The organism is Bacillus sp. TH25, from assembly GCF_016650935.1.
Classification (GTDB): Bacteria; Bacillota; Bacilli; order Bacillales; family Bacillaceae_G; genus Bacillus_A; species Bacillus_A mycoides.
This window is the reverse complement of sequence record NZ_JAEKEU010000034.1, coordinates 1-49905: the sequence shown is the minus strand read 5'-3', so window position 1 is coordinate 49905 and position 49905 is coordinate 1. Positions and strand designations below refer to the sequence as shown.

The window sequence follows — 49905 nt, the reverse complement described above, 5'->3', positions numbered from 1 at the left end:
CCAAGTGCAGGTAGCTCTGCTGGAGATATGATTTCTACTGCTGACGACTTAAATAAATTCTTCTCTTACTTGCTCGGTGGCAAATTACTGAAGGAACAGCAACTAAAACAAATGCTTACTACAGTTCCTACAGGAAAAGAAGGAATCGATGGATATGGTCTTGGAATCAGGGGATAGGGATTGGATCACTGGCTATTAAGTTTATAGAAGAAGAGTTTCCAAGCGTAAGGATTTGGGATCTTGAGACGTCTAGTAGACAAGTTAATAATCATCATTTCTATAAAAAAATGGGCTTTGAGACAATTTTTGAAACAGAAGATGAATATTGCTATGTAAAAAGAATAAAGACAGATTCAAGCGAAGAGAACTTAGTTAAAAATAAAGATATGAAAAGTGGGCAATACGAAAACTGTAATTTGGCAAATACAGAGTATTATCAGGTGAATTTAAAGGATAGTTCATTTGTTAATAGCAATGTAATGCATATGAACATGAGTAATTGTAATGTAAGTCAATCAAAGTTTAAAAATATAAATCTAAGGAACTCCTCATATGCAGATTTAAATCTTTCAGGCAGTAAATTTAATTTGGTGACTTTAGGTGGAGTTCAATTTAAAGATACAAGCCTTGAAGAAGGTAAGGAGTCTATTTCTTTTGAAAGATGCGATCTTGAAGGTAGTAAAGTAATTAATTGTAATCTTAAAAATGTTGAAATACAAAATAGTGATATAACAGGTATGAAAATAAATAATATTGCTGTAGAGGAACTACTTGAATTGTATAATCGGGTGAATAGTTAAAATAAAATCGCTTGGATTTTTTAAGTGGTTTAGAGTGAAAAGTGTTGAGTTTTAAAAATGTTAATAGACAACACTTTCACTAAACCCTTTAAAAATCAAGCGACCGATTGCCCCAATCTACGTAATATTGTATTCCGAATTTATTTTTAAGATTACAATTAATTACTTTACTACAACTCAAGACATCTTTCAAAAAGGAACTCACCCTATTCCAGACTGTATCTTTAAATTGAACTTCCTTTAAAGTCTAGAGTCCCTTGCCTGAAAAAAAATTTAAATCATGAAAGAGTTCCTAGATCTGACTTACTACAATTACTCATGTTCTATAGTAATATCTAAATTCACCTGACCTGTGACTGCCAAGTAGTTTTCGTATTGCCCACTTTCATATCTTTATTTTTAACTGTTCTATATCTCAAATCTTGTCTTTTTGCTTTAATAACAATTCTCTTCTATCTCAAAATCGGCCGTGATTGGCTGTCACTTAGACTCCGTTTGCAACTGAACTTCTTCTACCCTAAACAATAGCCAGTGTTAATCCTATCTAGACCACTTCTTTTTTGTAGGAGCAAGCATTTATTTTTTGGACAACACTAGTACCACCGAGCTAAGTAAGAGAAGAATTTATTTAAGTCGTCAGCAGTAGAAATCATATCTCCAGCAGAGCTACCTGCACTTGGGTTATAATAAGTAACGTCTTTTAGCTCACTTGCTCCGTCTGGTTGGACATATCCACGGGCATGGTTAGTGCCTGGAATAACACTTGAATTGCCTGGTAGGAATGTATTCGACAATTCGAGTGGCTCAATAATCCGATTTTCAATCTCTTCCGCATAGCTGTTTCTGGTTACTTTTTCAATAAGAATGCCCAGTAATACGTATCCTGTGTTTGAATAAGACCAGCCATCTCCTGGGGCAAAGTCTGGAGGCAGAGAAACCCCCATCTTCACTAACTCTTCAGCCGTATACGATTTTTTTGTATCCGTAAAATCAGCGTTTTTTGACCTTGAGTATTCAGCGATACCACTTGTATGGTTCAATATCTGCCGGATAGTAATCTGGTTACCATCATATCCATTTCCTTGAATGACACCAGGCAACCAGTCTTCGATGTAGTCGTCTAGATTCAGGCGATTCTCTCCAGCTAATTGAAGTACAACTGTTGCGGTGAACGTCTTCGTCACACTCCCAATGCGAAAGCGAAAATCTGTTTTCATTGGTTTCTTGGTTCTCAGATCCGCTATTCCAGCGGCATACCCCCACGTTTTTCCACCCTCAGAAGTTTTAGCAAGTATCCCCGGGTATCCAAGTTGCAATGTATCCCGCATTGCTTGCTTGACGGAAGTACGATCTCGTTGAGTATTTGTTTGTAACGAACTAGATACATTTTGAGTATCTTTCTTTTGATTTTGATAAATCTCATCATAGAAAATCCAGAATGAATCTTGATCTTGTTTATAAATTGCTTCACCGGCAGCTGCACCTAAATCAGAGTCTTTTCCGATAAACGGGAAGTTAATAAAATATAACTGCACTTTACCTTTATCAATATACTCTTCTTTTAATCGTGGTAATACTGTTACATCCCAAGTACGACAAGCTGGACATTTAAAGTCTCCAAATTCAACTACCTTAACTGGAGCATCATCTTTCCCTAAAGATTGTTGCGTAGAATAAGCAAACATCTCATTCCCTTTATCTTTCTTGTCATTTATGATGCTATACACAATCGTCCCGATTACAATCAATACTGCGATAGAAAAAACTATACCAAGAGCCATGAGTTTGTTTGATGATTTCATATACATTCCTCTTTAATTTCATATTCTGTATACATCATTGTACACAATACACATAATATCAATACTTACATAGGTCACGCAATGAACACGCTCACATAAATTACAAAAATACAACGTTTGTGACAATATTGTGTCGCCTTTTGTCACAAATTATTAAAAAAAGAAGCTCCTATGTAGGAACTTCTTTTAACTTACTGCTTTTTCACGGGCATTTTTTAACATGGATTGCTCTGTTTTTATATCATGGCGAATTACTAATTTCTCACTAACTGCTTGCACATATTCATCATGATTTATATACCCTTCTTTCTCCATTAGCCTTAAAACTACATTCCGTCTCTCAACTGCTTTATCATAATTTTGTGCAGGTGAGTAATAAGCCGGTGCTTTTACTATAGCAGCCATCATTGCACTTTCAGCCAGTGTTAATTGATCCACTTTTTTACCGAAGTAAAGGTTTGCTGCTTTTTCAATCCCCCATGCGAGCTTCCTCAATTTCTCCGCATTTAATACAAGAAATAATTTGATTAATCATTTCTTGCCATTGTTCATTATGAACGTACTCTATATTACGTTTTGCAATCCCATCTTGATAAATACCTGCTTGAACAGTCGCTTCTGTTGCAAGAAGAGCGACTGTTTTTGTATTTTCAGGAATTGCTTTTAACGTCTCATCGACTATATTCAAAATAGGAATGGTAATAGAACGCTGTAATTCCTCGGAAATAAAGATGCGCTGTACTTAATATTTGTATACATGGAGGTTCATTATGGAACAAATCATATCAATATCACAAGCAGTCATAAGCGGGGAAAAAGAAAAGGTAGTAGAAATCATTAATACGGATCCAAGTGTTGTTAACTCATTTAGTGAAGATGGATGGACACCGCTTCACTTAGCTGCTTATTTTGGACAGAAAGAACTAGCAAGCTTCCTTTTAGAACAGGGTGCAGATATACATATTAGAGCAAAAAATGAAAATGAAAATACGCCACTTCAAGCAGCAATTGCGAACAAACAAAGCGAGCTTGTAGCTTTCTTAATTGAAAAGGAATCAGATGTGAATGCAGTTCAAAGTGGTGGCTGGACAGGACTTCATGAAGCAGCGTTATTAGGAAATGAAGAAATCATTATATTACTTCTTGAAAATGGTGCTAATAAAATGATTAAGAAAAATGATGGGAAAACCGCATATGATATTGCTTTAGAAAAAGGGCATGAATCCCTATTACATCATTTGCAAGAGGAAGTGAGCTTATGATTAGCCACTGGAATGTAGGGGTTTTTCTTTTTAATGAAGTGGAAGTGTTAGATTTTGCGGGTCCATTTGAAGTTTTTTCCGTTACAGCAACAAGTGAAGGTTAACCATTTACAGTTCATACTGTTAGTCAAGATGGAGAAATGATTACAGCGAGAAATGGATTAAAGGTACAACCGGACTATAGTATCGAAAACTTGCCTCCAGTTGATATTTTAATTATTCCTGGTGGGTTAGGTGTTAGAGAAAAAGAAATGAAAAATGAAATAATAACAAATTGGATCCGCGAGCAAATGAAAGAAGTGAAGTTAATGGCTTCTGTTTGTACTGGAGCGCTTTTACTTGCGAAAGCTGAATTACTCGATGGCTTCAAAGCGACAACACATTGGGCAAGTATTGAAAGTTTTAGAAATGATTTTCCGAATGTGGAAGTATTAGAGAATGTAAAGTTTGTAGATGAGGGGCATATTATTACGTCTGGAGGAATTTCAGCTGGAATTGATATGTCATTTCACATTGTGAGAAATTTGTTAGGTGCTCGGGTTGCTGAAGAAACAGCGAAGAGAATGGAATATGATATAGATTTAAAATATTAAAAGTAAAACAAGACCAGCAGTTGGATATTTCCAGCTGCTGGTCTTGTTTTATATTGACTGAATATGCGCTAATTCCTCATCTGTAAGAATTGGACGGATAGATGAGTCTGCATTTTCTTTCGCTTGTTTTTCTGTTTTTGCGCCAGGAATTGCGACCGATACCGCTGGATGAGTGAGGACATAACGAAGTGCAAGTTGCCCTAAGGTTTGATTTTCATTTGAGAGTAATCGTAGTTTCTCTACTTTTTGTAAATCTTCTTGAAACCACTTTTCTTTTGGCCATTCTTGGCGTAAATCTCCGTCAAGAAAAGTTGTTTTATTTGTAAACTTTCCAGTTAATATCCCCATTTTTAAAGGGCCGCGTATAACAGCTCCTAAATTGTTCTCTTGTAGGTAGGGCAGTATGTCGTTTTCTGGTTTTCGGTTTAATATGTTGTAATCAAGTTGCACAACATCAATTTCAGCGTTTTTATTGAAGTGTTTTATATATTGTATGTCGTGAGTTGAAACTCCAACAGCTCTTACTTTTCCGTCCCGTTTTAATATTTCAAATGCACGTAAAAATGCTTCTGTTTCTTCTCGTTTATCCCACCAAATGTGACAGAAATAAACATCAATATAATCTGTTTCTAGGCGCAGTAAGCTAGTTTCAAATACTGCGATCACTTTTTCGGCAGTATTATAAACAGGCTCTCCACTTGGATCATAGTGATGCCCAATTAAACCGCCTTTCGTTGATAAAATGATATTATTACGGTGCTCTCTTATCGCTTGAGTTACTAACCTTTCACTATGTCCTAATCCGTATACATCAGCAGTATCAATAAAGTTTACGCCGCATTCAATTGCTTTCTTCATAGCGGTTATAGATTGTTTGTCGTTAACAGGACCCCATTCATCGCCGCCAATCGCCCACGCTCCAAAGCCAATTTCAGAAACAGTAATTCCAGTTTTACCTAATGTACGGTAGTGCATCATTTTTCCTCCTTGTAAGCATGTTATAACATCGGTATGCAAAACTAGAATTTATATGTGTAAAAATGTTTTCTACAATTGGGGAAAAAGAATAACATAAACTACTATTTTATAGCAGCATAAATAAAATTTTTTATTTTAAATACAGAGATGTCGTCGAACGCTATCTCTAATTGGTTAATTTGTGAGTTTTTTTGGTGAAGGAGCTTATTTTATAAGAATAGAATTTAAGTTAGTAAGAGATCGTGCCGATGGTAGTGAAAAAATATGGGTTAGGGGGATTTGAAAATGAGGAAACTCAAAAGAGTAAATGTTCCTAATATACCAGAGCAACTATCACAGCCTAACGACAAGCGAACTATAAATAAGAAGAAGTTAAGGCGTTTTATTTTCATGTTCATATTTATTGCTGCGACTACTTTGTACGTTCAATATATTTTAACGAAACAACAAGAAGTAATTAATGGCAAAAAAAATACAATAACAAATCAAAAGAAACAATTAGTTTCTTTAAAGAAAGATCAAGGTTCTTTAAAGACTAACATTGAGAATTTAACAGATAATGAAGAAGAGATTTTAAAGTTTGCTAGAAAAGAGTATCAATTTTCTAAGTCAAACGAAACAATATTCGTATTGCCAAAGTGAAGTGGTGGAACAGTTAGCGATAGCTAACTGTTTTTTGATGTATGAGGGAAAAGTTGTTTGTAGTGTGAATGTCATGGTACAAGGGGAAATGACATATTGTAAAAATGAGAAGTTTGAGCCAATTTTAATTGTTTTAAGACATTTTCATAATTATGGAATATATGTCAAAATAAATATTGTTAAAATTCTGTCAATTGTATATAATACAAGGTAAGCGGATACATTTTTTAATCAACGTTGAGTTAACAGCTTATACGTCTGTTAAGAAAACCGTTATCCTCGTATAAGAAAGGAAGATAGCTGTGTACGCTTCAAATACAATTTACGTCGTAGGGGATGCGAAAGCACCTCAAAATAATCCCATTACCGAAAAGTTCAAAAGTTATTTTGTAGCATTTGTACTTGAGAAGGATACAGGGGAAATTGTAGATGCAGATTGCTCAGCCACAATTGCATTAACATCTCAATTTGTTAAATATTTGTTTCTACATAAAAATATTAATGACCCAGCGTTAGTAACAGAAATAAAAAATCGGTACTTCGGTTCGTCTCAAAAGGCGCTACTTGTAGCGCTAAAGGATGCACAGAAAAAATATAATCAGATCGCTGCTTTGTCTACCCATTCATAGACAAAATCCAGCCGTAAGAATCTTCTTATGGCTGGATTTTTTTGTTTCGCATTAACGGAAAAGCCACCCGGATATTAAAGTATCACTCTATAAACAATGAAAGGATGAACAAAATGAAAATTACCGATGTGAAGGTAAAGCGCCGACATGTAAAGCTTCATACACCGTTTAAAACTGCGCTTCGCACTGTAACGGAAATCGAAAGTATAGATGTGTTTATTCATACAGATGAAGGGATTGTTGGAAAAGGAGCTGCTGCAGCAACACCGGTTATTACAGGTGATTTTGCCAACGGGATTGAGGAAGCAATATTAGGGCCAATTCGCTCCGTATTAGTTGATAAAGATGTGCTGCAATTTCAAACGTTATTGTTACACATTCAAATGAGCTGTATAGGAAATACAAGTGCGAAAGCGGCGGTAGATATGGCTTTATACGATGTATATTGTCGATTTCACAACATACCGTTATACGCATTACTGGGTGGGAAGAAAGAGATTTATACTGATATTACAGTAAGTGTGGATGAACCTTTATTAATGGCAAAAGAAGCGAAAAAGCATATCGAAAAGGGATTCCAAACATTAAAAATTAAGGTGGGTAAAGAGGCACATTTAGATTTAGAACGCATAGAGGCAATTCGAAATGTAGTTCCAAAGAATACGACGTTACGTTTAGATGCAAATCAAGGATGGAAACCGAAAGAAGCGGTTTCTATTATTAGAGAAATGGAGAATAGAAATTTAAATATAGAATTTGTAGAACAACCAGTTCATGCGAAAGATTGGGAAGGATTAAAGTACGTGAAGGACAATGTACAAACGCCTATTATGGCTGATGAAAGTATGTTTTCGGCAAGCGATGCATTAAAGATTGTCCAAGGAGGATATGCAGACCTACTTAATATTAAATTAATGAAATGCGGCGGCATACGAGAAGCCTGGAAAATTGCAGATATTGCGGAAGCAGCAGGTGTGAAGTGTATGGTTGGAAGTATGATGGAACCGTCACTTTCAGTTAGCGCTGTTGCCCATTTAGCTGCGGCACATCCGAACATTCATTACTTTGATCTTGATGCACCGTTATGGTTAATGGAAGACCCGGAAGGAATGACTTACAATGGTCCAAAGGTAAACCTGCATTCTGTAGTGAATATACAATCTTAGAAGTAGTACCTAGTAAACTATCTTTTAAGGGGGATATATATGAAAAAAGTAGGAACTGCATTTTTAACAACTTTATTTATATTTTCATCGTTTACTTCGGTCAATGCTGAAGAGAAGAAGGATAGTAAAGCATTTATAGATGTATCTGCTGCAACGTTATGGACTGCGCCTGACTCATTACGACCAATTGATGCACCGAGCGCAACAAATCCAGCTGATTTGTGGAAGTGGACGAAATCAATGACGCTTGATGAGAAGCTTTGGTTAACGAGTGCAAATAAATTAGAAACGCAAGCGCTACTCGGTCAAGAAGTAACGGTAATTGATAAAAAAGGTGATTGGGTAAAAGTACTAGTGCACGGACAGCCAACGCCGCGAAATGAAGAAGGGTATCCAGGGTGGATGCCTGAAAAACAATTAACGTATAATCAAGAATTTGTAGATAAAACAAACGAACCTTTCGTATTAATAACGAAACCGACAGCAATTGTATATATTAACCCTTCTGAAAAACATAAATCACTTGAAGTCAGCTATAATACGCGTTTACCGCTATTAAGTGAAGATACGATCTCATACCGCGTATTGTTGCCAAATGGTCAGAAGGCGTGGCTACGGAAAAATGATGGAACTGTTTACCATTCTCAAAATGATATTCCGACTCCAACCGCTGATGACTTAATAAACACCGGAAAAATGTTTTTAGGATTACCGTATATATGGGCTGGTACAAGTGGTTTTGGATTTGATTGCTCTGGATTTACACATACGATTTATAAATCACATGGCATTACAATACCGAGGGATTCTGGGCCACAATCAAAAGCAGGAATTGCGGTTGATAAAGAAAACCTACAAAAGGGCGATTTAATATTCTTTGCACATAATCAAGGAAAAGGTAGTGTTCATCACGTTGCCATGTATATTGGTGATGGAAATATGATTCACTCACCAAGAGCTGAAAGATCGGTAGAAATTATACCGCTAAATACACCAGGATATATAGAAGAATACGCTGGTGCTCGTCGTTACTTACCTTAAAAAAGATAGGGGGGGCTTTATATGAAGAAGGTTGTTCGCTACTCATTAGTTAGTACTCTACTTGTATCTTCATTTTTAGTAGGCTGTGCTAAAGAAAAAACAGCTACAAAGCCGAAAGATGAGAAGAAAGTATTGCAACTATTAGAAACGGGTGAAATTCCGTCACTAAATTCCGGAAAAGTAACAGACGCCGTATCGTTTAATGTTTTAAACAATGTAATGGAAGGGTTATTCCGTTTATCGAAAAATGATGAAGTGATCCAAGCGGGAGCACAAAAATATGAAGTGAGTAAAGATGGTAAGACATATACATTCCACTTACGTGATGCGAAATGGTCTAACGGAGATCCAGTAACAGCTCATGATTACGTATATGCTTGGAAGCAACTTATAAATCCAGATACAGCCTCTCAATATGCATATATCGCGTACGATGTGAAAAATGCGGAGAAGATAAATAAGAAACAATTAGGCTTAGAAGAATTAGGTGTGAAAGCAAAGGATGATAAAACGTTCGTTGTAGAGCTGGAACATCCTGTACCGTATTTTACGAAACTACTCATTTTACCATCTTTCTATCCAATTAATGAAAAATATGCGAAGGAGCAAGGCGATAAATACGGGTTAGAGGCAAATAAAGCGGTGTATAATGGGCCATTTACGTTGTCGGAGTGGAAGCACGAAGCAAGTTTTACAATGAAGAAAAATGATAAGTATTGGGATAAAAAAGAAGTGAAGTTAGATGAAGTAAACTATCAAATTGTTAAAGAAATTTCAACTGCAGTAAATTTATATGAGACAGATAAAGTTGATAGAGCTGTCATTTCAACAGAATTCGTAGATAAATATAAAAATAATAAAGAGCTGAAACAATATACAGATCCGGTTATGTATTTCTTCCGTTTCAATGAAAATGTGCCGATTCTTAAAAATAAAAATGCACGTCTTGCGCTAAGTACAGTGTTTGATAAAAAGGGCTTGGCGACATCATTTTTAAATGACGGATCAGTTGCGGCGAACTACTACGTACCAAAAGGATTCTTAAAAGGACCAGATAAGAAAGATTTTAGAAGTACGGCAGGTGAGTTTAATAAGACGGATGTAAAACAAGCGAAAGAATATTGGGAAAAGGCGAAGCAAGAGACAGGCACAAATGAAGTGACGTTAGAGCTATTAAACTATGACTTAGAGAACTTTAAAAAAGTAGGAGAATATATTAAAGAACAGCTTGAGAAAAACTTACCAGGGCTAAAAGTAAATGTGAAATTACAACCACATACGCAAAAACTAGCGTTAGAGAAGAAAAAAGAATACGAAATGTCGTTATCACGTTGGTTACCTGATTATCCAGATCCAATGACATACTTAGAAGTTTTCCTTTCGGAAAGTACCGTAAATAATACAGGATATGCAAATCCAGAATATGATGCGTTAATTAAGAAGATTAAAACAGAATTAGGTAATGATGAAAAAGCTCGTTGGAAAGCACTGCAAGATGCGGAAAAAGTGCTCCTTGATGATGCGGTAATTGCACCAGTATTCCAGCGCGGTCTTTCTTACTTACAAAAACCATATGTGAAAGAATTATATGTACATCAATTCGGTCCAGCTACAAGTTTAAAATGGGCAGATGTACAAAAATAAAGTGATGGAGAAACAGACTTCACGTATGTGATAGTCTGTTTTTTCTTATAGCTTCAAATGAATTATAGACATTTTATAAGTTTTTTCATCGCTTAAAAATAAAATTATTACATAAATTCCAGTGTGAAATTTATGTAGAATCTTGTATAATTAACATGTTTCTTTGGAAGCATTTTCTTTCTCTATGAATGTATGAATTTGCAGAGAAAAGAGAGGAATACATACATGTATATAATAGATAAATAGAATGGAACATGTATAGAAAAAAGGAGAAAAATGATGACGTGTCATAAACAAGGGTTACAATTTATTCGTAATAGAAAGAGGAACAACCGATGAAGATGAAGCATGCTTTTGGTCCAATTATTTTAGCCTGTGTACTCTTTTTCATTGTATTGCTTATTCCATCTAAGAGTTTAGTATCACTATTAAGCGATAAAAAGATAGAAGATGCAGCAACTTCCTTACAAAAAGAGAAATTACAAAGTGTTTTCTTGCAACAGAAAATGTTAGAGAATTCGCAGTATTTACCGATGTATGGTTCATCAGAGTTTTTACGAATGGATGCATATCATCCATCTAACTATTTTAAAGTAAATCCAGCAGGTTTTACTCCATTTTTAATAGGGACTGGTGGTACGCAAAGCTTGGCTCATATATTAAATATGACGTCTACAATGGATGAATTAGAAGGTAAAAAGGTAGTCTTTGTTCTTTCACCACAATGGTTTACAAAAACCGGTGTATCACAAGGGGATTTTACAAATAATTTCTCCAAACAACAAGCCTATCACTTTATTTTTAATGACGAAATAAAGCCTGAAATGAAGAAAAAAATCGCGAAACGTTTACTAGATTATAAAGTTGTTCGTAAGGATGCGATATTAAGTAGTTCGCTAGAAAGTATTGTATATAACGATACAAAACATAACATAAAAGCTGGACTAGCTAAACCGCTAGCGTATATGTACCGGAACATTTTAGATCATCGAGATTTATTTAACTCTCTATTTAAGATCGAACCGATGAAAGAGGAAACAAATATGGGATTACGTTCGCTTTCTTGGGAAGATGCACGTAAACATGCGGAACAAGAAGGTAAAGTAGGATCCACAACAAATACATTCGGAATTGAAAATCCATATTATTATAAACATAATTTAAAGAAAAAATTAAAAGGTTTAAAAAACTTTAGAGCAAATGAATCGTATGATGATTCACCAGAATATGATGACTTACAAATTGTTTTAGATCTTTTCAAAGAAAAAAATGTAAAACCACTCTTTATTTCTGTGCCTGTAAACGGACCGTGGTATGATTACGCTGGTTTCCCAAAAGAACGTCGTGATGTGTATTACAATAAGGTTCGCGATCAAGTCGAGAAAGCAGGATACCCAGTAGTCGATTTTTCTAGCCATGAATATGATAAGTATTTCTTAAAAGATACAATTCATTTAGGCTGGAAAGGCTGGATCTATTTTGATGAAGCTGTGCAGAAGTTTTACTCTGAAAAATAATATGTAAACAATAGAAACAGGAATGGCAATAAAGCCGTTCCTGTTTTTTAGTATAGAGGATTTTGGTGTGGGCAATTTAGAAAGGCATGTATATCTTGAATTTGTCTAAAGTCATAATGTTTCATGGCGAACTGGGCTTGGTAAAGGTATTCGTAAACAAATAATTGATTATTTTGAACGCCGCATAAAACGCCGGAAGTTCCTTGCCCATTAATAAGAGAAACACCAACAGGGCGTCCGATTAAGTATGGTACTTTTTGCTGCCAATGCATAGGGGGATCACTCCTTTTTGAGTTACTATACGAAATTACAAATGAATTGTAACTTATCCAAGTAAATCTTAAACTGGAGGGTTTTAATGAAATGTCTAGAAATCATTAATATGAATGAATTATTTGTGTGGAAGAGGAGTGCATTATGGAGAAAGGAAGGATTCTGGAAGAAAAGTTAAATCTAATAGAATGGTGCCAAACATTGAATGGAATATCGGAGGATATATGGTTTCAACCATTCAAAAAAGGTTCATGGGCAATTGCGGATGTAATTTCACATTTTATTGTTTGGGATGAGTTTCTAATGAAGTATAGAATTTCATATTTTGTAAGCGGGAAATCTGTACCTATCGTTCCAACAGATGTTGAGGAAATGAATAAGGGTGCAATAAAATATGCAAGGTCTGGTATTTCAAAAGAAGAACTAATAGATCAATTTAGCTTTACTCGTAAACAATTAGTAGACCAAATTGAGCGAATTCCTGCTCGGAATTTTAATAATGACTATCAATTTGGCACAAAAAAATTGAGGTTAAATAATTATTTTTCATCACTTATCGAGCATGACTTAAAGCATAAAAAAGAAATAATACAATTTCTAATACATGATCAAGCCGATAATAAAAACCGCTATAATTCTTAATGAATTTATAGCGGTTTTTATTATAATCTTAAGCAAGATTTTTACGTTTTTTTGTCCACTTTTTTATTACGAAATATAAAAGTATAAGTACAACGCCACCGATAGCGAACGATTTCACATACGGTCCAGCAATATCGTTAATATTCTCCCAATTTTCACCTAGTTTCTCACCTAAATAAATGAAAATGATAGACCAAGGGATGATCGCAAGTGCTGTTAATGTAGTGAAACGTAGTAATGGCATTTTTGTAATACCAGCAGGAATTGATATCGCATGACGAACGATAGGAATGAAACGTGCAGTGAAAATTACGCCAGTTCCGTAACGATTAAACCAATCTTCAGCAGCATCCATTTGTTTTTTATGTATGAAAATATACTTACCGTAACGTTCTAATACAGGGCGACCACCATATCGACCAATCCAGTAAACAAAGATTTGGGCAATAACACCACCAATTGTACCGAATATAACTGCGCCTACAAATGAGATACTACCATTGAATACTAAGTATCCCGCATAAGCAAGGACAATCTCACTTGGAATAATTTCAATCATAAGTCCGAGCATAATGCCCCAATAACCTAATCCTTCAAAAAACGTTAATACTGAGTGAATAAAACTACTTAACATTGTTGCACCTTCTAATTTATGAATTTTGAATATAAGCCCCTTTATTTAATAATATAAAAGGTTCACTTTATGTAGATTATACCTTATTTATATAGGGGATTGCCATTTCAATTCTTTTATGTCTCTCATAAGTATTATAGTAAAGGATATAAGCCCAGTTTTCATGAAGAGATAATGAAAAGATTATTAAAAATTTCTCATATATTAGTGAGAATAAAGGTGTCTACATAAAACTTTTTTAGTCTCCGAAAAAGTTCATGAAGGGCAATTTCGAATTTCATGTGAGCTTAATAGTACAAAAGATATATTGATATAAAAAAACAGGAGCAAATCTGCTCCTGTTTTTTAAGGTTTCACATCTAAATTTTGTAAAAATAACGTTGCTGAAACGTAACGTTTTGCTAGCATTTGTACATAAGCGGTATGTACAGAAAGTGTGGCGATAATAATAGCGTTACGAATTGCTTCGCGTTGTTCGTTATTAATTTGATCGAACTTACTTGCTATTTTATCAGCTTTTTCTTTTACGATATTTTCGATCGTATGAACTGTATCTGTAGCATTTAGTTGTAAGCAATTCCCTTGATTCAGTTCTTCAAATAAAGAAGAATAAGCTACATATAAATGAAGAGGATTAATTAAATCATCACTTCGATCGGCCGGGTCATTTACGATGAGTCGTAATAGTTTGCGAATAGATTCAAAATCAAGCGCTGTTTTTAAATCTTCGACAATGAATAGTAATGCTGCTTGTTCGATTGAGTATTTTTTCCCTTTTTGAGGTGAGCCAATCATTTCTTTTATATCTCGTTTCACCCAGTTTTGCATAGCAGTTACAGAGAAGCTCGTATTTTCAATCTGATTGCCAAGCGCAACTATTTCATTTAAAGAAAAACCGACATCAGTATCGTCAATCTTAATCAATTTTTCAAAAATAGGTGAAAGTGCGGTTGTAATAAAAGCAGTAACGCTTTGTCCGCTTTCAATATCTTTTTTATGTGACTTTGCCCAAGCTTCTTGTAAAATGCCGAGAGGCTTCTTCGTATTCCATCCTCTTAGTGATAGAAGGAGCGTTGCCATTTCGTTTCGTGTGAGATGAAATGTTTCCATCTTTTCACCTCCAAAATTATAAAAAGTTCTTATGAACTTATAATATGTTTTGTTTCATTTAAAGTCAATTCCGTTTTGCTTAATTTTTCCTATGTCATGAAATTGTCGTAAGTAAATAATGCTTGCATATTTCGACAAAAGTTCATATAATAAGTTCATAAGAACCTTTAAAGTGGTTTTAAAACAAATCTATCATTCTGAATTTACTAGAAAGGTAGATTTCACATATATCTATATAAAAGGAGAATGGATATAATATGTTGAAAAAACTTGTAGCAGTAATGACAGCATTCATGGTTATCTTTGGGGCTAGTAGCTTTATGTTCGTAGATCATGCGGCAGCGAAAAGTTACAAATCTGGTAAAAAATCATATACACCAAGTTCAGGTCAAAAGTCAAAAGTTGATTTAAACAAAAAAGATTCTAATGTGAATTCACAAAAAACGACAACTGATTCAAAAACAAAAGCAACAAACACAGCGCCAAAAAGTAATAAAGGTGGCTTTATGAAAGGCTTATTACTAGGTGGTCTTGGTGGTTTACTAATGGGTAGCTTATTTGCAAATATGGGAGCACTTGGTTCTGTATTAGCGTTTATGGTAAATATGTTAGTAATGGCTGGTATCGTAATGTTAGCAGTTCGTGCATTTAAATACTTCAAAAATCAACGTAAGAAAAAGGCAGATGAAGTAGCATGGAAACAATAAAAATTTCTGAGCAAGAATTAATAAATGCGCTTTGTGTATATATCGCTGAAAAAAGACAAGTTGGTCCAGAAGAAGTTTCAGTTGAACTAATGTATGATGACGACTACGGTTTCTCTGCAGAAGTAGAGGTAAATGGTCGCCAGCAAATTTTAATTCAAGCAAACTTAATCGAAGCACTACGCTTACTACTTGATCGAGAATACAACGTCAATTCATTTGCAGCAAGATTGCAACTTGAATTAGATGATGAAGAAGGTATTTACGCATTAGCGAAATTTAATAACGATGAACAATAAAACTGTTAGAGCTGTATGCTCTAACAGTTTTTTATTTGGATTAATATTACTAGTATGTTTCTTCTTTTAGAATAAAATCCAGTATTTCAAGTGTCTTCAATTTAGTATTTGCATCATTTTATCTATCTAATCCAAAGTTGGCTATCCAAATAAAAAATATTTTTGACAGAAAACGATTTTTATTTATCTATTCGACGAATTGCGACAAATAAATCACAGCTATATTTGATATGATATTTCAGAAATCTTATATTTTATTATTCAAAGCGAGGTAGAAGAATGATGGTTTGAATTTAGCTGAATTTGCTCATAAGGCTTCTGGTAAAAAAGTATTTATATCAAGAATGTTAGAAAAGTTCGAAAAAGGAGAACGGAACATGGAAATACAAACTTACAAGTATCCTAGACAAAAGATTAATGGGATTTGGCTAATAATTGCTGGAGTAGCAATGTTTTTACTTTTAATAAAACATAACGGCTATCCAAATGTTTGGCCTTTTATTATTGTTTATACATTAGGAATGATATGGCAATTGAACCCTAAAACTAGGAAGAAATTTGCAGTTGGTTCTGGAACATCGGAACAAAAAAAGTGGGCTAATTTTTCAATGATGCTTTTGGCTATTTTAGTTTTTCTCATTTTTCATTTTGTCGGCGATGATTATAGAAATTGCTGGCTATTAATTCTTTTAGCTGTAGGTGTTCATTTTTTAATGTTTATTCCCGTACATGGAAAAGTGATGTTTTTTCTGTCCGTTATTTTAATATTCAATTCATTCATAGGATTAATCATTACCAACGTAAATCTAGATGTATTTTTTGTAATAGATGGTTTAGTGAAAATTTTAGTTGGTGTAATTTTTATTAGGTTAAGTCCTATTGATTTTTAAAATACAGTTGATAAGTATATTAGAAAAGAAGGCGTAGTAATGCTATTTTTTATGTTAGCTATTAGTGTAGGATTAATATTTTTTGTTCATTATATAACGAAACAGATGTTTAAATACGAAGCAAATCACCTAAGTTCAAAAAACGCTTTTTAATAAATCTTTTGCAATTTGTTAGATTTGCACCAGTAATTGTATTACTTGTAATATGCATACTGGTATTAACAACTTTGCACACGAAAACAGGTATTCGACTATCTCATGCATGGTATGCTGCGCAATTTTGGTCCTATTATACGTTTTTGTATTGTATTTATATGATAACTAGGAAAAAACTGCTTCTTTTTTCAATGGTTATATCCTTAATTATGGCCATTTATTACACTCCGTTGTTCCACTTTGAAAACCAATTTATAGGATTTTATGTAATTGTCGCTGATATTTGTGGAAGTTTAATGTTTATAAATTTATGGATGTCGATATCGAAAGTTTTAGTCGGAATGAAAAATAGGTAATACCTTTGGTTCCTGTAAGTGACAGAAATACTAGCATATAAAAAAGGCGGTGGAAATGAATCCACCGCCTTTTTTATATGCTAGTATTTCACGCTTTCATTTGTTGATTTTCCTCAAATGATTGAAAATCACGCCAAATCTCATTCATCTTTTGTCTACCAACATCAACCATCGGATTAAACTGAATCGCAGCTTTCTGACGTACAGTGTGAACATTTTGAATTGCTTGTTGTAAATGTTTTTCAACCGAATTAGATGTTTTATTAGCCTGTTTTACGATTGAATATCCAGCGACAGTACCTTGCGCCATCGCGATTTTCCCGCTTTCAATTCCGGTAATATTTCCAGCTACAAATAAACCTGGAAGAGGGGTTTCCATTTCTTCTGAATGAAGCGGGACATGTCCGCCTAATTCCGGAATGTAATGGAAAGGGCATCCCGCTACAGCGGCAAGTTCAGCAAGCGGATATAGCCCTCCGGCAATACAAACGAAGTCAGCCTCATATATCTTTTCTGATCCATTAATAATATTTCCTTTAGAATCAATATTAGCTACACGGACACCTTCAACTTGATCCGTTCCGATAATTTCAAGCGCAGCTTTACGAAGATGAAGTGGTGTTCCGTTTATTTTCATTCCGCTATTTGGATAAAAGGTTAATCCGGCTTTTCGAATCCAATCATACTTCATAAAACGACTACCTATACGCAAAAAAGCAGATGGGGCAAGGTGAGCCGCATTTAAGAGTGAGTTTAATACTTCTTCGGGTTCACTAGCTTTTCCGCTCAACTCGCTTTTTTCAGGGAGTACAATATGATCCACTGTAATTCCAGCTAATTGCAATTCATTTAAAATGGCGAAAGACAAAATGTTAGCGCCAATTATGATTCCTTTTTTCCCAACTTGAACTCGGTGAACATTTGTCATAACTTGAGCTGCTCCAATTGACATAACTCCTGGAAGTGTCCAGCCAGGAAGGGGAATAGAATACTCGGCAGCCCCAGTAGCAATTAGTACGAACGGTGCTTCTAATGTACCGATATTTGTATGTACGAACCAAGAACTCTCATCTTTATCTAAATTATAGACGGAAACACCGCACCGAATATCGACTGAAAGCGATATTGCTTCTTCGTGAAGGCGTTTTGATTCTTCTATTCCGTTCCACCATTCGCCAGTAGGCTCTTGATGTAACTGTCCTAACAGTCTCCCGCCAGGTTTCATAAATTCATCAATAACAAGTACGTTAAGTCCAAAACGTGCACAAGAGATGGAAGCTGATAATCCTGCCGGCCCTGCACCAATTATAATTACATCGATCATCGCTTTTTCACCATCTCTCTCACGATATTTGGATGCTGTTTTCCGCTTTCAACAACCATATCGTTTTCTACAACTGTTAAGCATGCTCGTACATTCGTTTGATTGTTTACAGTCACTCGGCATTCAGAACAATGCCCGATATTACAATAAATACCTCGCGGCGTCCCGCTATCTTCATGGACTCTTAACGTTCTTATTCCGTTTGCAAGTAGAGCGGCCGCTATCGTTTCATGTTCATATGCTTCATATTGTTGACCATTAAATTGAAAATTGATACGCTGACTACTATTTAAACTACCTAAAATAGGGTGATTTATAATTCTATTCATTTATTTTCACCTACCGCCCCAAAAGTAACTGCACGCACTGGTGGTTGATATTTTAATGGAATCTCGTCAGGAGATGTACCAGGGTTAGCGTTTTCGATCATTCGATCTAGTGTTGTTCTACATGTACGTCCCCCGCAAAAACCCATACCAGCACGCGTTCTTAGTTTTAACTCACGAGCTGAGCAATTATATTCAGCAATTGTCGATTGAAGTTGTCCGTATGTAACTTCTTCACAACGACAAACAATTAAATTCTCTTTATTCGTCATATGTATTCCTCCTCTAGTTCGGTTTACACAAATTATTATGCAATAACTATGCCAATATAGAGGAGGAGAGGGATTATCCCGCTATTTGCTGGGCAGTAAGACCTCACCTCAAAATTCAGTGAAAGCAAAGAAGTTAGGTGGGGGTCGGGCTGCCCGTAAAATCCCGATTGGTGAGGGCTGATAATCAAGTGGGGATGAACAAAACCCCCACTGATTAAAGTTTCACTTTATTGTAACCCAAGCCTTTTTAAGCGGTTATATAAAGTGGCCCTCGTTACCCCGAGTTGTTTCGCACATTCTAATTTATTACCATCTAAAATGTGTAAAGCTCTTTCAATTACCTTTTTCTCGTGCTCATCCATTTCTTCTTGTAAAGAAAGAATCATATTATTATTGCTGAGTAATAGGGAATGAGATGTTTTGTTCTCTAAAGTATCATTTGTATGAAATGGTAAATATTCTTGTTTAATAATGCCGTCTGTCGCAAATACGACGAGTCTTTCAACTACGTTTCGGAGCTCGCGAATATTACCAGGCCAATTGTAATGAAGTAGTTCATGCATAATATTTGAAGGTAAGTCTCGAATAGGCCTGTTATAGTTTATTGAAAAATCGTTTAAAAAGGAGTAGGTCAATTCGATAATATCCTCTCGTCTTTCGCGCAGCGGTGGAATAAGCAAGCTAACTACATTTAAGCGATAGTATAAATCTTCTCGGAAAGTTCCTTTTCTCATTTCTTCTTGTAAATCACGGTTTGTAGCAGCGATAATGCGGAAATCAATATTGATTTCTTTTTCTCCACCAACTCGGTAATACTTTCGTTCCTGCAGTACACGCAAAAGTTTCACTTGCATATCGAGCGGCATTTCGCCTATTTCATCGAGGAATAAAGTACCGCCTTGCGCGAGCTCTATTTTCCCTTTCTTCCCTTTACTATTTGCACCAGAAAAAGCCCCGCGCTCGTAACCAAATAATTCACTTTCAAATAACGCTTCAGGAATTGCACCGCAGTTAATTGAAATAAAAGGGGCATTCGCTGTCTCACTTGCTTCATGAATTGCTTTCGCAAACACTTCTTTTCCAACTCCGCTTTCGCCGAGTATTAAAACCGTGGACTTCACTGAACAAACCTTTCTAGCTAATTGAATCGTTCGTTGTATAACAGGGCTTTTTCCATTCATCGCAAGGAAAGGATCGGATGTATCTTTATATTTTGCTACTTCTTGTTCTAATCGGTGCATTTCATGCGACATATTAAATAGTTTTTCATTCAAAGCGACTTGATTTGTAACATCAGTTTCAGAAACGACTGCTCCTATAATTTCATCGTTACAATAAACTGGATTTGAATTAATTAATACGAACAAATCCGGACGAGGCTGATGGAACTGAGCGATTATGCTTTTTCCGTCATGTAATGATTGTAAAATTTCTAAATCTTTATAATCAAAAAAACGTGTAATCGGTTGTCCAATAATTTCGTTATGTTTGACTGAAAAGATTTTTTCAGCGCCATCTGTCCACGTACGAACGCATTCTTTCTCATCAATGACGGTAACAGAAGAATCAGTCGTTTGAATGACAGTGTTATAAAAAGCTAGCAGATCATTGTAAGATTTATAAAGAAATGGAATCATTTGTTGAGCAGTTATACAGCATATAGGCTCTAGATTTTCGTTCACAATTACAACTGCCGAATTGTTAGAAAAAGATTCGATTAACGTAGTGAAAGAGTCCTCTTCATAAATAACTGCGCAACTACATTCTTCAGTAGATGAAGGAAGGTAATAAAAATTTTTACCTTCCTGTTTCATGTGCTGAATGGTGCTTGTACAATCAATTGATAAAATTTTTATAAACTCTTTTATTGTTGGAAATGAAAATGTCATAGTGTCCTCCTGGTATGTATAAAAATTTAGACAGTGATAAAGAAATAATACACCTATTTACGATAAATTTAAAATATTTTTACAAATAAAAATAATTTCATATAAATAGTTCTGTATGTAGAGTTGGCACACCAATTGCATAAATAAAAAATGAGAGATTTAGGAGAAAGGAGGAGTGCTATATATGAGGCACTGTGACGTTTTAATAATAGGCGGTGGAATTATAGGATGTTCTATCGCTTATTACACTTCAAAATACGGAAGAGACGTAACGATCATTGAAAAAGGAGAATTTGTCAGTGGAACGTCTTCACGGTGTGACGGGAATATTTTAGCGATTGATAAAGACCCAGGGTTTGATAGCCAAATGTCGTTAGTAAGTCAAAAATTAGTAACAGAACTAAGTGAAGAGTTGGAGCACTCATTTGAATATAGGGCACCTGGAAGCATTCTCGTTTGTGAATCAGACGAAGAGATGGAGGCAGCGCAGCAATGGGTGAATCGTCAAAAAGAAGTGGGCTTACCGTTTCGCATGCTTGACAGGCAAGATATAAGAGAGGAATCACCATTTTTTGCGGATGATTTATTAGGTGGTTTAGAATGCGCAACTGATTCGACTGTAAATCCATATCTTCTTGCTTTTTCCCTACTTGCAGAATCGAAGAAATTTGGTGCGAAAGTTTTTAATCATACAGAAGTAAAAGAAATGAAAAGAGATATAGATGGTTCCTTTATTGTAGAAACAACAAATGGGACGTTTACTGCGAAGCAAGTAGTGAACGCAGCCGGTGTGTGGGCTCCTAAAATTGGACAGATGTTAGATGTGACTATCCCAATTGAACCGAGAAAGGGACATATTATTGTAGCTTCAAGGCAACAACACGTAGGTTGCCGTAAAGTAATGGAATTTGGTTATTTAATTTCTAAGTTTGGTGGAAAACGAAAAGTGGATGCTTTAACTGAAAAGTACGGGGTGGCACTTGTGTTCGAGCCAACAGAAAGTCAAAATTTTTTAATTGGTAGTAGTAGAGAATTTGTAGGATTTCATACGAGGATAAATAACGAGGTTATTAAATGTATTGCGAACAGAGCAATTCGTTTTTATCCGAAAATGGCAGATATGATGGTGATTCGTTCATATGCTGGTTTACGCCCGTGGACAGAAGATCATTTGCCGATCATTTCACGAGTGGAACATATTCCGAATTATTTTATTGCAGCAGGACATGAAGGTGATGGAATTAGTCTGGCAGCAGTTACTGGAAAAGTGATTGAAGAGTTATTAAATGAAAAAGAAACAATCATTCCTATTGAACCACTTCGTTTGAGTCGTTTTACAGAAAGGGTGTTAAACGGATGAGGTTACAAAGAGTCTTTACGACGATTGATACACATACAGGAGGGAATCCAACGAGGACATTAATTAGCGGACTTCCTAAGTTAATTGGAGAGACAATGGCAGAGAAGATGTTACATATGAAAAAGGAGTATGACTGGATTCGCAAATTGTTAATGAATGAGCCACGTGGTCATGATGTAATGTCAGGAGCACTATTAACAGATCCGTGTCATCCTGAAGCTGATATAGGTGTTATATACATAGAGACAGGTGGATATTTGCCGATGTGTGGCCACGATACAATCGGTGTATGTACAGCTTTAGTTGAATCAGGTTTAATTCCAGTAATTGAACCGGTTACTTCTTTAAAGCTAGATACACCAGCTGGCTTAGTTGAAGTAGATATTTCTGTTCAAGATGGGAAAGCGAAAGAAGTCTCCTTCTGTAACATACCAGCTTTTTTACTGAAAAATATTTCTGTACACGTCGAAGAAATTGGAACTGTAGAGGCGGATATTGCGTATGGAGGGAATTTTTATGCCATTATCGATGCGAAGTCAGTAGGTTTAGAGTTAGTACCAGAAAACGCATCTACAATCATTGATAAGGCGATTCATATTAGAAATACAATTAATGAGAAGTTTGAAATCATTCATCCAGAGTATTCGTTTATAAGAGGATTAACACATGTTGAATTTTATACAGATCCTACTCATGAAAGTGCGCATGTGAAAAATACAGTTGTTGTTCCGCCAGGAGGAATTGATCGATCTCCATGTGGCACAGGAACATCAGCGAAGTTAGCTGTATTATACGCTCATAAAAAAATTAAAATCGATGAAGAGTTTATTCATGAGAGTATCGTTGGCTCATTATTTAAAGGGTGTGTCATAAATACGACATATGTGGAAAATATTGAAGCTGTAATAACGAAAATTACAGGATCAGCTTGGCTTATGGGTATGCATAGATTTTTTTACAATGAAAAGGATCCACTTAAAGAAGGCTTTTTGCTAATTCCGCCGATGGAACATGAAACGGAGGATGTAAAATGAACATTCAAAAAATGTATACAGCAGTAGACGTACACGTAAATGGCGAGGCGTTTCGTGTAATGAAAGACGTACCATGCAAATACTACTACAGTTTGGAGCAATTAAACGAACAATTTTCAGGTGAATTAGCAGAAGGAATGAAGCTTTTATTAAATGAACCACGTGGTTTTATCGGTTTAAATGGATGTATTGTCGTTCCTTCTATTCATAATGAAGTTGATGCAGCTGTATTGTTTTTTAATCATGAAGGATCCATTCCTCTTCATTACGGAGGCATTGTCGCAGTAATAACGATGTTACTAGAAAGCGGGTATTTAAAAAAGAGAGAGTCTAATCAATACAAAATCGAAACGCTATCTGGAATATTTTCAGTGGATGCATATGTAGAGAATGATGAAGTTGTATCTGTTTCGTTTGAAAGTAAACTATGTTATATGATCGAGAAAAATTTAAAGGTTGGTAATATAAGTTACTCTCTCATACAGGCAGATAAAGTATATGCAGTTGTAGAAAAGGATACGTATTCGCCAGAAATCAGTATTGAAAACATCTCTAAATTAAAAAAATGGGGTGAAACTGCACTTCAAGCTATACAAAAACAGTCATTAATAAAAAGACTTATTTTAGTAGATTCTATGCAAAAAGAAAAGAACCATATAAAGTCGATTACATTTCATGAAGATAACTTTATAGTACGTTCACCAGGTTTTGTTTCTACTATTGTGTCTTATGTTCATGCTTTATTTAAAAATGAATATATAGCGGATAAACCTTTTAAAAATGAAAGTATTTTTAATAGCTTTATAACAGTAGAAAAAGTGGAGAAAGAAGAACTCGGATACATTTTTCGATTTGAAAGTAGAGGGTTTATTACAGGTATGCAAACATTTATATTAGATCCTACCGATCCGTTTCCAACAGGTTTCTTATTAAAATAATATGTTAAAGGGAGAGATAAAGATGCAAAATATTAAAGGGGCATTTCCAGTATTAATAACACCAATGGATGAGTTTCAAGAGATTGATTGGAAAGGTGTAAAACAAAACGTAAACTACTTTATTGAGCAAAAAGTAGCTGGAATTATTATTAATGGAAGTACGGGAGAATTTGTTAGTTTATCAAAAGAAGAACGATTTAACATGGTAGAAACAGTATTAAAAGAAGTTGATGGCCGTATTCCAGTTATTGTTGGAACTGCTGCGGAGACGACGAAAGAAACGATTGAATATACGAAACATGCAGAAGCGCACGGAGCAGATTGTGCATTAATTATAAACTCGTATCATTGTAAACCGAAAGAAGAGGAAATCTATTTTCATTTTAAAGAAATCTCAAACGCTGTAAATATACCAATTATGCTATATAATAACCCATTTACTTCTGGTGTTGATATGAGTACAGAGCTAATGCTCCGTATTGGAAAAGAATGTGAAAATGTTACACATATTAAAGAATCTAGTGGAGATATTCGAAAAGCGAGAGATTTAGTAAGACAAGGCGAAGGTGCTTTTCAAGTCTTCTGTGGGTCTGAAGATTTAGTTATGGAATCTTATTTAGTTGGTGCGACAGGATGGGTTTCGGTAGCAGGAAATATTGTTCCAGGACTTGTTACGAAAATGTATGAGCATTTTCAAAATGGTGAATTAGAAAAAGCGTGGGAAATGAACGATGCTATTTTACCACTTTGCGAGTTTCTTGAAGGATCAGGGAAATATGTACAAATCGTTAAACGTTCAATGGAACTACACGGGCAAGTTGGCGGACCTTCTCGTTATCCGAGATTAGGATTAACTGAAGAGGAAGATCAAAAGCTTCAAACGATTTTATCAAAAATTGCAGCTCATGCAGCTGTTTAAACAAGGAGGAGAGTATATATGTTAACGACAAACATTGAGTTGAAACCAAAAGTGAAAGCGTTTTTAAATGAAGAAATTAAAATGTTTATTAATGGCGAATTTGTTCCTTCTATTAGTGGAAAGACATTTGAAACATACAATCCAGCGACAGAAGATGTGCTAGCCGTCGTATGTGAAGCACAAGAAGAAGATATTGATATCGCAGTAAAAGCGGCGAGATTTGCTTTTGAATCAGGCCCGTGGGCAGAGATGACTACTGCTGAAAGAGCACATCTTATTTATAAATTAGCAGATTTAATTGAAGAGCATAGAGAAGAATTAGCACAGCTAGAAGCTTTAGACAATGGAAAACCATATCAAGTAGCACTGGATGATGATATTTCAGCAACTGTAGAAAATTATCGTTATTACGCGGGATGGGCTACAAAAATTATCGGGCAAACAATTCCGATTTCAAAAGATTATTTAAATTACACACGCCATGAACCGGTTGGTGTTGTAGGTCAAATTATTCCATGGAATTTTCCGCTCGTTATGTCTTCTTGGAAAATGGGAGCCGCTCTTGCGACAGGTTGTACGATTGTATTAAAACCAGCAGAGCAAACACCTTTATCTTTACTATATACAGCGAAGCTTTTTAAAGAAGCTGGTTTTCCAAACGGTGTTGTAAACTTTGTACCAGGTTTCGGCCAAGAAGCAGGAGCTGCAATTGTAAACCATCATGATATTGATAAAGTAGCTTTCACAGGTTCAACAGTTACAGGGAAATATATTATGCGTCAATCTGCAGAAACAATTAAACATGTAACACTAGAACTTGGTGGTAAGTCACCAAACATCATTTTAGAAGATGCTGACTTAGAAGAAGCGATTAACGGTGCGTTCCAAGGAATTATGTATAATCATGGTCAAAATTGTAGCGCAGGATCTCGAGTTTTCGTTCATCGAAAGCACTATGAAACAGTCGTAAATGAACTTGTAAAAATGGCAAATGAAGTGAAGCTTGGGGCAGGTATGGAGGCGGAAACTGAAATGGGACCGCTCGTATCTAAAAAACAACAAGAGCGTGTGCTAAATTACATTGAACAAGGAAAAGCTGAAGGTGCTACTGTTGCAGCTGGCGGTGAACGTGCATTTGAAAAAGGTTATTTTGTACAGCCAACCGTATTCACAAATGTTACTGATGATATGACAATTGTTAAGGAAGAAATCTTTGGACCAGTTGTCGTTGTACTTCCATTTGATTCGACAGAAGAAGTAATTGAAAGAGCGAATCGCTCTTCATATGGGCTTGCTGCGGGTGTATGGACACAAAATATTAAAACAGGGCATCAAGTTGCCAATAAATTAAAGGCAGGAACAGTGTGGATTAATGATTATAACTTAGAAAATGCTGCTGCACCATTTGGTGGATATAAGCAATCTGGTATCGGACGTGAATTAGGTTCATATGCCCTTGATAATTATACAGAAGTGAAAAGTGTTTGGGTAAATATAAAGTGAAACGCTATTCGCTGAGGAGTTTTACTGCCTGCAAATAGCAGGATAGAAGAATAAAAGAATGATGAAATATAGTAAGAGATGCGGACAACTGGTAGGTAGGATAAAGGTTGTCCGTTTTCTTATATATAAAATTGCTTTTTCAAAAGAATTATAAGGGGGATTTGGATGGAGAAATTAGTAGAATGGTTAGTAGGGCAAGTATGGAGTATTGGTTTAGTTGTTTTCGCATTAGGAGCAGGAGTGTATTTCACAATTGCAACTCGTTTTTTACAAATTCGTTATTTTAAAGAGATGATTAAACTATTATTTGAAGGGAAGAGCTCGGAGACGGGAATATCATCCTTTCAAGCATTTTGTTTGGCGTTATCAGGTAGGGTTGGAATAGGGAATATCGCAGGGGTCGCGACAGCTATCGCTTTTGGCGGACCTGGAGCTGTATTTTGGATGTGGATGATGGCGCTATTAGGAGCGGCTAGTGCATTTGTTGAATCAACATTAGCACAAGTATATAAAAGTAAAGTAGGAAATGAATACCGCGGTGGTACACCATATTTCATTGAAAAAGGTTTGAAAATGAAATGGTTTGCGGTCATTGTAGCAGTGGTTGTAACACTTTCATATGGCGTTTTATTACCAGGTATTCAATCAAGTAGTATCGCGGTTGGATTTGAAAATTCTTCTGGCATTAGTAAATATGTAACTGGTATATTTTTAGTTGTATTATTGGCAGCGATTATTTTTGGTGGAGTAAAGAGAATTGCAGGCGTTTCACAAATGTTAGTTCCATTTATGGCAATTGGGTATGTAATTGTTACATGTATCGTATTAATTGCGAATATAACGGAAATTCCAAGTATGTTTGCTTTAATTTTCTCTAGTGCATTTGGTGTAAATGAAATGTTTGGAGGAATCGTTGGGGCAGCTATTGCATGGGGAGTAAAGCGTGCAGTATTTTCAAACGTTGCTGGTGTAGGAGAAGCAACATATAGCTCTGCAGCTGCTGAAGTATCGCATCCTGCAAAACAAGGGTTAGTGCAAGCTTTTTCTGTATATATCGATACAATTGTAGTATGTACAGCAACAGCTCTTATGATATTAATAACAGGTATGTATAATGTTATACCTGAAGGGAAAAGCGCAATTGTGCGGAATATAGGAAATGTGGAAGCAGGTCCAATTTATACACAACAAGCAGTTGAAACTGTTATGACCGGATTTGGTCCAATATTTATTTCAATCGCAATCTTCTTCTTCGCATTTACAACTTTGCTTGCTTATTACTATATCGCTGAAACGACGCTTACTTATTTAGATCGTGGGCTCAAATATAGCTGGTTAAAACCAGTATTAAAAATTGGATTTTTAATTATGGTATACATCGGTAGTGTAGAATCAGCTTCGTTTTTATGGAACCTCGGAGATTTAGGAATTGGTAGTATGGCATGGTTAAACCTTATAGCAATCCTATTGTTAAGCAAAACTGCATTAAAAGTGTTAAAAGATTATGAAACGCAGAAAAAAGAAGGAAAAGATCCGGTTTTTGATCCTAAAAAAGTAGGAATTGAAGGTTTAACGATTTGGGAAGAGCGGAGTAAAGAGGTTGAAAGGAAAAGTTCTAAAGAAAAAGTATCGGTGGATGATGGGATGAAACTGTAGACGTGCAAATTTAAAAGTAAAATAAACTGAAAATTCGTTCTATTATTAAGGTAAATATTTGTATATGTCCTTCATTTTATCTCATACTAAAGTAAGTGTGAATAAAATGAATGGAGGATATACAATGGAAAATCAACAATATGGATCTATAAATGATGTATTACTTCATTACAAAGAAGGTATTGGGAATTTTACGCAACAAATCCCTGAAATTGCAGAAACATATAACGCTTTTACACAAGCATGTTTTCAGGAGGGTACATTAACTAAAAGAGAAAAGCAGCTCATTGCATTAGGGATTAGTTTAGCAACACAAGACGAATATTGTACGATTTATCATACGAAGGGCTGTATTGACCAAGGATGTTCTGATAAAGAAATTTTAGAAGCTTGTGGTGTTTCAGCAGCATTTGCTGGGGGAGCTGCAATGAGTCAGGCAGTAACCTTAGTACAAGAGTGTATGGTGGAATTGAAAAATAAAAGTCATTAAACGCGAGAAAGCTCTCCTTAAAATAAGCTTGTAAGGAGAGCTTTTTATTTTAGCCTAATTTTTTTGAAAGAGTTTCAATTGTTTCATATAATCGATAGCTTTTGTTTTATTCCTTTGTGTAGAAACATATTGTGCCTCGTTTATATCTCTATAATAATTATTAAATATTTCTTCAGAAAGAATTCCGTCAGAGACAGCCTTTTTAACTGCACAGTGTGGTTCATTAGTATGCGAACAGTTAGAAAATTTACATCTCCTAGATATACTCACTATATCTTCATATCCAAAATCAAAGTTATCTTTATGTTCTATTAAGTCAAATCCCATTTTACTAATAATTTATCCCTCCACTTTTGAAAAAGTTTTGTAGAATCATACAGTCAAATTATATTATTTTTAATATGTACCTATTTTAATATTCTATATTTCCGTAAATTGATTTCTCTACATCAGGGAGAAGTGTGTATATACTCTTACCGATTAAAGATTCTAATTCATTCTTAATTGTGTAGAATCCCTTCCAATGTAAGGAGGTATGAGAGGTTGTTCCGTGTCGTAAACCAACTGAAATCAATCTTTTTTCAAGAGTAGTAAAGCCTTCCGCATCAGCAAGTGCGTCACAAAGGGTAATCACCTTATTGTATAAGTCGTAGTCACTGTTTTCATTCAATAGTTCAATTAATCGGCTTTCTATATAATCAGGAACAATGCTCCACTCTGCCGCGATATCTAAATGCTCATTTTTGCAAGGAAATGAATGCGTCACACATATAATGGCGTTTCCTGTATACCCTAAATCATTCATATACATATAACCATCATAGGAATGAATAACAGATTTAGTAAAACCTTTATATCTTCCTACGTCATGCAGGAGGGCAGCGTTGTATGCTATATCAGCATCTAGGTCGTACCCATTATTAATAAGTTCAACAACTATCTTTTCAGTTGCAAGGGCAACATTACCACGGACCTGGGTTTTGTTCATATGCCCACTGGAGTAATTCTCTTGCATATTTCCTATCTAATATATATTTCATATAGGTATCCTTTCTCTAAAAAATCGTATTTTAAATAATTTCATCTTAGTATTTCATTATTCCTGCTTTAAAAATTGTTACAATGAAACAAAAGGGGGATTAGTAATGCAAGATTTAGTAATTGAAGAGATTAAGCAACTAGAAAATGATATTGAAGAGCTTTCTGAACTGTTGAAAACTGTAGTAGATGATGGAGCGTCGATTGGTTTTTTACCTCCACTAGAAGAAAAAGAAGCAGCGAAGTATTGGCAAACTGTATTAGCGCCAGAAGTGATAGTGTATGTTGCTAAAATAAACAATGAAGTGGCGGGTAGTGTTCAATTACATTTAGTTACAAAGCCTAACGGGATCCATAGAGCCGAAATTTGCAAGTTAATGACTCATCCAAACTTTAGACGTAACGGCATTGGACGTTCACTTATGCAAAAAGCAGAGGAACGAGCAAAGCAAGAAAACAGGTCTCTTTTAGTGTTAGATACTAGAGAAGGAGATCCCTCGAATAGATTGTACAAGTCGTTAGACTATCAAGAATCCGGTAAAATACCAGGGTATGCAATTTCTCCGAATGGTGAGTTAGATGCAACAGTAATTTATTATAAAATGATTTAGTTTTTTATTTGAAAAGGGAGATAATTTCAAACGACATATTTGTTATTATGTCTGTGTGTTGATTGACAAAAAGATTAATAATTCAAAATAAAGTTTGATAAAATCCTGTATAATAGTTTTTTTCTTTTGACCCTTTAACTTCATCTGGAATGTTTAATTTAAAGGGCTAGTCTGTAGAGAATTTTAACAGTTTTTTAGATTTTGATTTTGAAGTCTTTTGGTGAATATTAAATGTTAATCTAAAAGATGGAGGTTGCTGTCATGTTGAAACTGTTTCAATATAATTGGCAAGTTCGTGATGAGTGGTTTACATTGTGCGAAGACATGCCGGATGAAGGACTATTAAAGAAACGGGTCGGTGGGTTCGGTAGTATCCTACATACTTTATTTCACATTGTAGATGTGGAATATATGTGGATCTTAGGTTTGCGAGGTGAGCCAGTTCCTGAGGAGCCATTGTTTGAAGAGTATGCCAGCTTGCAAAAAGTAAAAAATCTCTCAGCTCAATATCACGAGAAAGTGAAGCCATTTGTGACATCTTGGACAAATGAAATGGATTCTCGGAAACTTTCAGAAACTGATTTCAATGAAGAACCGATTAGCTCTAGAGACGCATCAATTAGGCGCCGAGTCATTGAATGTACACACGGAGAGATAATACGTCATGTCATTGTCCACGAAATCCACCATATCGGCCAGTTATCTATATGGGCACGTGAAATAGGAAAGGAGCCTGTTTCCGCAAATCTGAGAGGAAGAGGGCTATTCGATAATTAGACTGCCTTTGCCAATTTCGTAATTTATTTATAAACGAATGGTTTAATTGAGTATATTTAAAGCGTGTTTAGATCAATCTTTTTCAAAACACACTTTTTCTTTGTATTATTTTATCTAGCTTTATAGAGTTAATGTAATCAAACTTTTTTCGAAGCTACACTGTGATATATAATTGTAAGTAATTATTAACTACTTTAACGCCGTTTGTATTTTCAGACGGTGTTATAAGTATTTAACAATAAAACGACAAAATAAATAATAGATTTGATAACTGGTAATTAAAATGTGAAGAAGAATTGATATTTTTGTAGCTAAACGAATTTGAGAAAGTTTTTAGAGGGTTCTTTTAGTAATGCTCTTCCACTTATAATGGATGTAGAGAAGATGACTAGGCAACTATAGTTATTTTCGTTTCATTTTTGGGAAGGGGATGAAAGAATGAAAAAAACAAGTTTACAAAAGATAAAAAAGGTTATGTTAAGTGGTGGGATATTACTTACTGGATTATTAACATTTGGATTTTCAGAAAAGGCTTCAGCTCATGGGTATGTAGAATCACCAGCGAGCCGATCTTATTTATGTAAGCAAGGGGTAAATGTAAATTGCGGTCTAGTTCAATATGAACCACAAAGTGTAGAAGGAATAGGCGGCTTTCCGCAATTAGGACCTTCTGATGGACAAATTGCAGGTGCTGGTCATTTTCCTGCTTTAGACGCTCAATCAGTAGATAGGTGGAAGAAAGTTACGTTAAACGGCGGGACGAATACATTCAAGTGGAAACTAACCGCACCTCATAGTACGAAAGAATGGAAATACTACATTACAAAGAAGGATTGGAATCCAAATATGCCTTTAACAAGGTCTAGTTTAGATTTAGTGCCGTTCTATGTGAAAAATGATGGCGGAGTTAGACCGGGGACAACAGTAACGCATGAAGCAAATGTACCAACTGATCGTAGTGGCTACCATCTTATTTTAGCTGTTTGGGAGATTGCGGACACTGGAAATGCGTTTTATCAAGTTATTGATGTGAACCTTGTGAATAATGGTTTAAATTCCAATTTTGCGTTTAACAATGTAGTGCAAGTTCCTACACTATTTTAAATTAAATATACATTTTGATCATCTAATTCATTTTAGATGATCTTTTTTATGAAAAATATAGAAGAAAGTACAATTATTTATAAAAATTCGGCTTTAAATATTGTCATATTTGCTTCTTTAAGATATCCTTTTCATGAAGAGGTGGAAAACATGGAAAAAGTACTAGTTTTCGGGCATAAAAACCCAGATACAGATGCAATTTGTTCTGCGATTGCTTATGCAGAATTGAAAAAAGAATTAGGAATGAATGCTGAGCCTGTACGTTTAGGCGAAATCAGCGGTGAAACTCAATTTGCGTTAGACTCTTTTAAAGTAGAAGGACCGCGTTTTGTTGAGACAGTAGCAAACGAAGTGGACAACGTTATTTTAGTTGACCATAACGAGCGTCAACAAAGTGCTAACGATATCGAATCTGTTCGTGTGTTAGAAGTTATTGACCATCACCGTATTGCTAACTTTGAAACAAGCGATCCTATATACTACCGTTGTGAGCCAGTTGGATGTACAGCTACAATCTTAAACAAAATGTACAAAGAAAACGGCGTTGCAATTCGTAAAGAAGTTGCAGGTTTAATGTTATCTGCAATCATTTCAGATTCTTTACTATTCAAATCTCCAACTTGCACAGAGCAAGACGTAGCAGCAGCTCGTGAATTAGCGGAAATCGCTGGTGTAGATGCAGATAGCTACGGCTTAGAAATGTTAAAAGCTGGTGCTGACTTAAGCGGAAAAACAATGGAGCAATTAATCTCCCTTGACGCTAAAGAATTCCAAATGGGTAACGCGAAAGTTGAAATCGCACAAGTAAACGCTGTTGATACAAACGACGTTCTTGTACACCAAGCGGAACTTGAAAAAGTTATCTCTGCAGTAGTAGAAGAAAAAGGTTTAGACCTATTCTTATTCGTTGTAACTGATATCTTAACTAACGATTCTGTCGGTCTTGCGATTGGTAAAGCAACAAACGTTGTTGAGAAAGCTTACAGCGTAACATTACAAAACAACACAGCTACTTTAAAAGGTGTTGTATCTCGTAAAAAACAAATCGTTCCTGTACTAACAGAAACATTCCAAGCTTAATATTATTGAGTATGGATAAAAGAAAGGACAAGTAGTCATATTGGCTACTTGTCCTTTTTATTATAAAATTACAGAAGAGCCTATTGGATGGAAATAAAAAAGGATAGCAATAGCTATCCTTCTTATCATTTATTCATAAGATCGTTTCTTATTTATATAAAATGTGATAATAGCAGCAATAATGAAAATAGGTATTGCGTACGCTTGCCCAACAAAGAATTTCCAACCTACAGTATTATAGCCCTCAGATGCTGGAATGATAATCGCGATGATACAAACAATAATATAAGCTAATAATGCTGGGAGTATATTTTTCATAGTTGTTCACCTCCTTTTTATACTACATTTATATATTGTACTATTGAATAGAAATTGGGAGATTAAGTGTACTTGATTTTACGAAATCTTTACAAATTCACTAAAGGATGAGGAGCCTGCATGCTGTATGAAAGTGACTTTAGTACGGTGTGTTTATGTAATAATACATATGCTTAATAGACTGTTCTGAAATAAATTAAACCAAATATAGGAGATAATGTAATTTTATCTTTCGAGATAAGTATATAGTATTCTGTAAAAAAATGTACTGAAAAATTGATATTTCATAAGAAATATAGAATAGAGGTAAGAAATAACGATGAAAAGGTTATGCATAATTCCATGCGGAAAGAAGAAAATTTGGGATAAGTACTCAGATTGCGGAGAGGCAGAGGCAAAAGATGTATATATTAGTCCATTCGGAAAAGCATGTCAGGCGTATGCAACTGAGTTTTTCGAGAATTGGGTTATATTATCAGCAAAGCATGGATTTTTAAGACCAAATGATATTGTAAAGGAAAATTATGATCTTGCATTTGATTCAAATAGTAATGAGATTATTAGCATAGAACAATTAAAACAACAGATGATTGATAAAGATTTACTTCAGTTTGAAGAGATCGTCTTACTTGCGGGGAAGAAGCATAAAAAAGTAGTGACGAAGTTATATCCAGAAGAAATCATCACATATCCGTTAGCGGGATGTAGAGGGATTGGGTATATGTTACAGAGGTTGAATGGGGCAGTGGAAGGGCAGAAGGAAGTATAGGGATAAATTAGTAATATAGATACAAATCATACCAAATTAATACATTTAAAATAGACTAGTAAACAAGCCTTTTTACGTTTTTAAACATAGAATATGATGAATTCTATTTTATATTAGGGGGAATCATATTCATGTGTAATAATTGTGGTTGTAGACGCAGAGATTGTAATAGATTTTGGGATGATTTAATGTTTGGAAGATGTAGACGTAGAGATTGTGATGATTGTGGTTGTAGACGTAAACGTGACTGTGATTGTGATGATTGCCGTCGCAATCGTAAACGTGACGACGATGATGATAAATGTCGTAAGTGGTAATATTTTAAAAAGAGTACTTTGAAGTAAGTACTCTTTTTGTGTATAAACCTTTTAAATTCCATCTTGAACAGATTTTTTTCAATTTCCCATGAATCCTGTTTTATAATCTTTAAAGCTACATTAGTACCATTAGATTCCTTATAAAAGATATATCCGTGGTTTGATTTAACGTAAGTTAAAGGTTCGCCAATGCAATCTTTAGAACAAGATGTGTTGATAAGTTCAATTAAGGATAGTTCGCTAGGATCGGTTTTACTAGCATCTATAAGTGTATCAAGGTTCGTTTTACGAAAACCTTGTAAGTTTACATCGAAATTCTTTTCTATTTCTCCAGTAACGCTAGTATTCATTACTTCAACTGAATTTTTCTTTTCTAGAAGAAAACCATTTCCATAAAGGAATTTTGTATATCCAATCCATGCGATTAAAAATAGTATAAAAAACATACCAGTTGTTTTAAGTTTTCGAAGCCGTTTACTTACGATTGATTCTGAATATTTCATTCAGCCTAATCCTCCAATGTTTTTATTTTAAAGTATGCGTGGGTATATATATTTAGAAGGAGATGAAAGTTAGAGAGTTACTGATTCAAAAAAAGAAAGCATCTGAAGTTAGGTGCTTTCTTTTTGAATACTGTCCGCTATCTGTTAGTTACTTGTTTCATAAGCGGTCTTATTTCTTTAACAGGTGGTTTTTTATCATAGGCATCAACGTAAGAAAAGTAATAATTTAAGTTTCTAAGAAGTCCCTTTCCTATTTTTGCGCTTAAGAAGGGGAATACTTGTCCAGTATAATCATCGAGAGATTTACAGTAGTATTTTTCGTCTAAGTATATGCTGTATTTACATGTTAGTTCTACTAATGAGTTACCTTCATCATCAAATACTTCTTTAGAATCAATAATGTCTATTAGTGCGAATTTTTCATTCAGATAAACTTTCTTCTTTTTCTCGTGCTTATTTGTGAGAATAAATACGAGACCAATTGCGTTAATCAAACTATTTCCTCCTATAAAAAACGGATATTAATAAAATATATCGATATACGTTAAATGTAAAGAGGAGTAGTGAAATATCATTGATAGAAAGCTAAATAAGCCGATTTGTTTTTTCAAATCGGCTTATTTTTATTGAAATACTTGCGGAAATTGTTTTACGATTGCGTCTGTTATCATGTCGGCCATTTCTAATGCTTCTTTTTCAATTTTATCGTATAGTTTTACACTGGCATCATAATCTTTATTTAGGAAGGCAAGTGCTTCCGCTTTCGTTAACGCTAAATGCTCATAAAACATTTTTCTAAATGCTTCTTTTTCTATATATGGGTTGATACTGGTTAGAAACTCAACGATTTCATCTCCATTAGCGTACCACTTCTTTTCTATAGCGGCCGCTGCGTTTTGATCACCAGTTTTTGCGGCTTTAACAAGATCAGCAGCGATTGTTAAGTGGTCTTTAATTAATGCACTATATTTTTTTACTGCATCTTCACCGTAGAATGGTTCAAGTGATAGCCCCATGTGTGTTGCATTTTGTAGAAGACGTCCAACGGTAACGTTTACGTCGGGCAAGTTAAAGACGATGCCTATTATAGCTAATCGAGTCCAAGCGACGTGTTGTTCCCATAAAGAACGCATATATCCTTTTAAAAAGTTTTCGTTTTTACTAACTCGGTAATTTCGTACAAATGAATCGACGTTTCCATTAGTGATATGATAAGGGGAGTAATACGATTGCCAATAAGTATACATAAATAGTTACACTCCTTTGAACATGTATACCTCACAATATGATAAACGTTATTTTTAAGTTACGTGTCCAAGAGTTTTTTGAGAGTTGGAAAAGGAGAAAGTTGAAGGGGAATGAAAACCATGATTATGATATATATGAATCAAAAGAATTTTAAAATAATAGAGGTCCTGCAAGGGAAATTACAGGACCTCAAAAGGGTATTGCCGAGATGTCGGACTCGACTACGTAATATTAACATAAAATCTTTTCGAAAAAACCTGGTAAATGTGTCCAAATGAGAAGGGTACTTTTTAATAAAGTTAAAGGGATCTGCTTCCCGCGGCAGATCCCTTTAACTAGATAATGTTGATGAGCAAAAACTCATCTGGAGTACTTTCATATTAACAAATGAAATTCACTTTGTGTATTGAGAAAAAATGAATTACTTGTATGAATGTAGCAGATTTATATTTTGCTTTTTGGAATTATAATCATTTGTGGAGAGCGGAATAGGGTTCTAAAATGGAGAAAAGACTTTTCAGCCAGGCTACGATACATTGCAATATGTAAGTATAAAAAAAGACCTGCTAATTTAAGCAGGTCAACATAAGAGGTTTATCTAACAGATTATTATATATGGTAACAACTGTATTGTAGTAAGTCTATAAGTTATATGTTGAGAAAATTTGTTTGAATGATATATATTTGGCACATGTATTAACGTTTAAAAAGTTGAGAAAGGAAATTCATAAGCTTGCTATAAGAAAATAAGGGCTGATACTTATAAAATGATTCATATTTCCACGCATCATTATTAGAGAATTGGAGTTGTTTATTTGACGCTTTAGGTTTGTTGGAATTATTGTAACGACGCTTCATAATTTAACCTCCTCAAATTCATATGTATACGATTAGTAGTATTCTAGGAAGGTAAATTAAATGAATATTTATTTTGAAATTCTTTCTTCTTGTGTACTAGATTTATTTTTTTATGTTGGAAAACGTAGGAAGCAAATAGAACTCAAATACTTATAAAATTCAAAGTGGCGAGAATCAGTTTGATGATATAATAGGAATAGATGAAAGATATAGAAAAGCAGGTGACTCTTTTTTGTTTACAAAAGCACAAGAACTTTTAGCGTCTTATTTCGGTTATTCGTCATTCCGAAGAGGACAAGATGAAACAATTAAAAATGTATTAGATGGGAAAGATACAGTCTGTATTATGCCTACGGGGGGTGGTAAGTCAATTTGTTATCAAATTCCCGCATTAGTATTCGAAGGAACGACATTAGTTATTTCACCTTTGATTTCACTTATGAAAGACCAAGTAGATACATTAGTACAAAACGGTATTTCAGCTACTTATATTAATAGTTCTATTTCTATTACAGAAGCAAATCAACGAATTCAATTAGCGAAACAAGGCCATTATAAGTTACTTTATGTGGCGCCTGAGCGTCTTGATTCAATGGAATTTGTTGATCAACTTATCGATATGAAAATCCCGATGATTGCAATTGATGAGGCGCACTGTATTTCGCAGTGGGGACATGATTTCCGTCCTAGTTATTTACATATACATCGCATATTAGATTATCTTCCAGAAAAGCCGCTTGTATTAGCGTTAACTGCTACGGCAACACCACAAGTTCGTGAAGATATTTGCAACACGCTTGGAATTAATCAAGAAAATACAATTATGACAACGTTTGAGCGCGAGAACTTATCCTTCTCTGTCATTAAAGGACAGGATCGTAATGCTTATTTAGCGGATTATATTCGTCAAAATCAGAAGGAATCTGGGATTATATATGCAGCTACAAGAAAAGTTGTCGATCAGTTATATGAAGATTTAGGGAAAGCAGGAGTTTCGGTATCGAAATATCATGCTGGTATGAGCGATCACGATCGAAATGAACAACAAGAACTCTTTTTACGAGATGAAATCAGCGTTATGGTAGCGACATCCGCGTTCGGAATGGGGATTGATAAATCGAATATTCGTTACGTAATCCATTATCAACTTCCTAAAAATATGGAAAGTTACTATCAAGAAGCTGGACGTGCTGGTCGTGACGGATTAGATAGTGAATGTATTTTGTTATATTCCTCTCAAGATGTGCAAGTACAACGCTTTTTAATCGATCAATCAACTGGAGAATCACGTTTTTCAAACGAACTTGAAAAATTGCAAAATATGACCGATTACTGTCATACAGAACAATGTTTACAATCATTTATTTTGCAATACTTCGGAGAAGAGCCGAAGGAAGATTGTGGCCGCTGTGGTAATTGTACGGACGATCGTGAAAGTATCGATGTGACGAGAGAATCCCAAATGGTACTATCTTGTATGATTAGGACGAACCAACGATTCGGAAAGCAAATGATTGCACAAGTATTAACTGGATCGAAAAATAAAAAAGTTATCGAGTTTAATTTCCATACTTTACCAACTTACGGACTTTTATCAAATCGTAGTGTGAAAGAAGTCAGTGAGTTTATTGAGTTTTTGATTTCAGACGAGTTGATCGCAGTTGAACATGGTACATATCCGACATTAAAAGTAACGGAAAAAGGTAAAGAAGTACTACTTGGTAAAGAAAACGTTTTACGTAAAGAACGAGTAGAAACACGCCAAATTGTTCAAGACCATCCTTTATTTGAAGTGCTTCGTGAAGTGCGTAAAGAAATTGCACAAGGTGAAGGCGTACCTCCGTTCGTTATTTTCTCTGACCAAACGTTAAAAGATATGTGTGCGAAAATGCCGCAAAGTGACTCTGAACTCCTAACTGTAAAAGGAATTGGAGAACACAAACTTGTGAAGTATGGCTCTCAATTCTTACAAACAGTGCAGCACTTTATTGAGGAAAACCCAAACTATGCTGAAACAATTAAGACGGAAGTTGTTTCAGAACGTAAAAAGTCAGGGAAAGCTTCAGCAAATTCTCATTTAGAAACATATGAAATGTATAAACAAGGTATTGATCTAAATGAGGTTGCAAAGGAACGTGGGTTATCGAGACAAACGATTGAAAACCATTTAATCCGTTGCTTTGAAGATGGTATGGAAGTAGACTGGAATAGCTTTGTTCCAGCAGAGTATGAAGCTCTAATTGAAACTGCCGTGCAAAATGCAGAGGGTGGTCTGAAATCGATTAAGGACCAACTTCCAAATGAAGTGAGTTACTTTATGATTCGTGCTTATTTACAAATTAGAAAGTAGAGACATATAAAGGGGATAGGGATTCATGCATCACGTTTTCGTGTATGGCACGTTAAGAAAAGAGCAAACGAATGCTCATTTTATGCAAGGTGCAATATGCATCGCAGACGAAGCATGGACGTATGGTAAATTATTTGATACATACGAAGGGTATCCTGCGATGATTTGTTCAAATGAGGACAAAGTATACGGAGAAGTTTATGAAGTAAATGATGATGTTCTGCAAAAGTTAGATGAACTTGAAGAATACACAGGTAATGCAGAGAGTGATTTATATGACCGAATCACCGAAACGATTTATTTAGGTGATAGAGAAATACGTGCATTTGTGTATATTGCTCAAGATAAAGAGATGCTAAAGAAAGTTATCATTTCTGGTGATTGGGTGGAGTATCAACAAGGAAAATAAAAGCAGCTATAGAGCAGATAGTGGAATCGACCATTATCTGCTTTTTATATTGGTACTTTCAAAATTCCTATTATTTTGATAAATTGTAAATATAGAGAAATATGAATGGTTTTTTTTCATGGGTGTCAGAAATTTAGTTTCTCACCTGTAGCAGAAAAATCTAGTGCAGGAGGAGAATAATAATGAACGAATTAAATGTGAAGGAATTTTACCAAAAACAATTCGAACTGTCGAATTACGATATCAATACAGAAAGCTGGTTAGAGCAGGTTGCTAAAGAAGTTCAAGAACAAGTTGGTCATCCATTTCAAACGATGTTAGAACTTGGTGCGGGAAATGGTGGATTTGCACGAGCGATGTCTAAGTTACATGTGAGAATGACAACTGTTGAACTTGTATCAGAGCTGGTTTCCTTTGCAAAAGAACATTCTAGTAGTGATATTGCCATTCATTGTGGAGATTTTTATCAAATTAACTTTGAAGAAAAATTTGATGTGGTTAGTTATTTAGATGGATTTGGTGTAGGAACAAATGATGAGCAATTGTTTCTACTAAAACGGATTAAAGATTGGATGAAGGAAGATGGATGTGCACTTATTGATATTTATCAACCTTTGTATTGGAAAAAGGTAAGTGGACAAGAAATGCCATTAAGTTCAGCGATGCGAAAATATGAATATGATAGTATAAATGAAAGAATGTTAGATCATTGGTGGAATCCTAATCAGCCTAATGAGATTGTAACACAGTCTTTACGTTGCTATACAGTTGAAGAGATTAGCGATCTATGTGATGAAGCAAATTGAAATATTGTAGCAATTTTCCCGGGTGGCGCATTTGATTTTGAGAAATCGCGATATAAAGAGCAAGCTTCTTTACATGAGTGCTTATCGTATCGTATAAAAGTAAAAAAGAAATAAAGAAATAAAGAATAGATTGGGCGTCTCCCTCGTACACATTAAGCTGAATTTATGTGAAGGGAATTTCAAATTTATAGAATCTAATAACGAAAATAGTTGCTTGAGTGCTTCTATACTCATATAAATATCTTTGTTAGCTTCTAAAAGACTGAAAGGTTGGGTTAATGAAGAATGAGCTATGTTTTGGCTAAATAAAACACAAAGGTATATTAGTTTTTGTGAAATATATTCACTAGTTTGTTAAGCGAATCAAATTTTTCTAACTAATCACTCCAAATTATTAGGCGGCATATATCATTGTATGTCCTTAAAAACTAATACTAGTTCATTTGAAATTGATAAATTTATATTAAAAACGCCATCCTTTTTGTGTATTTCTATAAAAAGAATAGCGTTTTTTTTCGTTATATGGATACAAATTTAGATTTTCTTGATAATAGTAATAGGGTGAGAATCTATTATGTTTAACCAATAATAAAATGACACAATTGACAAAATACACCTCAGTGTTATAATGATAAATTGTTACCAAGGTAACAAAATAATGTTTTTGCATTAAGGGTGTGAAATTATGAAACAAAATAATGAACAAATAAATGAAAAAAACACAAAAATTAAAGTTGAACGTGTGCAAACTGGTATTAGGATGGAAAAAAGAATGGTAAAAGTTTTGAAAGCGATGGCAGAATATCATGATATTTCGCTGGGCGTTCTTCTTGAAAGAATCGTTCTACATTCTTTTGAAAATAAACCTGTGTTTAGTGATGAAAGTCTTGAAAAAGTTAAAGCTATAAAAGAAGTTTACGATATGGATTATGGCCTAGAAATAAGTCGTCAGTGGAATGATTCGGATAACTAGAATGATTATTTTCACATACAGTTCCTTTTGTAAGCAATCTATGAAATGAAAAAAATAAAGAGAGAGAAAATTTTGTTTTAAAGATACTTTAAAAGCTTAGATGAAGAGGCGTATTTTTTTGTGTTTTTCTTTAATTCGGAAAATTCCCAATCGAACTATTGACTTTATGAATGGATTTTTAATACAATTATATTTCGACTGAAAAAATTGGAACGGACAGGAGGGAATCATCAAATGAACAACATTTTTGACGAAGAGTTACAAAAAATGAAAGATACTTTAAGTACGATGGATGATCAATTAGAACAGCTTGAAAAAATCCCGGTTTATTATGGAGAAGATTTTAAAGAGCAAATTCTTGAAAGTATGAGGGAGTCTAATAGACAAAGCTTACGTATTGGTGTACATGAGCCGTATTTTGGAAGATTAGACTTTCAGGAGGATGGCAAGGAAGACGTAATGCCGATTTACATCGGTAAAGTAGGTGTTTCAGATAAAGATACGATGAAACCAATTGTAATTGATTGGCGTGCACCTGTCGCAAGTATGTTTTATTCATTTACCGGTGGTGAAGAATTAGCATTTTATCATTCACCAGACGGATTAGTAGAAGGCGATGTTTATTTAAAACGAAACATTTCGATTCGAAAGAGAGAACTAGAACGTGTTGTTGATACATATGTGAAAGGAAATGAAGATGTCTCACATGCTGATGATTTTCTTCTATATCGATTAGGTGAGAATAAAGATAATAAATTGAAAGATATCGTTTCGACTATACAATCGGAGCAAAATGATATTATTCGTGCGGAAAGAAACTTACCGTTATTAATTCAAGGGGTTGCAGGGAGCGGAAAAACAACAATCGCTTTACATCGCCTTGCTTTTTTAATTTATGAATATCGTGAACAACTTGAAGCGGAGAGAATGATCGTATTCGCTCCAAACAGTTTGTTTTTAGACTATATTTCAAGTGTACTTCCTGAGTTAGGTGTAGGAAATATTAGTCAAACAACGTTTCCAGATTGGGCATTACGTACGTTAGATGGTTCGGTGAAACTGAAGCAGACAGAAGAAAAATTGAAAGAAGCTTTCTCAATTAATCGCGATGAAAAAAAGGTTATGCTAGGTAAATTGAAAGGCACGCTGGAATTTAAGTCGTTTATTGAAGAAAGAATGATTCAATTTGAAAAAGATTTAGTGCCAACAAAAGATTTTGAGGCATGGGATAAAGCTGTTATTCCAGTGGAAGACGTTAAAAAATGGATGCAGGTTGAATATAAACACTATCCATTAAAGAAAAGAAGAGAACGTTTAGTCGGCCGTATGAAGCGCTGGATTGAAATTGAGCTTAAAAAGTTTGGAGAAACAAACGAGAAAAAATTACTAAAAAAAGAAGCGACAAAGAGATTGAACACATATATGAATTTTTGGCCGAAAATGAGCCCGCTTTTACTATATAATTCAATGATAAAGAGTAAAGAAATACTCGAAGTATTACCTGAAGAACTTGTTCAAGAAACAGAAAAGAATTGTCGTAAAAAAGAAGTGTATGTAGAAGACTTACCAGCTTTAATTTACATACAACATCGCATAACAGGAATTGAAATTGGACAAAAGTTCCATCACGTCGTTATTGATGAAGCGCAAGATTTCTCGCCATTCCAAGTATATGTATTAAAAGAAATTACACTAGGTAATTCTTTCACTATATTAGGTGATTTATCTCAAGCGATTTATGATTATCAAGGAATTGAAGACTGGAATGCTTTTAAGGAAGTATTTCAAGAAACAGGTTATTATGAACTGACGAGAAGTTATCGTTCTACAAAAGAAATTATTGAATTTGCGAATGAAATAATAAAAAATGCAGAAATTCCTGTAGGACTTGCTACACCAGTTTTCCGTAGCGGTGAAGACGTGAAAGTGATTCGGGCAGAGGACCAATTTACTGAAGTTTTAAAGACATTACAGCATTTGCAAAATGAAGATGTGAAAACAATTGCGGTAATTGGAAGAACAGATGATGAATGCCGTGATATATATGAGAAATTAACAGATGCAGGGTTGACTGTTAACGTCATTGAAGCAGATCAAAGTAAATATGAAGGTGGCATTTCGGTAGTACCTGTATACTTGGCGAAAGGATTAGAATTTGATGCAGTACTTCTAATCGACGTTGATGAAGAGCATTACAAAAATACAAAACATGATGCGAAATTATTGTATGTCGGATGTACGAGATCGCTTCATGATTTATGGATTTTCCATAGTGGGGAAGCGTCGCCATTAATTAAGGGATTAAAATAAATAAAAAAGAGGATTTTCTAGTAATAAACAGAAAAACCTCTTTTTTTTCTATATAAAGATATAGGAGGAATGGATATGATTACAAAAGTAATAACAAAAAGAAATTGGGAAATCGCAAAAACAACTAGAGAGATTAATGAAGCCTCACTTAAAGAAGAGGGGTTCATTCATTGTTCATTATTAGACCAAGCTTTAAAAGTTGCGGAAACACATTTCAGTCATGAAGAAGATGTTTTATTACTCACAATTGATCCATCCCTAGTAAAAGCAGAAATAAAATATGAACTTGCTTCTAACGGTCAAGAATACCCGCATGTATATGGAGTAATCAATTTTGAGGCAATTGTAGGTGTTGCTCCATTTCTTAAAGAAAAGGAAGATTTTTTATTACCAGAGGAACAAAGTTAAGAGTGTTATAGGTATTTAAGTTAGCTAGAAAAGCACAAATCATATCGTTTGTGCTTTTTATTGTCTATTTTTTGAAAAATCATTGTTTTTGTCACACTAATACTGTACGATACATAGTATAAAACACATACTGTATGACATATAGTAATGGAAATGAGGTGGGTGAATGGATAATTTATTAAATTCATTAATTACTGAGCTAAGGAGAGGGACATTGACATTAGCGGTTTTAAGTCAACTAAGAACGCCGCAATATGGATATTCGCTTGTCCAATTATTGGAGAAATCAGGAATCATGATAGATCAAAGTACTTTATATCCACTACTTCGCCGATTAGAAAAGCAGGAGCTAGTGACGAGTAGTTGGGACAAAACTGAGAGTAGACCTCGTAAGTATTATGTTTTAAGTGAATATGGATTAGAGATATTTTTACAATTGAAAAAGGAGTGGATAAAGGATTCAAAAGAGCTTTATAACCTATTAAAGGAGGAGGACGAGAATGAGTTTGATTGATATGTACGTCCATGAAGTTGCGAAGAGATTACCTGAAAAAAATCGTGAAGATATTACGCTTGAACTACGGTCGACAATAGAGGATATGTTATCAGACGATTATAATGAAGATGATGTGAAGAGCGTTCTCGAAAAATTGGGGAGCCCAGTTTCATTGGCTAATGGGTATTTGGATAGACCGATGCATTTAATTGGACCACGCTATTTTGATGTGTATACGACATTATTAAAAATGATCCTACCAATTGCAGCTGTTATCGCACTCATTGCAATGATTGCAGAAAATTTTATAGGCTATACTGGTGATCAAGCGGTATTAAATGTTATTTTAAAATTGATAGGTAAAGGCATTGGGGAAATTGTCGAAGTAGGCCTCCATGTATTTTTCTGGTTGACACTTGTGTTTGCTATTTTAGAAAGAACAGATAAAGACAAAGGTACCCAACCGTTGACGACAAGTTTAAAAAAATGGACTCCTGATGATTTGAAAAATATCTCGTATGTTCCAAAGAAAAAGTCGATCTCAAAGTTTGAAGTTTTTGGAGGTTTGATGTGGACAGCAGTTTGGGCTACCCTTTACTTTTATGCGAATCATCTTGTTGGCGTATATAATGGTGCAGCAGATGGACTGAAATTTGTCGCACCAACTTTCAATCAAGATGTTTTAATTCAGTATTGGCCAATCGTTGTAATTATGATCGTTTTCGAAGTAGCTATATCTCTTTATAAGTTAGTACAGGGACAATGGACAACAAGGTTGGCAATTGGGAATGCAATCCTACAGTTAGCTGCAACAATAGTATTCATTGTAATTGTAGTAAATCCTCATTTATTTAACGAAGGATTTATTATGTATGTGGCAAATATGTTTACAATTTCTCCAGAGGAATTTAAAACGTGGTTAATTGGTGGAGGGATAATTATCTTCATATTATCTGCGGTACTAAATACAATTGATGGTTTTCGAAAATCTAGAATTCGGTTGTAAAAATAAGTTTGTATTATTATTAGGTAGATCAGTTGAAAGAAAGGTACAGAGAAAGATCATTATGAAGGGAAGAAAACAATGATAAGGGAAGCAATGAAAAAAGATGTAACATTTATTTTAGATATTTATAATGATGCAATCCTTAATTCAACAGCTGTATATGCGTACAAACCTGTAACCCTTGAAAATAGAATAGATTGGTATGAACAAAAAAAGGCTGATTGCTATCCAATTTTAGTCTACGAGCTAGATAATAAAGTAGTAGGATTTGCGACATTTGGTCCATTTAGAGCATGGCCTGCCTATAAATATTCAATTGAACATTCTATATACGTTGATAAGGAATATAGAAAAAATGGAATTGGGAAGTCTTTAATGAAAGAACTAATAGCTATTGCACAGAAAAGAGAATATATGACCTTAATTGCTGGAATTGACGCAGAAAATGAGAAAAGTATTGCCCTGCATCAAAACTATGGATTTATTCATGCAGGAACAATAAAAAAAGCCGGTTATAAGTTCAATCGATGGCTAGATTTAGCTTTTTATCAATTGGAGCTTAATGGTCCTAAAAATCCTACTGAAGAATAGCTGTATCTATTACTGTAAAAATAATTTTAAAAAGAAATTGTATATATTACAAAAGATAGTATGAAGAAATCTCATGCTATCTTTTTCTTATTGTATTCATGATTATCATTTAACAAAAAAGGATTCTTATATTCTATATCGAATTTTGAGAAGATGATAAAACGATATAAGAAGAGGGATGAATATGCAGGCTGTCATTAGAAAAATAAAAGAAATACAAATTGGTCAAGTTGGAATACTTGTTTATTCAACAAAGAATGGAAATATAGTTGCTACCCATAACAATGAGCTATACGTTCCTTTAGCATCAGCAGCAAAAGTGGCAATTGGATTTACAGTAGCAAAGATGGTAAAGGATAAACTAATTAGTTGGAGTGATACACTTCATCACATTAAGTATAATCCAAATGAGGATAGTGCGCAGTTATATCCTCACTTACAAGACAGAGCTACATTAACACTTAGTAAAGCGGTTGAAGTAATGATAGCGTGTCACGACAGCTGTATAGCTCAGTCAATTGTTATGCACTGCGGAGGATGGGAAACTGTCAGAGAAAATGTTTTAACGTACTTTTCAAAGATTCATATACAGGAAAACCCTAGAGATGAGCAAAATGTCGGAGAGTTAAATCAAGTTCTTTCACTTTTAGTACATATTTTTCAAGGATATAAATCAGAACCAGAATTATGGGAACCCATTATTAATGGAATGGTAAGGCAACAAGGTGATTATGAAGGGATACCGTATTATCATTTAGCTCATATGACAGGTGGTTTATCCACCGCTATAATAAATATTGGTATAATAGGAATGTTTCATAAATTTCCGTTTCTTTATGTAATTGGGGGAAGAGATTTACCTAATCGATTTGATAATAAACAAGTTGATGAAACCGTTATAGAAGCTTTGAGGTACGTATACAAAGAATATAGTTATGTTAGGGGTGAGTGATTGAAACGAAACTTAAAGACTCCAACAATCATTATTTTAATCCTTACGATTATTGCTCTTGAAGTTGGAATTGCGCTATACAATCACACTTTGTCATTAGATACAATTTATTTTGCAGCGATTCTCATTTGTATTGTATTGCTTTTTGGTACACGTGTTTCTGAAGTGAAAGAAAGTACATCGAGACAAAGACGAAGAAAAACAGCTCTTATATTTTGGCCATCTATTTTATTATTAATCGCTAGTTTTGCCGTTATAAGTTATGTGAGAACAGGCTATGTCTCTGTACCAGGGATAATTGGTTTTTCATGCTTTGTTACATATGCTGGATTTATATTCATCAGTATATTAAAGAGAAGAAGTAAAAATTAAATGTAGCTTACTAAGTTGAAAGGAAGAAATATATGAAAAGCATAGAGAATGGTACTCGCACTGAAGGAGAATACATTAAAAATAAAGTAATTCAATATAACATGTCTATTTTAACAGATGAAGTAAAGCAACCAATGGAACAAGTAAGCTTCGTAGTGAAAGATGAAGATGGGAAAATCTTTGGCGGGGTAACAGGAACGATGTATTTTTATCATCTTCATATAGATTTTTTATGGGTTGATGAATCTGTTCGTCATGATGGTTATGGTAGTCAATTGTTACATAAAATAGAAGGAATTGCGATGGAAAAAGGATGTAGACTCATTTTACTAGATTCATTTAGTTTCCAAGCACCAGATTTTTATAAAAAGCACGGATACCGAGAATATGGTGTTGTTGAAGATTATCCTAAAGGGCATAGTCAACACTTTTTAGAAAAGAGATTATAATAATATTATGTATACTGGTTGAGGGGAGAAAAAATGTACACGTATAAATTACAACATGAACAACCAATCTGTGTAGAAAAAATAAAGAAACTTTACGATTCTGTAGGCTGGTGGCCAGAAAGAAAAGAAGTCGATATTCAAAAAATGTTAAAGAATAGTATAGCAATTGGAGTATGGGAAGAAAATGAATTAATTGGATTTGCTAGAGTTGTTACTGACGGTGTTTTTCGGGCGTATATTGAAGATGTTGTCGTACATGAGAGTGTAAGAAACAAGGGAATTGGTGAGAAGATGCTTACAATGTTACTTCAACAGGTATCTCATATTGATATTGTTAGTCTATTTTGCGGAGAGAAACTAATAAAGTTTTATGGTGAACAGCAATTTCAAGTTACGAAGCAAATTGTGATGCATCGTAATCAAATAGTGAAAGAATAAGAGGTGCCAATTAGAATGAATGCAACAAGAGCATATTGTTTATCGAAAAGAAAAGCGACAGCAGATTCTCCAGATGGCTGGAGTGCAACATGTATGAGGTTAAATAATAAAATATTTGCGATAGTGAATCATGAAGAAGATGAAAAAGCTGCGATTACATTAAAATGTGATCCAGAACTCTCTTTACGAATAAGAGAAGATTACCCAGAAACAATAATTCCTGGATATCATATGAATAAAAAGCATTGGAATACAGTGTACATACATAAGGATGTAGGACAAGAACAAATCAATAAGATGATAGATTGGTCATATGATTTAGTATTACAATCGTTTTCAAAGAAAAAGCAACAAGAGTTAATGGATTAAATACAAAGTGAAATCGACTATAAATAGCTAGTAAAATGATTATATTTTACTAGCTATTTGCAGTTTTACATTATATATTAGGGGATTTTGAAATGAATACGAAACGAAATAGATTACTATATGTAATGTTTACTATAGTTGTTATTATTTTAGGCCTTAGTTCCAGAAAGTTTGCTTTTGTATTGCCTGATCTATTAAATGATTACTTAGGTGATGCGTTATGGGCATTAATGATTTTTACTGGATTTGGATTTTTGTTTCCTAAAATAGAAACGAGAAAATTAGCTTTTATTAGTTTGATATTTTGCTACGGGATTGAAATTAGTCAATTGTATCATGCGGAATGGATAGATAGCATTCGAGCAACGACTTTAGGTGGACTCGTATTAGGTTACGGATTTTTATGGAGTGATTTAGTGGCTTACACAATTGGTGTTGGAGTAGGAATGCTTGGTGAGTTTATGCTACGGAAGAAATAAAAGATGTAAAAAGGGGTATTTATGC

The 49905-nt window shown here is 34.6% G+C and carries 52 protein-coding genes and 10 pseudogenes; 44 read left to right on the top strand and 18 right to left on the bottom strand.

The window, feature by feature from the left end; genetic code table 11:
- Together JFT89_RS15340 and JFT89_RS15335 are read left to right on the top strand one after the other, a co-directional pair.
- Positions 1 to 168: pseudogene (locus JFT89_RS15340) on the top strand (serine hydrolase); the annotation flags it as partial.
- Positions 168 to 800, top strand: a pseudogene (locus JFT89_RS15335) (pentapeptide repeat-containing protein); the annotation flags it as partial. The pseudogenes JFT89_RS15340 and JFT89_RS15335, both read left to right, overlap by 1 nt.
- Positions 801 to 1408: 608 nt before the next feature.
- On the opposite strand, the pseudogene JFT89_RS15330 reads toward JFT89_RS15335, so the two are convergent.
- From JFT89_RS15330 to JFT89_RS15320, 3 pseudogenes are all read right to left on the bottom strand, one after another.
- Positions 1409 to 2485, bottom strand: a pseudogene (locus tag JFT89_RS15330) (serine hydrolase); the annotation flags it as partial.
- A gap of 303 nt (positions 2486 to 2788) precedes the next feature.
- A pseudogene (locus tag JFT89_RS15325) lies at positions 2789 to 3085 on the bottom strand (transglycosylase domain-containing protein); the annotation flags it as partial.
- Positions 3084 to 3345: pseudogene (locus JFT89_RS15320) on the bottom strand (aspartate/glutamate racemase family protein); the annotation flags it as partial. The pseudogenes JFT89_RS15325 and JFT89_RS15320, both read right to left, overlap by 2 nt.
- Before the next feature lie 27 nt (positions 3346 to 3372).
- Between JFT89_RS15320 and JFT89_RS15315 the strand changes: the two are divergent.
- Positions 3373 to 3864, top strand: coding sequence for an ankyrin repeat domain-containing protein (locus tag JFT89_RS15315; RefSeq protein ID WP_002012948.1), 492 nt, complete (start codon positions 3373 to 3375; stop codon positions 3862 to 3864).
- Positions 3861 to 4457, top strand: a pseudogene (locus JFT89_RS15310) (DJ-1/PfpI family protein). Before JFT89_RS15315 ends, JFT89_RS15310 begins: the two are co-directional and overlap by 4 nt.
- A gap of 48 nt (positions 4458 to 4505) precedes the next feature.
- Here the strand turns inward: JFT89_RS15310 and JFT89_RS15305 are convergent.
- Positions 4506 to 5432, bottom strand: a complete 927-nt coding sequence (locus JFT89_RS15305) for an aldo/keto reductase (RefSeq protein ID WP_201040327.1) — start codon at positions 5430 to 5432, stop codon at positions 4506 to 4508.
- Positions 5433 to 5720: 288 nt separating this feature from the next.
- Here JFT89_RS15305 and JFT89_RS15300 point away from each other — a divergent pair, with 288 nt between their 5' ends.
- The 7 genes from JFT89_RS15300 to dltD all read left to right on the top strand — a co-directional run bounded on the left by JFT89_RS15300 (position 5721) and on the right by dltD (position 12074).
- The gene (locus JFT89_RS15300; protein WP_002085024.1) at positions 5721 to 6077 is read left to right on the top strand and encodes an FtsB family cell division protein; all 357 of its coding nucleotides are present in this window, start codon (positions 5721 to 5723) and stop codon (positions 6075 to 6077) included.
- Complete coding sequence (locus JFT89_RS15295) at positions 6016 to 6291, top strand: hypothetical protein (protein ID WP_016095609.1); 276 nt, start codon at positions 6016 to 6018, stop codon at positions 6289 to 6291. The genes JFT89_RS15300 and JFT89_RS15295 overlap by 62 nt, the downstream gene beginning before the upstream one ends.
- Before the next feature lie 88 nt (positions 6292 to 6379).
- Positions 6380 to 6706 carry a DUF3870 domain-containing protein gene (locus JFT89_RS15290; RefSeq protein WP_002012954.1) on the top strand — a complete coding sequence of 109 codons (327 nt, stop codon included), beginning with the start codon at positions 6380 to 6382 and terminating at the stop codon, positions 6704 to 6706.
- Between the two features lie 104 nt (positions 6707 to 6810).
- Positions 6811 to 7872, top strand: coding sequence for a dipeptide epimerase (locus tag JFT89_RS15285; protein WP_002065891.1), 1062 nt, complete (start codon positions 6811 to 6813; stop codon positions 7870 to 7872).
- A 39-nt stretch (positions 7873 to 7911) separates the two neighbouring features.
- Complete coding sequence (locus tag JFT89_RS15280; protein ID WP_002065893.1) at positions 7912 to 8913, top strand: C40 family peptidase; 1002 nt, start codon at positions 7912 to 7914, stop codon at positions 8911 to 8913.
- 21 nt (positions 8914 to 8934) lie between these two features.
- Positions 8935 to 10557, top strand: a complete 1623-nt coding sequence (locus JFT89_RS15275) for a peptide ABC transporter substrate-binding protein (RefSeq protein ID WP_002065896.1) — start codon at positions 8935 to 8937, stop codon at positions 10555 to 10557.
- Between the two features lie 335 nt (positions 10558 to 10892).
- Positions 10893 to 12074, top strand: coding sequence for a D-alanyl-lipoteichoic acid biosynthesis protein DltD (gene dltD, locus JFT89_RS15270; RefSeq protein WP_016095607.1), 1182 nt, complete (start codon positions 10893 to 10895; stop codon positions 12072 to 12074).
- A 47-nt stretch (positions 12075 to 12121) separates the two neighbouring features.
- On the opposite strand, the gene JFT89_RS15265 is transcribed toward dltD, so the two are convergent.
- Positions 12122 to 12346 carry a hypothetical protein gene (locus JFT89_RS15265; protein WP_016095606.1) on the bottom strand — a complete coding sequence of 75 codons (225 nt, stop codon included), beginning with the start codon at positions 12344 to 12346 and terminating at the stop codon, positions 12122 to 12124.
- Between the two features lie 145 nt (positions 12347 to 12491).
- On the opposite strand from JFT89_RS15265, the gene JFT89_RS15260 reads away from it, so the two are divergent.
- On the top strand, positions 12492 to 12989 hold the full coding sequence (locus JFT89_RS15260; RefSeq protein WP_002136771.1) for a DinB family protein: 498 nt from the start codon (positions 12492 to 12494) through the stop codon (positions 12987 to 12989).
- Positions 12990 to 13017: 28 nt separating this feature from the next.
- On the opposite strand, the gene uptA is transcribed toward JFT89_RS15260, so the two are convergent.
- Positions 13018 to 13623, bottom strand: coding sequence for an undecaprenyl phosphate transporter UptA (uptA, locus tag JFT89_RS15255; RefSeq protein ID WP_002032601.1), 606 nt, complete (start codon positions 13621 to 13623; stop codon positions 13018 to 13020).
- 345 nt (positions 13624 to 13968) lie between these two features.
- Positions 13969 to 14733 carry a DUF1836 domain-containing protein gene (locus tag JFT89_RS15250; RefSeq protein ID WP_002065900.1) on the bottom strand — a complete coding sequence of 255 codons (765 nt, stop codon included), beginning with the start codon at positions 14731 to 14733 and terminating at the stop codon, positions 13969 to 13971.
- Between the two features lie 257 nt (positions 14734 to 14990).
- Here JFT89_RS15250 and JFT89_RS15245 point away from each other — a divergent pair, with 257 nt between their 5' ends.
- The 4 genes and pseudogenes from JFT89_RS15245 to JFT89_RS30330 all read left to right on the top strand — a co-directional run bounded on the left by JFT89_RS15245 (position 14991) and on the right by JFT89_RS30330 (position 17138).
- A complete protein-coding gene (locus tag JFT89_RS15245; protein ID WP_002065902.1) occupies positions 14991 to 15440 on the top strand; it encodes a hypothetical protein in 450 nt (149 codons plus the stop codon).
- The gene (locus JFT89_RS15240; RefSeq protein WP_016095605.1) at positions 15428 to 15736 is read left to right on the top strand and encodes a YxcD family protein; all 309 of its coding nucleotides are present in this window, start codon (positions 15428 to 15430) and stop codon (positions 15734 to 15736) included. The genes JFT89_RS15245 and JFT89_RS15240 overlap by 13 nt, the downstream gene beginning before the upstream one ends.
- 377 nt (positions 15737 to 16113) lie before the next feature.
- Positions 16114 to 16626, top strand: a complete 513-nt coding sequence (locus JFT89_RS15235; RefSeq protein WP_033707634.1) for a DUF6609 family protein — start codon at positions 16114 to 16116, stop codon at positions 16624 to 16626.
- A 39-nt stretch (positions 16627 to 16665) separates the two neighbouring features.
- Positions 16666 to 17138, top strand: a pseudogene (locus JFT89_RS30330) (hypothetical protein).
- An 88-nt stretch (positions 17139 to 17226) separates the two neighbouring features.
- Here JFT89_RS30330 and JFT89_RS15230 read toward each other — a convergent pair.
- From JFT89_RS15230 to JFT89_RS15215, 4 genes are all read right to left on the bottom strand, one after another.
- Positions 17227 to 18462 carry an NAD(P)/FAD-dependent oxidoreductase gene (locus JFT89_RS15230; protein ID WP_016095602.1) on the bottom strand — a complete coding sequence of 412 codons (1236 nt, stop codon included), beginning with the start codon at positions 18460 to 18462 and terminating at the stop codon, positions 17227 to 17229.
- Positions 18459 to 18791 carry a (2Fe-2S)-binding protein gene (locus JFT89_RS15225; protein ID WP_002110336.1) on the bottom strand — a complete coding sequence of 111 codons (333 nt, stop codon included), beginning with the start codon at positions 18789 to 18791 and terminating at the stop codon, positions 18459 to 18461. Before JFT89_RS15225 ends, JFT89_RS15230 begins: the two co-directional genes overlap by 4 nt.
- Positions 18788 to 19060, bottom strand: coding sequence for a (2Fe-2S)-binding protein (locus JFT89_RS15220; protein WP_002065856.1), 273 nt, complete (start codon positions 19058 to 19060; stop codon positions 18788 to 18790). Before JFT89_RS15220 ends, JFT89_RS15225 begins: the two co-directional genes overlap by 4 nt.
- Positions 19061 to 19287: 227 nt before the next feature.
- Positions 19288 to 20949, bottom strand: a complete 1662-nt coding sequence (locus tag JFT89_RS15215) for a sigma-54 interaction domain-containing protein (protein ID WP_016095601.1) — start codon at positions 20947 to 20949, stop codon at positions 19288 to 19290.
- Positions 20950 to 21133: 184 nt separating this feature from the next.
- Here JFT89_RS15215 and JFT89_RS15210 point away from each other — a divergent pair, with 184 nt between their 5' ends.
- The 7 genes from JFT89_RS15210 (at position 21134) to JFT89_RS15180 (ending at position 28849) form a co-directional block, all read left to right on the top strand.
- The gene (locus tag JFT89_RS15210) at positions 21134 to 22309 is read left to right on the top strand and encodes an NAD(P)/FAD-dependent oxidoreductase (protein WP_201040326.1); all 1176 of its coding nucleotides are present in this window, start codon (positions 21134 to 21136) and stop codon (positions 22307 to 22309) included.
- Entirely contained in the window at positions 22306 to 23343 is a 1038-nt protein-coding gene (locus JFT89_RS15205; protein WP_012261087.1) for a proline racemase family protein, read from the top strand. Before JFT89_RS15210 ends, JFT89_RS15205 begins: the two co-directional genes overlap by 4 nt.
- Positions 23340 to 24281: a proline racemase family protein gene (locus tag JFT89_RS15200; protein WP_201040325.1), complete on the top strand. Its 942-nt coding sequence runs from the start codon at positions 23340 to 23342 to the stop codon at positions 24279 to 24281. The genes JFT89_RS15205 and JFT89_RS15200 overlap by 4 nt, the downstream gene beginning before the upstream one ends.
- 22 nt (positions 24282 to 24303) lie before the next feature.
- Positions 24304 to 25200 (top strand): 4-hydroxy-tetrahydrodipicolinate synthase, encoded by an 897-nt coding sequence (gene dapA, locus JFT89_RS15195; RefSeq protein WP_201040324.1) that lies wholly within the window; start codon positions 24304 to 24306, stop codon positions 25198 to 25200.
- A gap of 18 nt (positions 25201 to 25218) precedes the next feature.
- On the top strand, positions 25219 to 26703 hold the full coding sequence (locus JFT89_RS15190) for an aldehyde dehydrogenase family protein (protein WP_201040323.1): 1485 nt from the start codon (positions 25219 to 25221) through the stop codon (positions 26701 to 26703).
- 165 nt (positions 26704 to 26868) lie between these two features.
- Entirely contained in the window at positions 26869 to 28359 is a 1491-nt protein-coding gene (locus tag JFT89_RS15185; protein WP_016095597.1) for an alanine/glycine:cation symporter family protein, read from the top strand.
- Between the two features lie 124 nt (positions 28360 to 28483).
- Positions 28484 to 28849 carry a carboxymuconolactone decarboxylase family protein gene (locus JFT89_RS15180; protein WP_016095596.1) on the top strand — a complete coding sequence of 122 codons (366 nt, stop codon included), beginning with the start codon at positions 28484 to 28486 and terminating at the stop codon, positions 28847 to 28849.
- A gap of 54 nt (positions 28850 to 28903) precedes the next feature.
- On the opposite strand, the gene JFT89_RS15175 is transcribed toward JFT89_RS15180, so the two are convergent.
- A complete protein-coding gene (locus tag JFT89_RS15175) occupies positions 28904 to 29176 on the bottom strand; it encodes a P-loop NTPase family protein (protein ID WP_002127756.1) in 273 nt (90 codons plus the stop codon).
- An 85-nt stretch (positions 29177 to 29261) separates the two neighbouring features.
- A pseudogene (locus tag JFT89_RS15170) lies at positions 29262 to 29889 on the bottom strand (HD domain-containing protein).
- A gap of 105 nt (positions 29890 to 29994) precedes the next feature.
- Between JFT89_RS15170 and JFT89_RS15165 the strand changes: the two are divergent.
- The 4 genes from JFT89_RS15165 to ppaC all read left to right on the top strand — a co-directional run bounded on the left by JFT89_RS15165 (position 29995) and on the right by ppaC (position 33459).
- Positions 29995 to 30498: a GNAT family N-acetyltransferase gene (locus tag JFT89_RS15165; protein ID WP_002127754.1), complete on the top strand. Its 504-nt coding sequence runs from the start codon at positions 29995 to 29997 to the stop codon at positions 30496 to 30498.
- A gap of 261 nt (positions 30499 to 30759) precedes the next feature.
- Positions 30760 to 31275: a DinB family protein gene (locus JFT89_RS15160; protein ID WP_016095594.1), complete on the top strand. Its 516-nt coding sequence runs from the start codon at positions 30760 to 30762 to the stop codon at positions 31273 to 31275.
- Between the two features lie 438 nt (positions 31276 to 31713).
- Entirely contained in the window at positions 31714 to 32379 is a 666-nt protein-coding gene (locus JFT89_RS15155) for a lytic polysaccharide monooxygenase (protein ID WP_201040322.1), read from the top strand.
- A gap of 150 nt (positions 32380 to 32529) precedes the next feature.
- The gene (ppaC, locus tag JFT89_RS15150; protein ID WP_016095592.1) at positions 32530 to 33459 is read left to right on the top strand and encodes a manganese-dependent inorganic pyrophosphatase; all 930 of its coding nucleotides are present in this window, start codon (positions 32530 to 32532) and stop codon (positions 33457 to 33459) included.
- Positions 33460 to 33588: 129 nt separating this feature from the next.
- Here the strand turns inward: ppaC and JFT89_RS15145 are convergent, their stop codons facing one another.
- Positions 33589 to 33777, bottom strand: coding sequence for a DUF4017 family protein (locus JFT89_RS15145; protein ID WP_002012993.1), 189 nt, complete (start codon positions 33775 to 33777; stop codon positions 33589 to 33591).
- Positions 33778 to 34096: 319 nt separating this feature from the next.
- Between JFT89_RS15145 and JFT89_RS15140 the strand changes: the two genes are divergently transcribed.
- Positions 34097 to 34546, top strand: coding sequence for a DUF6884 domain-containing protein (locus JFT89_RS15140; protein ID WP_016095591.1), 450 nt, complete (start codon positions 34097 to 34099; stop codon positions 34544 to 34546).
- Between the two features lie 131 nt (positions 34547 to 34677).
- Positions 34678 to 34863: a hypothetical protein gene (locus JFT89_RS15135; RefSeq protein WP_002085081.1), complete on the top strand. Its 186-nt coding sequence runs from the start codon at positions 34678 to 34680 to the stop codon at positions 34861 to 34863.
- Positions 34864 to 34914: 51 nt separating this feature from the next.
- On the opposite strand, the pseudogene JFT89_RS30325 reads toward JFT89_RS15135, so the two are convergent.
- The 4 genes and pseudogenes from JFT89_RS30325 to JFT89_RS15120 all read right to left on the bottom strand — a co-directional run bounded on the left by JFT89_RS30325 (position 34915) and on the right by JFT89_RS15120 (position 37472).
- A pseudogene (locus JFT89_RS30325) lies at positions 34915 to 35366 on the bottom strand (hypothetical protein).
- Positions 35367 to 35503: 137 nt separating this feature from the next.
- A complete protein-coding gene (locus JFT89_RS15130) occupies positions 35504 to 35860 on the bottom strand; it encodes a hypothetical protein (protein WP_000606233.1) in 357 nt (118 codons plus the stop codon).
- 129 nt (positions 35861 to 35989) lie between these two features.
- Positions 35990 to 36613 (bottom strand): hypothetical protein, encoded by a 624-nt coding sequence (locus JFT89_RS15125; protein ID WP_016095590.1) that lies wholly within the window; start codon positions 36611 to 36613, stop codon positions 35990 to 35992.
- A gap of 697 nt (positions 36614 to 37310) precedes the next feature.
- Positions 37311 to 37472, bottom strand: coding sequence for a hypothetical protein (locus JFT89_RS15120; RefSeq protein WP_087947138.1), 162 nt, complete (start codon positions 37470 to 37472; stop codon positions 37311 to 37313).
- Between the two features lie 232 nt (positions 37473 to 37704).
- Between JFT89_RS15120 and recQ the strand changes: the two genes are divergently transcribed.
- The 15 genes and pseudogenes from recQ to JFT89_RS15045 all read left to right on the top strand — a co-directional run bounded on the left by recQ (position 37705) and on the right by JFT89_RS15045 (position 49880).
- Positions 37705 to 39822 (top strand): DNA helicase RecQ, encoded by a 2118-nt coding sequence (recQ, locus tag JFT89_RS15115; protein ID WP_002065779.1) that lies wholly within the window; start codon positions 37705 to 37707, stop codon positions 39820 to 39822.
- Positions 39823 to 39847: 25 nt separating this feature from the next.
- Positions 39848 to 40231 carry a gamma-glutamylcyclotransferase family protein gene (locus JFT89_RS15110; RefSeq protein WP_002032638.1) on the top strand — a complete coding sequence of 128 codons (384 nt, stop codon included), beginning with the start codon at positions 39848 to 39850 and terminating at the stop codon, positions 40229 to 40231.
- 182 nt (positions 40232 to 40413) lie between these two features.
- Positions 40414 to 41151: pseudogene (locus JFT89_RS15105) on the top strand (class I SAM-dependent methyltransferase).
- A gap of 571 nt (positions 41152 to 41722) precedes the next feature.
- Positions 41723 to 42010 carry a hypothetical protein gene (locus tag JFT89_RS15100; protein WP_002065782.1) on the top strand — a complete coding sequence of 96 codons (288 nt, stop codon included), beginning with the start codon at positions 41723 to 41725 and terminating at the stop codon, positions 42008 to 42010.
- Positions 42011 to 42244: 234 nt separating this feature from the next.
- Positions 42245 to 44320: a HelD family protein gene (locus JFT89_RS15095; protein WP_201040321.1), complete on the top strand. Its 2076-nt coding sequence runs from the start codon at positions 42245 to 42247 to the stop codon at positions 44318 to 44320.
- Between the two features lie 75 nt (positions 44321 to 44395).
- Complete coding sequence (locus JFT89_RS15090) at positions 44396 to 44728, top strand: DUF952 domain-containing protein (RefSeq protein WP_201040320.1); 333 nt, start codon at positions 44396 to 44398, stop codon at positions 44726 to 44728.
- A gap of 166 nt (positions 44729 to 44894) precedes the next feature.
- Complete coding sequence (locus JFT89_RS15085) at positions 44895 to 45242, top strand: PadR family transcriptional regulator (RefSeq protein WP_201040319.1); 348 nt, start codon at positions 44895 to 44897, stop codon at positions 45240 to 45242.
- On the top strand, positions 45229 to 46230 hold the full coding sequence (locus tag JFT89_RS15080; RefSeq protein ID WP_201040318.1) for an HAAS signaling domain-containing protein: 1002 nt from the start codon (positions 45229 to 45231) through the stop codon (positions 46228 to 46230). The genes JFT89_RS15085 and JFT89_RS15080 overlap by 14 nt, the downstream gene beginning before the upstream one ends.
- A gap of 78 nt (positions 46231 to 46308) precedes the next feature.
- Positions 46309 to 46821: a GNAT family N-acetyltransferase gene (locus tag JFT89_RS15075; RefSeq protein WP_201040317.1), complete on the top strand. Its 513-nt coding sequence runs from the start codon at positions 46309 to 46311 to the stop codon at positions 46819 to 46821.
- 184 nt (positions 46822 to 47005) lie between these two features.
- Positions 47006 to 47773 (top strand): serine hydrolase, encoded by a 768-nt coding sequence (locus JFT89_RS15070; RefSeq protein WP_201040316.1) that lies wholly within the window; start codon positions 47006 to 47008, stop codon positions 47771 to 47773.
- Complete coding sequence (locus JFT89_RS15065; RefSeq protein ID WP_201040315.1) at positions 47774 to 48145, top strand: hypothetical protein; 372 nt, start codon at positions 47774 to 47776, stop codon at positions 48143 to 48145.
- A gap of 32 nt (positions 48146 to 48177) precedes the next feature.
- Entirely contained in the window at positions 48178 to 48594 is a 417-nt protein-coding gene (locus tag JFT89_RS15060; protein WP_201040314.1) for a GNAT family N-acetyltransferase, read from the top strand.
- Between the two features lie 33 nt (positions 48595 to 48627).
- Positions 48628 to 49032, top strand: coding sequence for a GNAT family N-acetyltransferase (locus JFT89_RS15055; protein WP_201040313.1), 405 nt, complete (start codon positions 48628 to 48630; stop codon positions 49030 to 49032).
- Positions 49033 to 49047: 15 nt separating this feature from the next.
- Positions 49048 to 49401 (top strand): MmcQ/YjbR family DNA-binding protein, encoded by a 354-nt coding sequence (locus tag JFT89_RS15050; RefSeq protein ID WP_201040312.1) that lies wholly within the window; start codon positions 49048 to 49050, stop codon positions 49399 to 49401.
- A gap of 92 nt (positions 49402 to 49493) precedes the next feature.
- Positions 49494 to 49880: a ribosomal maturation YjgA family protein gene (locus tag JFT89_RS15045; protein WP_201040311.1), complete on the top strand. Its 387-nt coding sequence runs from the start codon at positions 49494 to 49496 to the stop codon at positions 49878 to 49880.
- The last annotated feature ends 25 nt before the right edge of the window (positions 49881 to 49905 follow it).

Bases quoted from the DNA above. Each gene is read 5' to 3' on its own strand.
- JFT89_RS15135 (WP_002085081.1), top strand. From the start codon at position 34,678: ATGTGTAATAATTGTGGTTGTAGACGCAGAGATTGTAATAGATTTTGG.
- JFT89_RS15260 (WP_002136771.1), top strand. From the start codon at position 12,492: ATGGAGAAAGGAAGGATTCTGGAAGAAAAGTTAAATCTAATAGAATGG.
- JFT89_RS15080 (WP_201040318.1), top strand. From the start codon at position 45,229: ATGAGTTTGATTGATATGTACGTCCATGAAGTTGCGAAGAGATTACCT.
- JFT89_RS15275 (WP_002065896.1), top strand. From the start codon at position 8,935: ATGAAGAAGGTTGTTCGCTACTCATTAGTTAGTACTCTACTTGTATCT.
- JFT89_RS15070 (WP_201040316.1), top strand. From the start codon at position 47,006: ATGCAGGCTGTCATTAGAAAAATAAAAGAAATACAAATTGGTCAAGTT.
- JFT89_RS15095 (WP_201040321.1), top strand. From the start codon at position 42,245: ATGAACAACATTTTTGACGAAGAGTTACAAAAAATGAAAGATACTTTA.
- JFT89_RS15060 (WP_201040314.1), top strand. From the start codon at position 48,178: ATGAAAAGCATAGAGAATGGTACTCGCACTGAAGGAGAATACATTAAA.
- JFT89_RS15140 (WP_016095591.1), top strand. From the start codon at position 34,097: ATGAAAAGGTTATGCATAATTCCATGCGGAAAGAAGAAAATTTGGGAT.
- JFT89_RS15120 (WP_087947138.1), bottom strand. From the start codon at position 37,472: ATGAAGCGTCGTTACAATAATTCCAACAAACCTAAAGCGTCAAATAAA.
- JFT89_RS15300 (WP_002085024.1), top strand. From the start codon at position 5,721: ATGAGGAAACTCAAAAGAGTAAATGTTCCTAATATACCAGAGCAACTA.
- JFT89_RS15125 (WP_016095590.1), bottom strand. From the start codon at position 36,613: ATGTATACTTATTGGCAATCGTATTACTCCCCTTATCATATCACTAAT.
- JFT89_RS15090 (WP_201040320.1), top strand. From the start codon at position 44,396: ATGATTACAAAAGTAATAACAAAAAGAAATTGGGAAATCGCAAAAACA.
- JFT89_RS15235 (WP_033707634.1), top strand. From the start codon at position 16,114: ATGGAAATACAAACTTACAAGTATCCTAGACAAAAGATTAATGGGATT.
- JFT89_RS15210 (WP_201040326.1), top strand. From the start codon at position 21,134: ATGAGGCACTGTGACGTTTTAATAATAGGCGGTGGAATTATAGGATGT.
- JFT89_RS15230 (WP_016095602.1), bottom strand. From the start codon at position 18,462: ATGATCGATGTAATTATAATTGGTGCAGGGCCGGCAGGATTATCAGCT.
- JFT89_RS15155 (WP_201040322.1), top strand. From the start codon at position 31,714: ATGAAAAAAACAAGTTTACAAAAGATAAAAAAGGTTATGTTAAGTGGT.
- JFT89_RS15045 (WP_201040311.1), top strand. From the start codon at position 49,494: ATGAATACGAAACGAAATAGATTACTATATGTAATGTTTACTATAGTT.
- JFT89_RS15110 (WP_002032638.1), top strand. From the start codon at position 39,848: ATGCATCACGTTTTCGTGTATGGCACGTTAAGAAAAGAGCAAACGAAT.
- JFT89_RS15240 (WP_016095605.1), top strand. From the start codon at position 15,428: ATGGAAACAATAAAAATTTCTGAGCAAGAATTAATAAATGCGCTTTGT.
- JFT89_RS15215 (WP_016095601.1), bottom strand. From the start codon at position 20,949: ATGACATTTTCATTTCCAACAATAAAAGAGTTTATAAAAATTTTATCA.
- JFT89_RS15165 (WP_002127754.1), top strand. From the start codon at position 29,995: ATGCAAGATTTAGTAATTGAAGAGATTAAGCAACTAGAAAATGATATT.
- JFT89_RS15245 (WP_002065902.1), top strand. From the start codon at position 14,991: ATGTTGAAAAAACTTGTAGCAGTAATGACAGCATTCATGGTTATCTTT.
- JFT89_RS15050 (WP_201040312.1), top strand. From the start codon at position 49,048: ATGAATGCAACAAGAGCATATTGTTTATCGAAAAGAAAAGCGACAGCA.
- JFT89_RS15185 (WP_016095597.1), top strand. From the start codon at position 26,869: ATGGAGAAATTAGTAGAATGGTTAGTAGGGCAAGTATGGAGTATTGGT.
- JFT89_RS15180 (WP_016095596.1), top strand. From the start codon at position 28,484: ATGGAAAATCAACAATATGGATCTATAAATGATGTATTACTTCATTAC.
- JFT89_RS15175 (WP_002127756.1), bottom strand. From the start codon at position 29,176: ATGGGATTTGACTTAATAGAACATAAAGATAACTTTGATTTTGGATAT.
- ppaC (WP_016095592.1), top strand. From the start codon at position 32,530: ATGGAAAAAGTACTAGTTTTCGGGCATAAAAACCCAGATACAGATGCA.
- JFT89_RS15225 (WP_002110336.1), bottom strand. From the start codon at position 18,791: ATGAATAGAATTATAAATCACCCTATTTTAGGTAGTTTAAATAGTAGT.
- JFT89_RS15305 (WP_201040327.1), bottom strand. From the start codon at position 5,432: ATGCACTACCGTACATTAGGTAAAACTGGAATTACTGTTTCTGAAATT.
- JFT89_RS15285 (WP_002065891.1), top strand. From the start codon at position 6,811: ATGAACAAAATGAAAATTACCGATGTGAAGGTAAAGCGCCGACATGTA.
- JFT89_RS15145 (WP_002012993.1), bottom strand. From the start codon at position 33,777: ATGAAAAATATACTCCCAGCATTATTAGCTTATATTATTGTTTGTATC.
- JFT89_RS15205 (WP_012261087.1), top strand. From the start codon at position 22,306: ATGAGGTTACAAAGAGTCTTTACGACGATTGATACACATACAGGAGGG.
- JFT89_RS15250 (WP_002065900.1), bottom strand. From the start codon at position 14,733: ATGGAAACATTTCATCTCACACGAAACGAAATGGCAACGCTCCTTCTA.
- JFT89_RS15160 (WP_016095594.1), top strand. From the start codon at position 30,760: ATGTTGAAACTGTTTCAATATAATTGGCAAGTTCGTGATGAGTGGTTT.
- JFT89_RS15315 (WP_002012948.1), top strand. From the start codon at position 3,373: ATGGAACAAATCATATCAATATCACAAGCAGTCATAAGCGGGGAAAAA.
- JFT89_RS15280 (WP_002065893.1), top strand. From the start codon at position 7,912: ATGAAAAAAGTAGGAACTGCATTTTTAACAACTTTATTTATATTTTCA.
- JFT89_RS15085 (WP_201040319.1), top strand. From the start codon at position 44,895: ATGGATAATTTATTAAATTCATTAATTACTGAGCTAAGGAGAGGGACA.
- JFT89_RS15220 (WP_002065856.1), bottom strand. From the start codon at position 19,060: ATGACGAATAAAGAGAATTTAATTGTTTGTCGTTGTGAAGAAGTTACA.
- JFT89_RS15200 (WP_201040325.1), top strand. From the start codon at position 23,340: ATGAACATTCAAAAAATGTATACAGCAGTAGACGTACACGTAAATGGC.
- uptA (WP_002032601.1), bottom strand. From the start codon at position 13,623: ATGTTAAGTAGTTTTATTCACTCAGTATTAACGTTTTTTGAAGGATTA.
- JFT89_RS15190 (WP_201040323.1), top strand. From the start codon at position 25,219: ATGTTAACGACAAACATTGAGTTGAAACCAAAAGTGAAAGCGTTTTTA.
- JFT89_RS15100 (WP_002065782.1), top strand. From the start codon at position 41,723: ATGAAACAAAATAATGAACAAATAAATGAAAAAAACACAAAAATTAAA.
- JFT89_RS15075 (WP_201040317.1), top strand. From the start codon at position 46,309: ATGATAAGGGAAGCAATGAAAAAAGATGTAACATTTATTTTAGATATT.
- JFT89_RS15265 (WP_016095606.1), bottom strand. From the start codon at position 12,346: ATGCATTGGCAGCAAAAAGTACCATACTTAATCGGACGCCCTGTTGGT.
- dltD (WP_016095607.1), top strand. From the start codon at position 10,893: ATGAAGATGAAGCATGCTTTTGGTCCAATTATTTTAGCCTGTGTACTC.
- dapA (WP_201040324.1), top strand. From the start codon at position 24,304: ATGCAAAATATTAAAGGGGCATTTCCAGTATTAATAACACCAATGGAT.
- JFT89_RS15055 (WP_201040313.1), top strand. From the start codon at position 48,628: ATGTACACGTATAAATTACAACATGAACAACCAATCTGTGTAGAAAAA.